The 56,387-nt window shown below is 62.4% G+C and carries 54 protein-coding genes and 1 pseudogene (1 of these 55 running past the window's edge); 24 read left to right on the forward strand and 31 right to left on the reverse strand.

Annotation, left to right across the window (positions count from 1 at the left end):
- Positions 1–53: 53 nt before the first annotated feature.
- The 13 genes and pseudogenes from ACGYK9_RS11580 to mutM form a co-directional block, all read right to left on the reverse strand.
- Complete coding sequence (locus tag ACGYK9_RS11580) at positions 54–257, reverse strand: hypothetical protein (protein ID WP_394415154.1); 204 nt, start codon at positions 255–257, stop codon at positions 54–56.
- Between the two features lie 45 nt (positions 258–302).
- Complete coding sequence (locus tag ACGYK9_RS11585) at positions 303–1,397, reverse strand: hypothetical protein (protein WP_394415151.1); 1,095 nt, start codon at positions 1,395–1,397, stop codon at positions 303–305.
- 619 nt (positions 1,398–2,016) lie between these two features.
- A complete protein-coding gene (locus ACGYK9_RS11590; protein ID WP_394415148.1) occupies positions 2,017–2,838 on the reverse strand; it encodes an IS3 family transposase in 822 nt (273 codons plus the stop codon).
- Complete coding sequence (locus ACGYK9_RS11595; protein WP_394415145.1) at positions 2,835–3,152, reverse strand: transposase; 318 nt, start codon at positions 3,150–3,152, stop codon at positions 2,835–2,837. The genes ACGYK9_RS11590 and ACGYK9_RS11595 overlap by 4 nt, the downstream gene beginning before the upstream one ends.
- 484 nt (positions 3,153–3,636) lie before the next feature.
- Positions 3,637–3,912 (reverse strand): annotated as a pseudogene (locus tag ACGYK9_RS11600) (transposase); the annotation flags it as partial.
- A gap of 314 nt (positions 3,913–4,226) precedes the next feature.
- A complete protein-coding gene (gene gyrB / locus ACGYK9_RS11605) occupies positions 4,227–6,641 on the reverse strand; it encodes a DNA topoisomerase (ATP-hydrolyzing) subunit B (RefSeq protein ID WP_394415142.1) in 2,415 nt (804 codons plus the stop codon).
- A 79-nt stretch (positions 6,642–6,720) separates the two neighbouring features.
- Positions 6,721–7,341: a LysE family translocator gene (locus tag ACGYK9_RS11610; protein ID WP_394415139.1), complete on the reverse strand. Its 621-nt coding sequence runs from the start codon at positions 7,339–7,341 to the stop codon at positions 6,721–6,723.
- Complete coding sequence (gene recF, locus ACGYK9_RS11615; protein WP_394415136.1) at positions 7,338–8,435, reverse strand: DNA replication/repair protein RecF; 1,098 nt, start codon at positions 8,433–8,435, stop codon at positions 7,338–7,340. Before recF ends, ACGYK9_RS11610 begins: the two co-directional genes overlap by 4 nt.
- 59 nt (positions 8,436–8,494) lie before the next feature.
- On the reverse strand, positions 8,495–9,613 hold the full coding sequence (gene dnaN, locus ACGYK9_RS11620) for a DNA polymerase III subunit beta (protein ID WP_394422529.1): 1,119 nt from the start codon (positions 9,611–9,613) through the stop codon (positions 8,495–8,497).
- A gap of 162 nt (positions 9,614–9,775) precedes the next feature.
- Positions 9,776–11,137 (reverse strand): chromosomal replication initiator protein DnaA, encoded by a 1,362-nt coding sequence (gene dnaA, locus ACGYK9_RS11625; protein WP_394414643.1) that lies wholly within the window; start codon positions 11,135–11,137, stop codon positions 9,776–9,778.
- Positions 11,138–11,658: 521 nt separating this feature from the next.
- The gene (rpsT, locus tag ACGYK9_RS11630) at positions 11,659–11,922 is read right to left on the reverse strand and encodes a 30S ribosomal protein S20 (protein ID WP_067261164.1); all 264 of its coding nucleotides are present in this window, start codon (positions 11,920–11,922) and stop codon (positions 11,659–11,661) included.
- 175 nt (positions 11,923–12,097) lie between these two features.
- Positions 12,098–12,874 (reverse strand): enoyl-CoA hydratase, encoded by a 777-nt coding sequence (locus ACGYK9_RS11635; protein WP_067261165.1) that lies wholly within the window; start codon positions 12,872–12,874, stop codon positions 12,098–12,100.
- Positions 12,875–12,938: 64 nt separating this feature from the next.
- Positions 12,939–13,790, reverse strand: a complete 852-nt coding sequence (gene mutM / locus ACGYK9_RS11640) for a bifunctional DNA-formamidopyrimidine glycosylase/DNA-(apurinic or apyrimidinic site) lyase (protein WP_394414646.1) — start codon at positions 13,788–13,790, stop codon at positions 12,939–12,941.
- A gap of 100 nt (positions 13,791–13,890) precedes the next feature.
- Between mutM and ubiE the strand changes: the two genes are divergently transcribed.
- A complete protein-coding gene (gene ubiE, locus ACGYK9_RS11645) occupies positions 13,891–14,643 on the forward strand; it encodes a bifunctional demethylmenaquinone methyltransferase/2-methoxy-6-polyprenyl-1,4-benzoquinol methylase UbiE (protein WP_067261168.1) in 753 nt (250 codons plus the stop codon).
- A complete protein-coding gene (ubiB, locus tag ACGYK9_RS11650) occupies positions 14,643–16,175 on the forward strand; it encodes a 2-polyprenylphenol 6-hydroxylase (RefSeq protein WP_394414649.1) in 1,533 nt (510 codons plus the stop codon). The genes ubiE and ubiB overlap by 1 nt, the downstream gene beginning before the upstream one ends.
- Positions 16,176–16,204: 29 nt before the next feature.
- Here ubiB and ACGYK9_RS11655 read toward each other — a convergent pair whose 3' ends face one another.
- Complete coding sequence (locus tag ACGYK9_RS11655; protein WP_394414652.1) at positions 16,205–17,386, reverse strand: acetyl-CoA C-acyltransferase family protein; 1,182 nt, start codon at positions 17,384–17,386, stop codon at positions 16,205–16,207.
- Positions 17,387–17,501: 115 nt separating this feature from the next.
- Here ACGYK9_RS11655 and ACGYK9_RS11660 point away from each other — a divergent pair, with 115 nt between their 5' ends.
- From ACGYK9_RS11660 to tdh, 3 genes are all read left to right on the forward strand, one after another.
- Entirely contained in the window at positions 17,502–18,068 is a 567-nt protein-coding gene (locus ACGYK9_RS11660) for a helix-turn-helix domain-containing protein (RefSeq protein ID WP_394414655.1), read from the forward strand.
- Positions 18,069–18,162: 94 nt separating this feature from the next.
- Complete coding sequence (locus ACGYK9_RS11665; RefSeq protein WP_394414658.1) at positions 18,163–19,347, forward strand: glycine C-acetyltransferase; 1,185 nt, start codon at positions 18,163–18,165, stop codon at positions 19,345–19,347.
- Entirely contained in the window at positions 19,347–20,387 is a 1,041-nt protein-coding gene (tdh, locus tag ACGYK9_RS11670) for an L-threonine 3-dehydrogenase (protein WP_394414661.1), read from the forward strand. Before ACGYK9_RS11665 ends, tdh begins: the two co-directional genes overlap by 1 nt.
- 5 nt (positions 20,388–20,392) lie before the next feature.
- Here the strand turns inward: tdh and ACGYK9_RS11675 are convergent, their stop codons facing one another.
- The 3 genes from ACGYK9_RS11675 to ACGYK9_RS11685 form a co-directional block, all read right to left on the reverse strand.
- Entirely contained in the window at positions 20,393–21,121 is a 729-nt protein-coding gene (locus tag ACGYK9_RS11675; protein ID WP_394414663.1) for a metallophosphoesterase family protein, read from the reverse strand.
- Positions 21,122–21,256: 135 nt separating this feature from the next.
- Positions 21,257–22,852: a phosphoglycerate dehydrogenase gene (serA, locus tag ACGYK9_RS11680; protein WP_394414667.1), complete on the reverse strand. Its 1,596-nt coding sequence runs from the start codon at positions 22,850–22,852 to the stop codon at positions 21,257–21,259.
- Positions 22,853–22,947: 95 nt separating this feature from the next.
- Positions 22,948–24,111 carry a phosphoserine transaminase gene (locus tag ACGYK9_RS11685; RefSeq protein WP_394414670.1) on the reverse strand — a complete coding sequence of 388 codons (1,164 nt, stop codon included), beginning with the start codon at positions 24,109–24,111 and terminating at the stop codon, positions 22,948–22,950.
- A gap of 154 nt (positions 24,112–24,265) precedes the next feature.
- On the opposite strand from ACGYK9_RS11685, the gene serB reads away from it, so the two are divergent.
- Entirely contained in the window at positions 24,266–25,141 is an 876-nt protein-coding gene (gene serB, locus ACGYK9_RS11690; protein ID WP_394414673.1) for a phosphoserine phosphatase SerB, read from the forward strand.
- A gap of 54 nt (positions 25,142–25,195) precedes the next feature.
- On the opposite strand, the gene ACGYK9_RS11695 is transcribed toward serB, so the two are convergent.
- Positions 25,196–26,176 carry an asparaginase gene (locus tag ACGYK9_RS11695; RefSeq protein WP_394414676.1) on the reverse strand — a complete coding sequence of 327 codons (981 nt, stop codon included), beginning with the start codon at positions 26,174–26,176 and terminating at the stop codon, positions 25,196–25,198.
- Positions 26,177–26,361: 185 nt separating this feature from the next.
- On the opposite strand from ACGYK9_RS11695, the gene ACGYK9_RS11700 reads away from it, so the two are divergent.
- Positions 26,362–26,886, forward strand: a complete 525-nt coding sequence (locus ACGYK9_RS11700) for an invasion associated locus B family protein (RefSeq protein WP_082851954.1) — start codon at positions 26,362–26,364, stop codon at positions 26,884–26,886.
- A 303-nt stretch (positions 26,887–27,189) separates the two neighbouring features.
- Here ACGYK9_RS11700 and ACGYK9_RS11705 read toward each other — a convergent pair whose 3' ends face one another.
- The 4 genes from ACGYK9_RS11705 to ectA are packed head-to-tail and all read right to left on the reverse strand — an operon-like array spanning position 27,190 to position 30,908.
- Positions 27,190–28,626, reverse strand: coding sequence for an aspartate kinase (locus ACGYK9_RS11705; RefSeq protein WP_394414680.1), 1,437 nt, complete (start codon positions 28,624–28,626; stop codon positions 27,190–27,192).
- 5 nt (positions 28,627–28,631) lie between these two features.
- Positions 28,632–29,024, reverse strand: a complete 393-nt coding sequence (locus ACGYK9_RS11710) for an ectoine synthase (RefSeq protein ID WP_394414684.1) — start codon at positions 29,022–29,024, stop codon at positions 28,632–28,634.
- Positions 29,025–29,029: 5 nt separating this feature from the next.
- Positions 29,030–30,322 carry a diaminobutyrate--2-oxoglutarate transaminase gene (gene ectB / locus ACGYK9_RS11715; protein ID WP_394414687.1) on the reverse strand — a complete coding sequence of 431 codons (1,293 nt, stop codon included), beginning with the start codon at positions 30,320–30,322 and terminating at the stop codon, positions 29,030–29,032.
- Positions 30,323–30,374: 52 nt separating this feature from the next.
- Positions 30,375–30,908 carry a diaminobutyrate acetyltransferase gene (gene ectA / locus ACGYK9_RS11720; RefSeq protein WP_394414690.1) on the reverse strand — a complete coding sequence of 178 codons (534 nt, stop codon included), beginning with the start codon at positions 30,906–30,908 and terminating at the stop codon, positions 30,375–30,377.
- A 234-nt stretch (positions 30,909–31,142) separates the two neighbouring features.
- On the opposite strand from ectA, the gene ACGYK9_RS11725 reads away from it, so the two are divergent.
- Both ACGYK9_RS11725 and rlmN read left to right on the forward strand, forming a co-directional pair.
- A complete protein-coding gene (locus ACGYK9_RS11725; RefSeq protein WP_271688566.1) occupies positions 31,143–31,643 on the forward strand; it encodes a MarR family winged helix-turn-helix transcriptional regulator in 501 nt (166 codons plus the stop codon).
- Between the two features lie 89 nt (positions 31,644–31,732).
- On the forward strand, positions 31,733–32,914 hold the full coding sequence (gene rlmN, locus ACGYK9_RS11730) for a 23S rRNA (adenine(2503)-C(2))-methyltransferase RlmN (RefSeq protein WP_067261578.1): 1,182 nt from the start codon (positions 31,733–31,735) through the stop codon (positions 32,912–32,914).
- On the opposite strand, the gene ACGYK9_RS11735 is transcribed toward rlmN, so the two are convergent.
- Positions 32,911–34,041 (reverse strand): NAD(P)/FAD-dependent oxidoreductase, encoded by a 1,131-nt coding sequence (locus tag ACGYK9_RS11735; RefSeq protein ID WP_394414693.1) that lies wholly within the window; start codon positions 34,039–34,041, stop codon positions 32,911–32,913. The genes rlmN and ACGYK9_RS11735 overlap by 4 nt on opposite strands.
- Before the next feature lie 235 nt (positions 34,042–34,276).
- On the opposite strand from ACGYK9_RS11735, the gene ACGYK9_RS11740 reads away from it, so the two are divergent.
- The 13 genes from ACGYK9_RS11740 (at position 34,277) to ACGYK9_RS11800 (ending at position 47,610) form a co-directional block, all read left to right on the forward strand.
- Entirely contained in the window at positions 34,277–35,764 is a 1,488-nt protein-coding gene (locus ACGYK9_RS11740) for an ABC transporter substrate-binding protein (protein ID WP_394414696.1), read from the forward strand.
- A gap of 51 nt (positions 35,765–35,815) precedes the next feature.
- A complete protein-coding gene (locus tag ACGYK9_RS11745; protein ID WP_394414699.1) occupies positions 35,816–36,760 on the forward strand; it encodes an ABC transporter permease in 945 nt (314 codons plus the stop codon).
- Positions 36,757–37,575: an ABC transporter permease gene (locus ACGYK9_RS11750; protein ID WP_394414702.1), complete on the forward strand. Its 819-nt coding sequence runs from the start codon at positions 36,757–36,759 to the stop codon at positions 37,573–37,575. Before ACGYK9_RS11745 ends, ACGYK9_RS11750 begins: the two co-directional genes overlap by 4 nt.
- Positions 37,572–38,546: an ABC transporter ATP-binding protein gene (locus ACGYK9_RS11755; protein WP_394414705.1), complete on the forward strand. Its 975-nt coding sequence runs from the start codon at positions 37,572–37,574 to the stop codon at positions 38,544–38,546. Before ACGYK9_RS11750 ends, ACGYK9_RS11755 begins: the two co-directional genes overlap by 4 nt.
- The gene (locus ACGYK9_RS11760) at positions 38,539–39,327 is read left to right on the forward strand and encodes an ATP-binding cassette domain-containing protein (protein WP_394414708.1); all 789 of its coding nucleotides are present in this window, start codon (positions 38,539–38,541) and stop codon (positions 39,325–39,327) included. Before ACGYK9_RS11755 ends, ACGYK9_RS11760 begins: the two co-directional genes overlap by 8 nt.
- A complete protein-coding gene (locus ACGYK9_RS11765) occupies positions 39,324–40,130 on the forward strand; it encodes a metallophosphoesterase family protein (protein WP_394414711.1) in 807 nt (268 codons plus the stop codon). Before ACGYK9_RS11760 ends, ACGYK9_RS11765 begins: the two co-directional genes overlap by 4 nt.
- Positions 40,131–40,331: 201 nt before the next feature.
- On the forward strand, positions 40,332–40,922 hold the full coding sequence (locus tag ACGYK9_RS11770; protein WP_394402040.1) for a helix-turn-helix domain-containing protein: 591 nt from the start codon (positions 40,332–40,334) through the stop codon (positions 40,920–40,922).
- Between the two features lie 64 nt (positions 40,923–40,986).
- Complete coding sequence (locus ACGYK9_RS11775) at positions 40,987–42,579, forward strand: ABC transporter substrate-binding protein (RefSeq protein ID WP_394414714.1); 1,593 nt, start codon at positions 40,987–40,989, stop codon at positions 42,577–42,579.
- A gap of 78 nt (positions 42,580–42,657) precedes the next feature.
- Positions 42,658–43,767: a M24 family metallopeptidase gene (locus ACGYK9_RS11780; protein ID WP_394414717.1), complete on the forward strand. Its 1,110-nt coding sequence runs from the start codon at positions 42,658–42,660 to the stop codon at positions 43,765–43,767.
- Complete coding sequence (locus ACGYK9_RS11785; protein WP_209216797.1) at positions 43,761–44,768, forward strand: ABC transporter permease subunit; 1,008 nt, start codon at positions 43,761–43,763, stop codon at positions 44,766–44,768. The genes ACGYK9_RS11780 and ACGYK9_RS11785 overlap by 7 nt, the downstream gene beginning before the upstream one ends.
- On the forward strand, positions 44,768–45,673 hold the full coding sequence (locus tag ACGYK9_RS11790) for an ABC transporter permease subunit (protein ID WP_394414720.1): 906 nt from the start codon (positions 44,768–44,770) through the stop codon (positions 45,671–45,673). Before ACGYK9_RS11785 ends, ACGYK9_RS11790 begins: the two co-directional genes overlap by 1 nt.
- Positions 45,674–45,676: 3 nt before the next feature.
- Positions 45,677–46,654 carry an ABC transporter ATP-binding protein gene (locus ACGYK9_RS11795; RefSeq protein ID WP_067262560.1) on the forward strand — a complete coding sequence of 326 codons (978 nt, stop codon included), beginning with the start codon at positions 45,677–45,679 and terminating at the stop codon, positions 46,652–46,654.
- Complete coding sequence (locus tag ACGYK9_RS11800; RefSeq protein ID WP_394414723.1) at positions 46,651–47,610, forward strand: ABC transporter ATP-binding protein; 960 nt, start codon at positions 46,651–46,653, stop codon at positions 47,608–47,610. Before ACGYK9_RS11795 ends, ACGYK9_RS11800 begins: the two co-directional genes overlap by 4 nt.
- 16 nt (positions 47,611–47,626) lie before the next feature.
- On the opposite strand, the gene doeB is transcribed toward ACGYK9_RS11800, so the two are convergent.
- From doeB to ACGYK9_RS11840, 8 genes are all read right to left on the reverse strand, one after another.
- A complete protein-coding gene (gene doeB / locus ACGYK9_RS11805; RefSeq protein ID WP_394401583.1) occupies positions 47,627–48,616 on the reverse strand; it encodes a N(2)-acetyl-L-2,4-diaminobutanoate deacetylase DoeB in 990 nt (329 codons plus the stop codon).
- Positions 48,613–49,794, reverse strand: coding sequence for an ectoine hydrolase DoeA (doeA, locus tag ACGYK9_RS11810; protein WP_394414726.1), 1,182 nt, complete (start codon positions 49,792–49,794; stop codon positions 48,613–48,615). The genes doeB and doeA overlap by 4 nt, the downstream gene beginning before the upstream one ends.
- A 60-nt stretch (positions 49,795–49,854) precedes the next feature.
- Entirely contained in the window at positions 49,855–50,646 is a 792-nt protein-coding gene (locus ACGYK9_RS11815; RefSeq protein WP_394414729.1) for an aspartate/glutamate racemase family protein, read from the reverse strand.
- Positions 50,647–50,663: 17 nt separating this feature from the next.
- Complete coding sequence (locus tag ACGYK9_RS11820) at positions 50,664–51,104, reverse strand: universal stress protein (protein ID WP_067262549.1); 441 nt, start codon at positions 51,102–51,104, stop codon at positions 50,664–50,666.
- A 12-nt stretch (positions 51,105–51,116) separates the two neighbouring features.
- Positions 51,117–52,403 (reverse strand): TRAP transporter large permease, encoded by a 1,287-nt coding sequence (locus ACGYK9_RS11825; protein ID WP_067262546.1) that lies wholly within the window; start codon positions 52,401–52,403, stop codon positions 51,117–51,119.
- 3 nt (positions 52,404–52,406) lie between these two features.
- On the reverse strand, positions 52,407–53,045 hold the full coding sequence (locus ACGYK9_RS11830; RefSeq protein WP_394414732.1) for a TRAP transporter small permease: 639 nt from the start codon (positions 53,043–53,045) through the stop codon (positions 52,407–52,409).
- Positions 53,046–53,118: 73 nt separating this feature from the next.
- Positions 53,119–54,129: a TRAP transporter substrate-binding protein DctP gene (gene dctP / locus ACGYK9_RS11835; RefSeq protein ID WP_394414735.1), complete on the reverse strand. Its 1,011-nt coding sequence runs from the start codon at positions 54,127–54,129 to the stop codon at positions 53,119–53,121.
- A 137-nt stretch (positions 54,130–54,266) separates the two neighbouring features.
- Entirely contained in the window at positions 54,267–55,643 is a 1,377-nt protein-coding gene (locus tag ACGYK9_RS11840; RefSeq protein ID WP_394417388.1) for a PLP-dependent aminotransferase family protein, read from the reverse strand.
- A 22-nt stretch (positions 55,644–55,665) separates the two neighbouring features.
- Here ACGYK9_RS11840 and ACGYK9_RS11845 point away from each other — a divergent pair, with 22 nt between their 5' ends.
- Together ACGYK9_RS11845 and ACGYK9_RS11850 are read left to right on the forward strand one after the other, a co-directional pair.
- Positions 55,666–56,199 (forward strand): Lrp/AsnC family transcriptional regulator, encoded by a 534-nt coding sequence (locus ACGYK9_RS11845; RefSeq protein WP_394410831.1) that lies wholly within the window; start codon positions 55,666–55,668, stop codon positions 56,197–56,199.
- A gap of 128 nt (positions 56,200–56,327) precedes the next feature.
- On the forward strand, positions 56,328–56,387 hold the 5' end (the start) of the coding sequence (locus ACGYK9_RS11850; protein WP_394410834.1) for an NAD-dependent succinate-semialdehyde dehydrogenase. 1,425 nt of this gene lie beyond the right edge of the window; the window shows 60 of its 1,485 coding nt (coding positions 1–60); the start codon lies at positions 56,328–56,330; the stop codon falls past the right edge of the window.

The raw sequence follows: 56,387 nt of genomic DNA on the forward strand, positions 1-56,387 counted from the left end.
CCGTCACGGAAGCTGTGGGATAAGTCTGTCCGGGGAAAGGGGAACCTCGGCGTTCAGCCGATTTGTGCAACAAAGCCCCTCTTGATAGCTAAGCGCGCCTTCTCCCTGAAAAATAGTATCGTGGCGCCTATTATAGTTACCATTGTGGCGAGATCGAATCCCAGGCCGACTTTCCCATCTATTTCGGGCAGCCGCCTCATTACTTCGGCGGCCCCTCCCTGAAAGAAATCCATAATCCCGTTTGCGATATTATCCATGAATGCCTACTATCTCCCAAAGGGTCCTAAATTCTTAGTCATGCTCTACCTCAACACCTTTCCGACCCTTAAATCTCTGTGATACAGTTCGAGCTCCTTGCGAGCCCCCTTTCCTGAATACTCTTTGAATTGAAGTACAACATTGAGGGCAAAGCTGGTGTCTCTCAGCATGTATTGGACCTCGGAGTTAATTTCCTCTAAACAATTTATGAATTGCATGTAAACGAGGAATGTCAGCGGCGTTGTTGACACTCCATGTGTTTGTATAACGCCTCCATTGATAAGGGCATTGTAGTAGAAGTTACCAAGGTCGTTCTTCAGGGTAATAGCGCTTTCGCTATCAAATACGTCATTTAGGAAATCATTTGCTCCCTTGGTATATGTCTCGACTAACTCCTCTTCTTTCCTGTCAGGGCGCAGTGATGCATTTAAAAGGGCGATCTGCTTGAATATGGATTCCCTTACGAAGTGAATATCAGATCCAAGTGTTTGACCACAAACTTTCTCTACTTCAATGATCACTTCTTCCCTTTCGGGCCGGGAAGCGCGCGCGGAAAACTCATCACATTTCTTTTCAAACTCAGTAATATCTTCGAAAAGACTTCGACCCCTCCGCAACCGGTTATTTAGTTCGTGCATTTTCAACGACGATCTCCAAAAATCGTCGGTGAAGGCGTCATTGCCAAGCGCGGCCATTACAGGCTTCAATGTGTAGCGCGTTCTCAGTGTAGTGGTAAGTATGTTATCGGCACCCTGAATGGCTTTATCTAGTTCGGCGAATATTTCTTTTTTTCGAAGGGGAGCGGTGCTATTGCCTTTCTGGGCGGTCCTGGCCGCCGATATGATTTTATCCATGTGCCTCATGTTTTCACGTGACTGGATGCGCGGAACCTCTTCCAAAAACGAGACCAGAATACCCGCTGCGGTTCTTGTCGCATCCCGACGGACTTTCAGTCGGTTCGTTGTAGAGGCTGATTTGGTTTGTTCGCGTAGGGCAACGCCGGCTGCGCCAATGATCGTTAGCATCGTGGCGATGTCGAAACCTAATTCTATCTTTTTGTCGAGCTGGGGCAGTAGGCTGAGGATGCCTAGAAAGCCTTGTGAAATTTCGCTCCAGATAAGACTTAGTTGGTGTATCATTTTTAATCCTCAGCTTTACCTGCGTCGAAGTGCTGAATATTTGGGAGTGTATGTGTATGCCGCTTGGCCCAGGGGCTCGGTGGTAGCCGCACTAGGAATCCTGAAAAGATGCGCGCCGACAGTACACTTCAGCGAAATGTTTGGAGTTCATACCTAGTAGGACTACCTCTAAGCTCGATCATTGTCTCTTTCTGAAGGGCTCTGATTTCGATAATATTAAGCGTGTCTATACGGATATTGACTCTCTCACTGCGTGTGGTCTAGCGCTGATTGCGCATCACGCCCTTAACGTAGCGTGAATGTAGTTTGAAACTCTTGCTGCTTCTGACTTGCCCCCCCCCCCCCCCCGCGACACCCCTCGAAGGTTTCCAAGTTGACTGCACCGTGGATATACACTCGGGAACGGCCTGCGATGCTTGTGACGACAGGATGTAAGCCTGCTTTCTCTCAACCGTATGCGGGCTCTATCCGATATTCAGTGTGAACGGCATCAGCAAAGTAGACGGCTTCATTCGCACCAAGCTCGGCCAGCGAGCTTTGGTAATTGGGAATGAAGCTGGCCTATTTTTCGGTGGACGCAGTCTTTGGGAGTGTATTGACCCAGCTGAATCTGCTCAGGTTAAGCCGCTAATCTAAATGCCTCGGCAGGCGTGCGCATGGCAAGCGCCTGATGAGGGCGGCGGCTATTGTAAAAGGCAATCCAGTCACCGATGACGCGCATCGCGTGTTGGAGGCTTTCGAAGCGGTGGCGATGTACGCACTGCTCCTTCAGCGTCCGGATGAAGCGCTCGACCATGCCGTTCTGCTGCGGGCAGTGCGGGGTGATGAACTCCTGCTTCAGCCCGTAGCTGCGGACTATGGCTGTGAAGTGATGGCTGGTGAAGACCAGGCCATTGTCCGACCTCAGCAGGAACTCGTCTTCGACACGACCCAGGGTGCCGAACCTCGCGATCAGGGCATGCTGAAGGGCGGCGCTGGCCGTTGTCGCCTTGCCCGATTTCGAAAGGTGCCAGCCCAACAGCTCGCGGGTGTGGCAGTCGATCACCAAGGCCAGTGAAGCCCAGCCGTCCTTGCCGGTCCAGATGCGGGCGAGATCGGTCGACCACCTCTCGTTCGGCGCAGCTGCGACAGAAGGAACAGACTGGATGCGAGGCCGCATGCCCACGGCGCGCTTGCGAACCTGCCAGCCCTTAATCTGGAAGATCCTCTGCACCGTGTTCTTGTTGAAGCCCAAGAGGCAGGCCACGGTCCGATAGCCGAAGGACGGCTCCTCCTCGATCATCTTCTTGATCGGTTCGGCGAAGCGGGGAGCGACCTTCGGCGCGGCTTTCACTGGCTTGTAGTAGACCGTGCGCCGGGAAATGCCGAGCCACGTGCAGAGCTTGGCAATCGACACAGCGACGCCTTCGGCCAAGAGGCCCTGCTGGACGCGACGGATCAATTCCCGTCCTGCGCATCCAGCAGGGCCTGAAGCTTTTTTCGGGCCCGCAGCTCCAGCATGGCCTCGCCATAGGCTTCCTGCAAATCCCGGAGCTGCTTCTCGTATTGCTCGCGAATGTCGAGCGGGTTGGCGCGCAGCGAATTCTCCATGCCGCGCTTCGCGTCCTCGACCCAACCCTCAATCTCGGAAGGCGTCAGGTCAAAGGACCGGCTCGCCTCCGAAACACTCGTCTTGCCCTGAATGATCTCGATCACAAGCGCTGTCTTACGCTTCGCCGTCCACCGTCTAATGCTGTCGTCCATTGTCATACTCATTGCTACGTTCTCCCTTGTAGCATGAGCAGGTTTTCACTGGCACGATACAGGAGGGCCTTAGGCGTTCGATACTCGAACCCCAAGCGCGCCAGAGAGTGTCATCACCTTCTCAGCAGCAGGAACTGGCTTATCTATCGCTAACAAACATCAATGCGGAATCGAAGCATCTCCGGCTTCCCACAGCATAGTTACGTTTGGGCAGAAGCAGAATCTTCGGCTAGTTACCTTCGTTACGATGAACCGGAAGAGCGGTCAGAGACGCTTTGTTCCGTAAATAATTGGGTTCTTTTTAGAATTGAGCCTCTGGTGTAGATCTTCCGCAAATTTTCGTGCGCTGAAATTACTGCAGAAGTGAACTGAGAGATTTTTGTCGAAGATTGATCTTAGATCCGCCATGTTCCCTGAAATTTCGTGGCAATCGGCCAGAAGAGACTTTGTTCGAACTTCATCCAAGGCGGATCTCAACTTCTAGCGTTTTGCGCTACAGTTGGCGCTCAAGCTCCCGGACGCGGGCTTCCATCTCTCGGACAGCCTTATTGCTGGTCACGCTGTCATCCCCTGTCACGGCGACACTCCCTCCCTCTAGCATCAATCTACGCCAACGATACAACAGATTGGGCGCCACGCCATTGCGACGAGCAACGGCGGAAACGCTATCCCCGTCATAGAGGGTCTCTTCAACGATCCGCAGCTTTTCCGCTGCAGACCAACGTCGACGACGGCCGCCATCGGTGATGATTTCTATCTCAGATATAAGCACGTGCTTTAGGCTATCCTTAAGCCTCCTTGGTCAGCCCAAGGTGTCCGGTCGAAATGGGGCCAGTTCACGTTCGGCCAAGTCGCAGCGAATGACGGCTCTCCGCCCTTGGGGTACAGTAGGTTGCATCGTGGCCTGAATTTTTGCGCTCTTAGAGCCCGAAAACCACTTATAGCTTAAAGCAGCAGCCCAAAGAGCAATTGTTGCTGCACCCTTTTCGTTGCAGGCCACAAGCAAACCTAAGGTCGTGCAAATTTATGCGCTATTTGTGCAAAACTATGGGAAGCATGCAGGATTACACGCATCCCTACAACCGCTCAGAAATCCAAATTCTCCACGCTCAGCGCGTTCTGCTGGATGAACTCGCGGCGCGGCTCGACCACGTCGCCCATCAGCTTGGTGAAGAGATCGTCGGCCTCCGCCATATCCTCCACGCGGACCTGCAGCAGCGTGCGCGCGTCGGGGTCGAGAGTGGTTTCCCACAGCTGATCGGGGTTCATCTCGCCCAGACCTTTGTAGCGTTGCAGCGACAGGCCTTTCTCGCCCTCGGCAAGGATCGCGTTGAGCAGGTCCATGGGGCCATAGATCATCTGGCTGCGGTCCTTGCGGATCAGCTTGGCGGGTTGGTCGTAGACCTCCTGCAGGTGCTGGGTGAAGCTGCCGGATTTCTTCGCCTCGCCCGAGCGCAGCATGCGGCCGTCGAGGGTGCGCACCTCTTCCACGCCGCGCAGGATGCGGGCGAGGCGGATGCCGTGGTCTTGGGTGATCCGGCCCTGCCAGCCGCGCTCATATTCCAACGCGATCAGGTTCAAACGGTCGGCGACCTTGTCGGCCACGCCCTGCAGGTCGCTGTCCACCGCGCCCTCGACAAAGGCACCGGCGATGGCGGCCTGTTCGAGGATGTGGCGCGGGTAATGGGTGGGGAAGGCCTCCAGCACGCGGCGCAATTGGCGGGCCATGTCGACCACGCGGGTGAGGTCCTGACCGGTGATCTCTTCGCCATTGCCCTGACGCAGCATGGCGCCGTCAACGCCCTGTTGGATCAGGTATTCCTCCATCGCGGCCTCGTCCTTGAGGTAGACCTCGGATTTGCCGCGCGACACTTTGTAAAGCGGCGGCTGCGCGATGTAGAGATGGCCGTTCTCGATAAGCTCGGGCATCTGCCGGTAGAAGAAGGTCAGCAGGAGCGTGCGGATATGCGCGCCGTCGACGTCGGCGTCGGTCATGATGACGATCTTGTGGTAGCGCAGCTTGTCGATGTTGAACTCGTCGCGCCCGATCCCGGTGCCGAGCGCCATCACGAGGTTGCCGATCTCTTGGCTGCCCAGCATCCGGTCGAAACGCGCGCGTTCGACGTTAAGGATCTTACCCTTCAGCGGCAGGATCGCTTGGGTCTGACGGTCGCGGCCGGTCTGGGCGGAGCCGCCGGCGCTGTCCCCCTCGACGAGGAAGACTTCGGTCTTGGACGGGTCTTTCTCCGAGCAATCCTTGAGCTTGCCGGCGAGGAAATTTACATCCATCGCCGATTTGCGGCGGGTCAATTCGCGCGCCTTGCGCGCGGCTTCGCGGGCCTGTGCGGCCTCGACGATCTTGCCGACGATCTGCTTGGCCTCGTTGGGGTTCTCCTCGAACCACTCGGCCAGCTTCTCGTTCATCAGCCCTTCGACAGCGGGGCGCACCTCAGAGGAGACCAGCTTGTCCTTGGTCTGGGAGGAGAACTTCGGGTCCGGCACCTTGACCGAAAGCACGCAGGTCAGACCCTCACGCGCGTCGTCGCCAGTGAAGTTGATCTTTTCTTTCTTGGCGATGCCGCTGGTCTGGGCATAGGCGTTGATGGTGCGCGTCAGCGCGCCGCGGAACCCCGCCATATGGGTGCCGCCGTCGCGCTGCGGGATGTTGTTGGTGAAGGGCAGCACGTTCTCGTGATAGCTGTCGTTCCACCACATGGCGACCTCGATGCCGATGTCGTCCCGCTCCCCGGTGATGAAGATCGGCTCGTCCATGACCGCATGCTTGTGCCGGTCGAGGTATTTGACGAATTCCTTCACGCCGCCTTCGTAGTAAAGCTCGGTTTGCAGCGGCTCGACGGGGCGTTCGTCCTTCAGGATGATGCGCACGCCGGAGTTCAGGAAGGCCAGTTCGCGCAGGCGCTTTTCCAGCGTCTCAAAGCTGTAGTCGATGTTCGAGAATGTCTCGGTCGAGGCCATGAAGCGCACTTCGGTGCCGGTGCGGTCGGTCTCGCCCACGACTTCGAGATGCTTGGTGGTGAAGCCGCCTTCGAAGCGCGCGACATGTTCCTTGCCCTCGCGCCAGATGCGCAGTTCCAGCCAGTCCGACAGCGCGTTCACGACCGAGACGCCGACCCCGTGCAGACCGCCCGAGACCTTGTAGGAGTTGCTGTCGAATTTACCGCCCGCGTGCAGCTGGGTCATGATGACCTCGGCCGCCGAGACGCCCTCTTCCTCGTGGATACCCACCGGAATGCCGCGGCCGTTGTCGCTGACCGATACGCTGGAATCCGCGTGGATCGTGACCGTCACCGCGTCGGCGTGACCGGCCAGCGCCTCGTCAATCCCGTTGTCCACGACCTCATAGACCATGTGGTGCAGGCCCGAGCCATCATCGGTGTCCCCGATATACATGCCGGGGCGTTTGCGAACGGCCTCCAACCCTTTGAGAACCTTGATGGAATCGGCACCGTATTCCTGTGGTGTCTGCGCGGTATCGGACATGCGGAAAAAACCCTTATCGTTTGCCCGATTTATAGTGTTTTCACCGGGGATTGTCACGCGAATGACACAAGATTTTGTGTCAGGCGAAGGGGATGATCAGGCCCACGAAAACCAGCATGGCGCCGGAGATTAGATTGATCCGTCGCAGGGTGCGTGGGGCGGTCAGAAAGCCGCGCAGATGGCCCACCAGCAGCGCGATCACGAGGTTGCCGACAAGCGGCACGATGACCGAGGCGGCGAGGATCAGCCCGATGTCGGGGGCGGTGACCGCGCGCAGGTCGAAGAAGCCGGGCAGCACGCCCATGTAGAAGAGCACCGCTTTGGGATTGCCGAGGATCGCCACCAGTCCCGCGATGAACCCGGGCCACATGCCGGGGCGGGTGAGGCGGCTGTCGGTGTCGATCTTCGCACCCGCCTGCCGGATCAGGCCCAGCCCCATGGCGATGAACACCAGTGCAGCGGTCCAGCGCAGCACCTCCATAAGCGTGTCGAAGGCCGAGACGATCCAAGTGATCCCCAAGATCGCCACCAACGGCCAGAGCATGTCGCCGATCGCGACGCCAAGCGCCAGCGGCCACGCCGCCTGAAAACCGCCCGAAAGCGCTCGGGCCATCATCGCCAACCAGACCGGGCCGGGGGTGAGAAACAGGATCAGCAGCGCGCCGCAGTAAAGAAGCAGGTCGGTGGGCGAGAGCGTCATGGCTGACGCACCACTTGCGACAGGCCCTCATCCTCGGTCACTTCCACATATTGCGCGCGGTCCCCGAGGCTGTCGAACAGCTCCGACCCCGTGCCCGTCATCCAGGCCTGCGCGCCGAGCGCCGTGATCTCGTCGTAAAGCGCCGCTCGGCGGCCCGCGTCGAGATGCGCGGCCACCTCGTCCAGTAGCAGGATCGGCGGCGCGCCGAAATCGGCGGCGATGGCGCGGGCATTGGCGAGGATGAGCGAGACCAGCAGCGCCTTCTGCTCCCCGGTGGAGCAATCCCGCGCGGCGATGCCCTTGGCGGCATAGGTGCCTTCCAGATCGGCGCGGTGGGGGCCGATGAGGGTGCGCCCGGCGGCGACGTCGCGCATCCGGTTGTCCGACAGCGCCCGGCGCAGCCCCTCGGCACTGTCGGGCATGTCGTTTTGCAGCATCAGCGTGGCGATGGGGAAGGCGGTCTGCGCCTCCTCCTGCGCGCTCGCGAGGGCCGTGAGGGCCTGTTGCCGATTGGCGTGAATCTGCGCCCCGGTCTCGGCCATGCGGTCTTCGAGGGCGGCGTACCACGCGGGCTCGCGCACCATGTCCTTTAGCAGGCGGTTGCGCTCGCGCATGGCCTTTTCATAGCTCAGCGACAGTTCGGCGTGATCGGGCAGCATCGAAAGCGTCACCCGGTCAAGAAAGCGCCGCCGCCCCTCGGCGCCTTCGATCCAAAGCCGGTCCATGGCGGGGATCAGCCAGAGCACGCGGGCAATGCGACCAAGCGCCGTTTGTGCGGACGCCTTGCCGTCGATCTTGGTCTGCCGTGCAGCGCCCGCTTCGGACCAGATGTCGACCTCATGCAGCACCGTGGGGCCGTGCAGCAGCCCGGTCACCTTCCAGCCCAAAGCCTCGGGCCGCCGTGCCATGTCTTGCGCGCTGGTGCGGCGCAGCCCGCGGCCCGGCGACAGCAGCGAAATCGCTTCAATGATATTGGTCTTGCCCGCGCCATTGGGGCCATAGAGCGCGACGGGGCGCGCATCCACGTCGATCACCGCCCGGCGGTGCGAGCGGAAATGCGAGAGGCCGAGGTTGGAAAGATACAGTTGCGCCATTCAGACCCCGTTTTCTTTGAAAGAAAACGGCGCGGGAATTTCAAAAATTCCCGCCCAACTCACACGCGCATCGGCATGACGACGTAAACCGCCGAAGTGTCATTGCCTTCGCGCATCAGGGTCGGGTCGCCGGAAGAGTTGAACAGGAAGACGGCGTTCTCGCGGTCCACTTGGCTTGCGATCTCAAGCAGGTATTTGGCGTTGAAACCAATCTCCAGCCGCTCGTCGGCATAGGCCACGGCCAGCTCTTCTTCGGCGGCGCCGCTGTCAGGCGCGTTGACGGACAGCACCAGACGGTCTTCGTCCAGTTGCAGTTTTACGGCGCGCGAACGCTCGGAACTCACGGTCGCCACACGGTCCACCGCGCGGGCAAAATCAGCGGCGTCGACTTCCATCTTGCGGGTGTTCCCTTGCGGAATCACGCGGGTGTAGTCGGGGAAGGTGCCGTCGATGACCTTCGAGGTCAGCGTGATGGCGGGGGTCGCGAAACGGATCTTGGTCTCGGACACGGACACCGCGATTTCCATCTCGTCATCGTCGAGCAGTTTGCGCAGCTCGCCCACGGTCTTGCGCGGGACGATCACGCCGGGCATCTCAGACGCACCCTCGGGCATCTCGGCGTCGATCCGGGCCAGGCGGTGGCCGTCGGTGGCCACGCAGCGCAGTGCCTTGCCGCCCTCGGCGTCCGCCACGTGCAGATAGACCCCGTTGAGGTAATAGCGCGTCTCCTCGGTGGAGATGGCGAATTTCGACTTGTCGAACAGGCGGCGCAGCACCGGGGCCGGGGCCGAGAAGTTCGAGGCATACTCGGAAGACGCCATGACCGGGAAATCCTCGCGCGGCAGGGTGGCCAGCGAGAAATTGGAGCGGCCCGCTTCGACCGTCAGGCGGCCAGCGGCGGTGTCGGCGGTGAGGCTGATCAGCGCGCCGTCGGGCAGCTTGCGCACGATTTCATGCAGCAGCGTGGCCGAAACGGTGGTGGCACCTGCGCGCTCCACTTGGGCGGCGACCTTGTCGACCACCTCGATATCCAGATCGGTGGCGCGGAAGGAGACATCGCTGCCCTCGGCCTCGATCAGCACGTTGGCGAGGATCGGAATGGTATTGCGGCGCTCGACCACGGATTGGGCTTGCGAAACGGCTTTGAGCAGTGCCGCGCGTTCGATGCTGAATTTCATATGCCTTCTCCCATACCGACTGCCGGGAGAGGCAAACTACCCGGTTCCCACGCTTACACAAGAACTTTTGTGGATTTGTTGAAGTGAATGCAAGAGGGGCGCAAGCTGCGCCCCCGATCGCTGTTTGACCGTGTCCTGAGGACAACCCTCAGGCCGCTATGATTAGGATTCGAGCGCCCGGCGCAGCAGTTCCAGATCCTCGGCGATCTGCCCGTCCGAGACCTTGAGTTCTTCGATCCGGCGCACCCCGTGCATGACGGTGGTGTGGTCGCGCCCGCCAAAGCGGCGGCCGATCTCGGGCAGAGAACGGCTGGTCATCTGTTTGCACAGATACATCGCCACCTGCCGCGGGCGGGCATAGCTGCGCAGGCGCTTGGGGCCGATCATGTCGCTGAGGCGGATGTTGTAATGGTCGGAAACCTTGCGCTGAATTTCCTCGACCGAGATCTTGCGCTCCGAGGCGCGCAGCACGTCGGCCAGACAATCCTGCGTCAGCCCCATGTCGATCTCGCGGCCCACCAGCGAGGCGAAGGCGAAGAGGCGCGTCAGCGCACCTTCGAGCACACGGACGTTCGAGGTGATGCGATGCGCGAGGAATTCCAGCACGCCGTCGGCGACTTCGAGGTCGGGGTAGGTCTTGCGCTGCACGTCGACCTTGCTTTGCAAAATGCCGAGGCGCAACTCGTAGTCCGTGGGGTGCAGATCGACGATCAGGCCGCACTGCAGGCGCGATTTCACGCGGTCTTCGAGGTCCTTGATCTCGCCCGGGGCGCGGTCGGCGGAGATGATGATTTGCTTGTGCTGATCCACGAGCGCGTTGAACGTGTGAAAGAACTCTTCCTGCGTGGAATCCTTGCCCGCGATGAACTGCACGTCGTCGACCATCAGCACATCGACGGAGCGGAAGATTTCCTTGAAATCCATCATCTTGCGGTCGCGCAGGGCCTGCACGAAACGGTACATGAATTGCTCAGCCGAGAGGTAGAGCACATTCATCTCAGGCTTGCGCTCATGCAATTCGCGGGCGATCGCGTGCATCAGGTGGGTCTTACCAAGGCCGACGCCCCCATAAAGGAACAGCGGGTTGAAGGTGACGGGGCCGCCTTCGGCGACACGGCGGGCGGCGGCATGGGCCAGTTCGTTGGGCTTGCCGACGACGAAATTGTCAAAGCTGAAGCGCGGGTCGAGCGGGGCGGTGCTGAGCTGCGAATTGGCGGCAGGTTTCGCGGCAGCCGAAGTCTGACGAGCAGCCGGGGCGAGCTTTTCGGCGGCAGGGGTAGGCTGCTGATTCAGAGCAAAGTTCAGACGCGTGGCATCGGTGCCCGTCGCGTTGATCTCATGCAGAATCAGGTCCGAGAAGTTCTGGCTGACGTAGTTGCCGAAGAAATTCGTCGGCACCTTGAGTGTCACGATTCCGTCTTCGACGGCGCCGGGCACAAGCGGTTCAATCCAGGTGGTGTAGTTGTTCTGCCCCACGGTCTTTAGAAGCCGCTCTTTGATCTCGCCCCAGTGATCTAATGTCATCGTGCCTTACGTCCCGCTTTGCTCTTCGCACAGAGGCCGAGTGGATCCCGGCCCTTAATATTGTTTCACCCGGCAACAGGTCATCCACCCGGTCCCACGCGGATGACCGACCTGTGTCCTTCGGACTTTTAAAGAATGGCCTGCCCATGAGCCTTCTGTGCCGTAAACCGGCGCAAGAGGCGCTGAACGAACCGTTCGTGTTCTCATCGACAGGGTAAACGTGCTGGCAGCAGCATTCACGATGGTGCGCGGAACCGTCTGTGAACGGTCACTTGCACCCCCCTGAATTTGGCATTCTGCCAGTTGGCTGACGCCGTGTTCAGGGCCTGTCCCCCCAAGCGAAATGAATCGCTGGACCTTTGGTAGCAAGTGTTTCCGGTTCGCTTCAACATATCTTCCATCTTGACTCAGAGATTGCCGGAAAAGAATCTCTGGCGTGTTTTTTTCGCTGCACCCGCACGAAAAAAGGCGCCGCAATGCGGCGCCTCTTGTGTTTCTAAGGGCTTGGCTATGAAGCCAAATTAGCCCAGTGCTTTGACCCGTGCGGACAGGCGCGACATTTTGCGCGACGCGGTATTCTTGTGGAAAACGCCTTTGGTGACGCCGCGCATCAGCTCGGGCTGGGCGGCTTTCAGAGCGGCGGTTGCGGCTTCTTTATCACCGGAGGTGATCGCCTCTTCGACCTTGCGCAGGTAGGTGCGGATGCGCGAACGGCGTGCTTTGTTGATCGCAAAACGCTTTTCGTTTTGACGGGCACGTTTTGCGGATTGACGGGTGTTTGCCATGAGTATCAGCCTTCGGGTTCATATGTTGCGTAGCAATGCGTGACGCCAACCCGACCGGAAATCCGGATCCCCCTTTGGGGTAGGTGATTCTAGCCAGAGCGGGCTGCACGCGCATGTATTGGTGCCGCCTATAAGGCAGCTGGCGCGGCAATGCAAGCCGCGCCGGGGGCGACGCTTATTTGTCGCGGAATTGCGCTTCGCGCTTTTCGAGGAAGGCGGACATGCCTTCTTTCTGGTCTTCGGTGTTGAACAGCGAATGGAACATGCGGCGTTCGAACAGCAAGCCCTCGCTCAGCGGCACCTCATAGGCGCGGTTCACGCATTCCTTGACCACGGTGGCCGAGATCATGGATTTCTCGGCGATCTTGGCTGCGGCGCCCATCGCCTCTTCCATCAGCTTTTTCACCGGCACCACGCGCGACACGAGGCCCGAGCGTTCGGCTTCTTCGGCATCCATGAAACGGCCCGTGAGGTTCATGTCCATCGCTTTGGACTTGCCTACCAGACGGGTCAGACGCTGGGTGCCGCCGATGCCGGCCACGACGCCGAGGTTGATCTCGGGCTGGCCGAACTTGGCGCTTTCCGAGCAGATGATGAAGTCGCACATCATCGCCAACTCGCAGCCCCCGCCGAGGGCATAGCCCGACACGGCCGCGATAATCGGCTTGCGCACCCGCAGGATCTGATCGGTTTCGGGCGTGAAAAGATCCCCCATGAAGACGTCGACAAAGCTTTTCTCGCGCATCATCGCGATATCGGCCCCGGCGGCGAATGCCTTTTCCGAGCCGGTGATGACGATGCAGCGGACCTTGTCGTTTTCCTGCGCGCTTTTCAGCGCCTTGGCGAGTTCACCCAGCAGCGCCTCGTTGAGCGCGTTCAGCGCATCCGGGCGGTTCAGGGTGATCAGGGCCACATGGTTGTCCACGTCCACGGTGATCGTTTCGTAAGCCATCAAGAATGCTCTTTGTTGTTGCGCTCAGGGGAATGTGCATACCACGGCACCCCCATGTTTCAAGTTATCTTTGGCAACGCGGACAATAGAAGGAAGACCGCCCGCTTTGCACGATGCGCGCGATGGTGCCATCGCAACCCGGTCTGCGGCAGGCTTGGCCCTCGCGGCCATAGACGTCGAAACTGTGCTGGAAATAGCCCAATTCGCCATCCGCCTGCCGAAAATCCTTGAGCGACGATCCCCCCGCCGTGATCGCATCGGCCAGCACTTGGCGGATGATCGGCACCAGCCCGGCGACCCGCGTGGCCGAGATGCGCCCGGCCTTGCGGGCCGGGTGAATCCCCGCGCGGTAAAGCGCTTCGCAGACATAGATATTGCCCAAGCCCGCCACGATCCGCTGATCCAGCAGCGCCGATTTGATCGGCGTGTTGCGGCCTTTTAGCGCGGCGACCAGATGCGCTTCGTGAAAGTCGTTGCCCAAGGGTTCCGGCCCGAGCGAGGCCAGCAGCTTGTGCGTCCCGGCCCCGGCGGTGGGCATCAAATCCATCGCGCCGAAACGGCGCGGGTCGTTAAAGGTGATCCGCGCACCGTTACCCATATGCAACACGACGTGGTCATGTTTTTCGGGCGCGGGGTGGTTGTGCTGAAACTGCCCCAGAGGGTCTCCCGAAACCAGCATCCGCCCGGACATGCCCAAATGCACCAAGAGCGATTCCCCGCTCGCCAGATCGGCGAGGATGTATTTCGACCGCCGCCGCAGCAGGCCGACGCGCTGTCCGGTCAGCCGCTCCGCCATCCGCTCCGGAAAGGGCCAGCGCAGGTCGGGGCGGTTCACCTCGGCGCGGGCGATCACTTGGCCCTCCATCGCGGGGGCCAGCCCCCGGCGGACGGTTTCGACCTCTGGCAGTTCCGGCATCTCGGTTTCCCCTCTGGCTTGCCTGTGACAAAAGGCACGCATTGTCCCTGCCCCCCGGCACCCTATAACAAGGGACAGAACCAGAGGATCGCAAGAGCAGATGACCCAGGACGCTGACAAAACAACCCATTTCGGTTTCGAGACCGTGCCCGAACATGAAAAGGCCGGGCGCGTGCAGGGTGTGTTCAACTCCGTCGCCAGCAAATACGACATCATGAACGATGTGATGAGCATGGGGATCCACCGCGTCTGGAAAGAAGCGATGATGGACTGGCTCGCCCCGCGCCCCGGTCAGAAACTGCTCGATGTGGCGGGGGGCACCGGCGATGTGTCTTTCAAATTCCTCAAACGTGCCGGACACGGCCATGCCACGGTGCTCGACCTGACCGAGCCGATGCTGGTCGAAGGCCGCCAGCGGGCCGAGGCGGACAGGCTGACCGGCAGCCTTGATTGGGTCGTGGGCGACGCGATGGCGCTGCCGTTCCCCGACAACACCTTTGATGTCTACACAATCAGCTTCGGCATCCGAAACGTGACCCGCCCGCAAGAGGCGCTGAACGAGGCCTACCGCGTGCTCCGCCCCGGTGGCCGTCTGATGGTGTTGGAGTTCAGCCAGCTTCCCAACCCGGCGATGCAAAAAGCCTATGACCTCTACAGTTTCAACGTGATCCCGCGCATGGGCCAAGCCATCGCGGGCGACCGCGACAGCTATCAATACCTTGTCGAATCGATCCGCAATTTCCCCGATCAAGAGACCTTCCTGTCGATGGTCCGCGCGGCGGGCTTTGGGCAGGCCAAATATCGCAACCTGTCGATGGGGATCGCGGCGCTGCATTCGGGTTGGAAGCTCTGATGCGCGGTCCGCACAACATCTGGCGGTTGATCCGCACGGGCGCGACCTTGGAACGCGCCGGGGCGATGAATGTGGTGCTGGATGCTTTCGATGCCTCCCCGCCGCTGCGTTTCGTGGCCCGCGCGCTTGGCCTTCCGTTCAAATGGCTGGGCTACAAGGGCGACCCGACGATGCCGCCCGCCACCCGCGCGCTCACGGCGCTTGGCCCGGCCTACATCAAATTCGGTCAGGTGCTGTCGACCCGCCCCGATGTGGTGGGCGACGATCTGGCGGTGCAATTGCGCGTGCTGCAAGACAAGTTGCCCCCCTTTGACATGGCGCTGGCCCGCAGCGCGGTCGAGCAGGAGTTGGGCGAGCCGGTCAGCGCGATCTTTTCCGAGTTCAGCGAACCCGTCGCCGCGGCCTCCATCGCGCAGGTGCATCACGCGCGGCTGGCCGAGAGCGGCGAAGAGGTCGCCGTCAAAGTCCTGCGCCCCGGCATCGAAAAAGCCTTCCGCAAGGACATTGACGCCTTCTACCTCGCCGCCCGCATGGCCGAGATTTTCTCGCCCGGGTCGCGCCGCCTGCGCCCGATGGAGGTGATCGAGCATTTCGACGGCGTCGTGCGGGGGGAGTTGGACCTGCGGCTCGAAAGTTCCGCCGCGTCGGAGTTCGCGGCCAACACCAAAGACGACGCCGGGTTTCAACTGCCCGAGATCAAATGGAATTATTCGGGCCGCCGCGTGATGACGCTAGGCTGGGCCGATGGGCTGCCGCTGGGCGACAATGCCGCGCTGGATGCGGCGGGGCACGACCGGGTGGCGCTGTCGGAGCGGGTGTTGCAACTCTTTCTTCAGCACGCTCTGCGCGACGGTTATTTCCACGCCGACATGCACCAGGGTAACCTCAAGGTCGCGGCCAACGGCGATATCATCGCCTATGACTTCGGCATCATGGGCCATATCGACAGCTACACCCGCCGGGTCTACGCCGAGATTCTCTATGGCTTCATTCGCCGCGATTACCAGCGCGTCGCCAAGGTGCATTTCGAGGCGGGATATGTCCCCGCCGATAAGGACGTCGATGAATTCGCCCGCGCCCTGCGTGCGGTGGGCGAGCCGATTTTCGGCATGGACGCCACCCGCATCTCCATGGCGCGGCTGCTGACCTATCTGTTCGAGGTGACCGAGCGTTTCGGCATGGAAACCCGGACTGAGTTGATCTTGCTGCAACGCACCATGGTCGTGGTCGAGGGCGTGGCCCGCTCGCTCAACCCGCATATCAATATTTGGGAAGTCGCCAGCCCCATCGTGACCGACTATATCACCAAGTCGCTCGGTCCCCGGGCCATCGTCTCTGATCTGCGCGACACGGCGATGGTCATGGCCCGTTTCGGCCCGCGTCTGCCCGGGCTGGTCGAACAGGCGCTGAACCGTCAGACCGAAGAGCAGCCAGAGCGCCGCCCGCGTTTCTGGCGCTATATCGCGGCGACTGCGGTGATGTCCGGTGTTGCCGGTGCCACCACAATCGCCCTGATTGACGCACTGCTTTAGGGCAGGGGGGCCGCGCGGCCCCCCGGCCTTCAGGCGATACGTTCGATGGCCATGGCGATGCCTTGTCCGCCGCCGATGCACATGGTGATCAACGCGCGTTTGCCGCCAATCCGCTCCAATTCATACAGCGCCTTCACGGTGATGATCGCGCCCGTCGCGCCGACCGGGTGGCCAAGAGCAATCGCCCCGCCGTTGGGGTTCACCTTTGCCGGGTCAAAGCCCAGTACCTTGCTCACAGCCAGCGCTTGGCTCGCGAAAGCCTCGTTGCTTTCGATCACGTCGAAATCATCGGCCTTCAGGCCCGTCCGCTCCAGCAAACGGCGCACGGCAGGGACCGGGCCGATGCCCATGACCTCGGGGCGCACGCCGGCGTGGGCGTAGCCGAGGATGCGGGCGCGGGGCGTCAGCCCGGCAGATTTCGCGGCCTCCGCGCGGGCCAGCACCAGCGCCGCGGCCCCGTCGTTGATGCCGCTGGCGTTGCCCGCCGTAACGCGGCCGTCTTTCTGGAAGACGGGGCGCAGCCCGGCCAGCGCCTCTGCCGTGGTCGCCTTGGGGTGTTCGTCGGTGTCGAAGGGCACCATGTCGCGCTTTACCTTCACATCGACCGGCACGATCTGGTCTTTGAAATGCCCTTCCGCGATGGCCGCCGCTGCGCGTTCTTGGCTTTGCAGGGCGAAGGCGTCCATCTCTTCGCGGGTGATCGTGTGTTCATCCGCCACGTTCTCTGCCGTCACGCCCATATGCCCGGTGCCGAAGGGGCAGTTCAGCGTGCCCAGCAGCATATCGAGGCTGCGTGCATCGCCCATCTTCTGGCCCCAGCGGGCGTCGGGCAGCACATAGGGCGCGCGCGACATGCTTTCGGCACCCCCGGCCAGCGCGAAGTCTGCATCGCCCAGCATCAGGCTCTGAGTGGCCGAGACCAGCGCCTGCACGCCCGAGCCGCAGAGCCGGTTCACGTTCATCGCTGGCACCTCGTCGGGCACGCCCGCGTCGCGCGCGGCGACGCGGCTGAGGTACATGTCGCGCGGCTCAGTGTTGATGACGGTGCCGAAGACGACATGGCCGATCTGCGCCGGATCGACGCCCGCGCGCGCCATCGCCGCCGCCGCGACGGTGCTGCCCAGCTTGGTGGGCGGTGTGGCGGCAAGGCTGCCGCCGAAAGTGCCGATGGCGGTGCGTGCGCCGCTCAGGATGACGATATCGTCTGACATGAAACTCTCCTCTAATCGTTGGCGGCACTATGGGGGGCGGGCGCGGCAAAGTCAGGAGAAACGTCCCGTCATGCGACAGCTTGACAGGGAGGGGGCGCCGCGCGACATATCCGCCATGACGGACAACACCGACAAGATCCTGACACAGCTGCCCGCCCGCCTGAAAGAGGCGCGGCAGGGGCAGGGGTTATCGCTCGACGCCGTGGCGAAGCTCTCGGGCGTGTCGCGCTCCATGGTCAGCCAGATCGAGCGCGGCGAATCGAGCCCCACCATCGCGACGCTGTGGAATCTCACCCGCGCGCTTCAGGTGGATTTTGCCGGTCTTCTCGATGCCGCCCCCGGCGAGCCGCAGATCGAGGTGCTGCGGAGTGCCGCCGTGCCGACGATCAGCAATCTGGGCGACGGTTGCCGCATTCGCATCCTGTCCCCGCCTGAGGAAGCCGGGCATCACGAGGTCTATGAATTGCTCATCGCCGAGGGCGGCGTGCTCGACAGTGCGCCCCACACCCGCGGCGCGCGCGAGCACCTTAGCGTCTTCGAGGGCGCGGTGGAGGTCACCAGCGGCAGCGGGACCGAGCGGCTGCAGGCCGGCGACACCGCGCGCTATGCCGCCGACGTGCCCCATGCGATCCGCGCGACAGAGGGGCCGGTGCGCGCCTTTCTGGTGGTTCATGACGCGTAGTTTCCGGGATATCGGAAAAAATCCGCCATTCCGGAAATCCTCTATTCCGGAATATCCTCCGCTATGGTAGAAGTCTCCTGAAAAGGAGAGCCTCATGACCCAAGCATTTCTGTCCCATGTCACCGACACCCTGGCCGAGATCGACGCCGAGGGCATGATGAAGCGCGAGCGGCTCATCACCACCCCGCAGGGCGGCGAAATAGCGGTGGGCGACCGCGAAGTCATCAACCTTTGCGCCAACAACTACCTCGGCCTCGCCGATCACCCCGAGCTTATTGCCGCCGCCAAGGAAGCGATGGACGAGAAGGGCTTTGGCATGGCCTCGGTCCGTTTCATCTGCGGCACGCAGGACATTCACCGCGAGTTGGAGCAGAAGCTGGCCAGCTTTCTTGGCCACGACGATTCGATCCTCCTCGCCGCCTGTTTCGACGCCAACGGCGGGCTGTTCGAGCCGCTTCTGGGACCGGAGGACGCGGTCATCTCGGACGCGCTGAACCATGCGTCGATCATCGACGGGATCCGGCTCTGCAAGGCCAAGCGCTACCGCTATGCCAACAGCGATATGGAAGATCTCGAGGCCAAGCTGAAACAGGCCCGCGCGGACGGCGCGCGCTTCATTATGATCGCCACCGACGGGGTTTTCTCGATGGACGGCTATCTGGCGAAACTGCCCGAGATCGTGGCGCTGGCCGTGAAATACGAGGCGCTGGTAATGGTCGACGACTGCCATTCCACCGGCTTCATGGGGCCAAAGGGCGCGGGCACCCCGGCGCATCACGGGGTCAAGGTGGACATCGTGACCGGCACGCTGGGCAAGGCGCTCGGCGGGGCCATCGGCGGCTATATCGCGGGGCCGCAGCCGGTGATCGACCTGCTGCGCCAGCGCGCGCGGCCCTATCTGTTCTCAAACTCGCTGCCATCCTCCATCGTGCGCGCCGGTATCCGGGCGCTGGAATTGGTGGAAGAGGGCGACGACCTGCGCGCGCGTCTTTTCGAGAATACCGAATACTGGCGCGCGGGGCTGGAGAAGCTGGGCTTCGATCTGCTGCCCGGCGAGCATCCCATCGTGCCGGTCATGCTGGGCGAGGCGCAGCTGGCGCAGGACATGGCGGCGAAGCTTTTCGAGGAAGGCGTCTATGTTTCCGGCTTCTTCTTCCCGGTGGTGCCGCGCGGTCAGGCGCGCATCCGCACCCAGATGAACGCGGCGCTGACGCGCGAGCAGCTTGACCGCGCGCTGAAAGCTTTCGAGATGGCCGGCAAGGCCTGCGGGGTGATCTGATGGCGACGAACGAGATGAAGGCGCTGGCCAAGCTGCACCCCCGCGAGGGGTTGTGGATGACCCATGCCCCGGTGCCCGAGATCGGCCCCGAGGACGTGCTGATCAAGATCAACAAGACCGGCATCTGCGGCACCGATATCCATATCTGGAACTGGGACGATTGGGCCGCCGGGACCGTGCCGGTGGGGCTGATCACCGGCCATGAATTCGCAGGCGAGATTGTTGAGCTTGGCCGCAATGTCGAGGGGCTGGAGGTCGGCCAGCGCTGCTCGGGCGAGGGACATCTGATCGGCAAGCAGTCGCGGCAAAGCCGGGCGGGCAAGTTCCACCTAGACCCGGCGACGCGGGGCATCGGAGTGAACGAGCAGGGGGCCTTTGCGCAATACCTCAAGCTGCCCGCCTTCAACGTGGTGCCGCTGCCAGACGAGATTTCCGACGACATCGGCGCGATTCTCGATCCTCTGGGCAACGCGGTGCATACCGCGCTCAGCTTCGATCTGGTGGGCGAGGATGTGTTGATCACCGGCGCGGGGCCGATCGGCATCATGGCCGCCGCGGTGGCGCGGCACGTCGGCGCGCGGCATGTGGTGATCACGGATGTGAACCCCGACCGTCTGGCGCTGGCGGAAAAGGTCGCCGACGTGGTGCCGGTGAACGTGGCCAAGGAGGAGTTGGCCGATGTGATCCCGCGGCTGAAGATGAAACAGGGTTTTGACGTCGGGCTTGAGATGTCGGGCAACCAGCAGGCGCTGGATCAGATGGTCGAGGCGATGACCATGGGCGGGCGCATCGCCATGCTGGGCATTCCGCCGGGCAAGTCGCCGGTGGACTGGAGCCGCATCGTCTTTAAGGCGATCACCATCAAAGGCGTCTATGGCCGCGAGATTTTCGAGACGTGGTACAAGATGATCGCCATGCTGGAAAACGGGCTGGATGTCTCCGCCATCATCACCCACCGCTTTGGGGTCGATGATTTCGAACAGGGCTTCGCCGCGATGAAATCGGGGCGGTCGGGCAAGGTGGTGCTGGACTGGACCTGAACCGCTCAGGGGCGCAGGCGATTGCGCCCCTGTTGCGTGAGGACCCAAACGTCCTCCCCTTCGAACACCGCTGCGCAGAGCGGTTTGCCATAGCCCGCCCCGGTGTCGAGGTTCACCCGGTTGCCATAGTGCATGGCGCTGTCGACCGGCGTGTGGCCGTGCACGACCAGCTTGGGATGCGGCGCGGTGTACTGGTGAAACTCCTTGCGGATCCACAGCAGATCATTCTCGCGCTGATCATCCAGCGGCACCTCGGGGCGGATGCCCGCATGAGCAAAGAAGAGGTCGGGCGTTTGATGTGACAGGGCGAAGGTCTTGAGGAAATCCACATGGCTCTGCGGCACCGCTGCGCGGGCTTTCTCATGCACCTCTGACATCCGGTCGCGCCCGCTGACCGACACGCCGTAGGAGTTCAGCGTCGTGTCGCCGCCCAAACGCGGGTTCAGCCAGTTAAGCTCAACCAGCAGCAGCGGATCGTGGCGGGGGAAATCCTCCATGAACCAGCTGAACATGCGGTCGTGATTGCCCATCAGAAAGGTCCAATTGCGGCCCTCGGCTTTCCCTTCGGCCAGCCGTTCGATCACCGCTTTGCTGTCGGGGCCGCGGTCGGTGTAATCGCCCAGAAAGACGATCTGCGCCTCCGGCCCGCCGTCTTCTTCGATCAAAGTCAGGACGCGCTCAAGCTCGGCGGCATAACCGTGGATGTCTCCGATGGCATAGATGGGGCTGGGCATGATCGTTCCTGTCCTTCTGCACCCCCTCGTGATGCCGCAAAGCGGCGGGGAAGGGAAGGCTTAGGCCCGACAATGCCCCAAAAGCAAAAGCGCCCCACGAGGAGGCGCTTCCAGATTGTGCAGGTCGTGCGGGCCTTAGGCCACGTCGAATTGCAGCGGCTTGATCTGCCGGAACATGCCGGTGTCGCGCAGCTTGCCGATCACTGTCTCGGGCACTTGATCATCGACATAGAGCAGGGCAATCGCCTCGCCCTTGGCGGTGTGGCGGCCAAGGGTGAAGTTGGCAATGTTCACGCCGTTCTCGCCCATGGTCTGGCCCAGCGTGCCGATGATGCCCGGCACGTCTTCGTTGGTGGTGTAGAGCATGTGCTCCCCGATCTCGGCGTCGATGGTGATGCCCTTGATCTGGATGAAGCGCGGCTTGCCGTCCGAGAAGACGGTGCCCGCGATGGAGCGCTCGCGCTTCTCGGTCACCACGGTCACCTTGACGTAGCCGTCGAAAACGCCGGATTTGTCCTGGTTGGTGGTGGAGATCTGGATGCCTTTCTCACGCGCGACCACGGGGGCCGAGACCATGTTCACGTCCGGGTTGGCGCGCTTCATGATGCCCGCCACGACGCCGCAGTTCAGCGCCTTGAGGTTCATTTTCGCGACCGAGCCGTCGTAGAGGATGTTGATCGCCTTGATCGGCTCATCCGTCATCTGGCCGATGAAGGCACCCAAGTGACCGGCCAGCTTGACCCACGGCCCCATGACCTTGGCCTCCTCGGCGGTGACCGAGGGCATGTTGAGCGCATTGGTCACGGCGCCGGTCAGCAGGTAGTCGGACATCTGCTCGGCCACCTGCAGGGCGACGTTCTCCTGTGCTTCGGTGGTCGCGGCGCCGAGGTGCGGGGTGCAGACCACGTTGGGCAGGTTGAAGAGCGGGTTCTCCTTGGCCGGTTCCTCGGCGAAGACGTCGAAGCCAGCGCCGGCGACATGGCCGGACTTCAGCAGATCGGCCAGCGCTTCCTCGTCGACCAGACCGCCGCGGGCGCAGTTGATGATGCGCACGCCTTTCTTGGTCTTCTCAAGGTTCTCACGGCTCAGGATATTTGCCGTCTGCTCGGTATAGGGCACGTGTAGGGTGATGAAATCGGCGCGCGCCAGCAGATCGTCGAGCTCGACCTTCTCGACACCCATCTTCTCGGCCTTCTCCTCGCCCAAGAAGGGGTCATAAGCCACGACTTTCATCTTTAGCCCGCGCGCGCGGTCGCAGACGATGCCGCCGATGTTGCCCGCGCCGATCACGCCGAGGGTCTTGCCGGTCAGCTCTACACCCATGAACTTGGACTTTTCCCACTTGCCAGCGTGGGTGGAGGCCGAAGCTTCGGGGATCTGGCGTGCCACGGCGAACATCATCGCGATGGCATGTTCGGCGGTGGTGATCATGTTGCCGAAGGGCGTGTTCATCACGATCACACCCTGTTTCGAGGCGGCGTCCTTGTCGATGTTGTCGGTCCCGATGCCCGCGCGGCCGATCACCTTAAGGTTCGGCGCGTTGGCGAGGATCTTTTCCGTCACCTTGGTGGCCGAGCGGATGGCGAGGCCGTCATAGTTGCCGATGATCTCGGCCAGTTTGTCTTTGTCCTTGCCCAGATCGGGCTGAAAATCCACGTCGATGCCGCGGTCGCGGAAGATCTGAACGGCAGCTTCGGAGAGTTTGTCGGAAATGAGTACTTTGGGGGCCATTTGTCTGGTCCTTCATAAACGGGGTCAGCGGTGCGCAGAGACGCGCAGCCGACGAGAGGGGGGAGTAGGGTGCGCGATCCTCGCGCACCATCGCATCACGCGTTGATTTCGGCTTCAAAAGCCCATTCGAGCCAAGGCAGCATCGCTTCGATGTCCGCCGTCTCGACCGTGCCGCCGCACCAGATGCGCAGGCCCGGAGGGGCATCGCGGTAAGCGCCAATGTCGAGCGCTGCGCCCTCATCCGCCAACCGCTTGGCCACGGCTTTGGCAAAGGAAGCGCCGTCCTCGATCCGGTCATCGGTGAACTTGAGGCAGACCGACGTGTTGGAGCGTGTCGCGGGATCGGTGGCGAGGAAGTCGATCCAGTCATGGGCTTCGACGAAATCGGCCACGGCCTTGGTGTTGGCGTCGGCGCGGGCGATCAGGCCCTGCAGCCCGCCCACGGATTTGGCCCAGTCCAGCGCCAGCAGGTAATCCTCGACACAGAGCATCGACGGCGTGTTGATCGTCTCGCCGCGGAAGATGCCCTCGTTCAGCTTACCGCCCTTGGTCAGGCGGAAGATCTTGGGCAGCGGCCACGCGGGGGTGTAATTCTCCAGCCGCTCGACAGCACGCGGGCTGAGGATCAGCATGCCATGCGCCGCTTCGCCGCCCAGCACCTTCTGCCAAGAGAAGGTTGTCACATCGAGCTTGTCCCACGGCAGGTCCTGCGCGAAGGCGGCGGAGGTCGCATCGCAGAGCGTCAGGCCGGCGCGGTCCGCCGGGATCACGTCGCCCGTGGGTACGCGCACGCCAGAGGTCGTGCCGTTCCAAGTAAAGCAGACGTCGTTGTCATAGTTCAGCGCGGCCATGTCGACGATCTCGCCATACTCGGCGGTGTGGACCTGCGCCTCGATCTTCAGCTGCTTGACCACGTCGGTGACCCAGCCCGCGCCGAAGCTTTCCCAAGCGACCATCTCGGCGGGCCGTTCGCCCAGGAGCGACCACATGGCCATCTCGAAGGCGCCGGTGTCGGAGGCAGGCACGATGCCGATGCGGTAGTCGGCGGGCACGCCGAGCACTTCGCGGGTGGTCTCGATCGCCTCTGCGAGCTTGGCCTTGCCGGGCGCGGCACGGTGGCTGCGGCCCAGCGGTGCATCCGCGAGCTTGGTCAAATCGAATGTGGGGATTTTGGCGCAGGGGCCGGAGGAGAAACGCGGGTTTGCCGGTACGGCAACAGGTTTCGCTTCCGGGCGCAATGCCGGTTGGTTCATAGCCATTGATGCTACCCTCTCAGATATTCGCCCTTCGTTGGGGAAGGGTGTCCCACTTGCCGGGATACGCGGGGAGGCCGGGCTGGCGCAAGTCGCAAAATGACGCTAGGACGCCGGTCATGTCGCTTTGCGCGGCGCGAATGATGCGGATCGGAAACTTATGTTCACGGCAATCTTGTTGACCTCCCCCACCAACCCCAGCCTCGACCCCGCGCTGGTGGAAAGCCTGCGCAATGCTTGGGGCGGGGGTGACGCGCTTTGGCTGGCCCCGGATGAGGCGGCGGAGTTCTCGCTGGCGCAGATGCCGGAAAACCGTTGGGATGTCTGGGAAAGCTGCCAGTCCATGGGGGTCGATCTGGTGATCGTGCCGACAGAGGGCCGCCGCAAGAAGATGCTGCTGGCCGATATGGACAGCACGATGATCCAGCAAGAATGTATCGACGAATTGGCCGATGAAGCAGGCGTCGGGGAGCGCGTGAAAGAGATCACCGCCCGCGCCATGAACGGTGAGTTGGATTTCGACGGCGCCCTGCGCGAACGGGTCGGCCTGCTGAAAGGGTTGGAAGCCAGCGTGATCGACAAGGTCTTGGCTGAGCGGATCACCCTGATGCCCGGCGGCGGGGCGCTGGTGGGCACAATGAAGGCCAACGGCGGCTATGCCGCTCTGGTCTCGGGCGGGTTCACCGCCTTCACAGCCAAAGTGGCCGAGATGCTGGGCTTTGATGAGAATCGCGCCAATACGCTGCTGGTTGAACAGGCCGCGCTGACGGGCGATGTGGGGCTTCCGATCCTCGGGCGTGAGGCCAAGGTCACCGCGCTGGAAGAGATCACGGCAAAGCTGGGCATCACCGAAGATCAGGTCATCGCCGTGGGTGACGGGGCCAATGATCTGGGCATGTTGGGGCGCGCGGGCATGGGCGTGGCGCTACATGCAAAGCCTTCTGTCGCGGCGGAATGTGACATCCGCATCAACTTTGGCGATCTGACCGCGCTGCTGTTCGTGCAGGGCTATGCGCGTAGCGAATTTGCAGGCTGAGCCTGCCCGCGGAGCGCTGCCGCTTCCTTAGAGCAAGGCGGCAGCGCGAGTGGCTTAAAGCAGCCCCGCCGCTGGTTTCAGCATCCCGGTTTCAAGCCCGCGCCAGTTCTTGATCGGCGCGTTCATCCGCTTGAGCGCGGCGGGGTGGTTGGCGTCCAGCGCCCCCAGTTTGACCATCAACGCGGTGATCGCGCATTCGGCGGCGCGGGTGGTGCCGCAGGCGGCTTTCAATGCGATGCCCAGTTTGCGCTCGGGCCAGATGGCGATGAAGAAGCCTTCGGCCCCGGTTTTCAAGGCGACTTTGCCATCCATCGCCCGCATCAGTTCCGTGCAGGCGCGACCTTCGCCCGCGACGAGTTCGGGGTGCAGGCGCATGGCCTCGTGCAGCCGCGCTTCGGCAGAGCCTTCGGGGGCGGCGGCGAAATGCGCCATGGCGCGGGCCATGCCATGCAGGGTGCAAGCGTAGTTCGGGGCCGAGCAGCCGTCGATCCCATAGCCGGGGGAGGTTTCTTGCGTGACCGTCTCGAAAGCCTCAAGGCAGGCTTTTTGCACCGCGTGCTCCGGCTTTTCGTAATTCGCCCCGCCGCCCAGATGTTGGTTCAGCGTCAGGAAGCCTGCGTGTTTGCCCGAGCAGTTGTTGTGGATCTGGCAGGGTTTCTCATGGGCGCGGATCAGCCCCTCCATGGCGTCGCGGTCGGCGGGCTCCTGCGGGCCGCAGCGAAAGGCGTCGTCGTCCAGACCCAGCGTGTTGAGCCAGACGCCCACCCGGTCGGTGTGGATGGCGGCCCCTTGGTGCGAGGCGCAGGCCAGCGCCAGTTGCTCGGTGCTCAGCCCCGCCTTGTCGGCCGCGCCGGAATTGATCAGCGGCAGCGCTTGGATCATCTTGGAAGAAGAGCGCGGCAGAATGACCTTTTCCGGGTCGCCCCAAGCCTCGACGATCTGGCCGCTGGCGTCGCAGATCACGGCGTGACCGGAATGCACGCTTTCCAGAAAGGATCCGCGCCAGATTTCCGCAAATGGGGCTGCTTTGGTCATGAGGTTCATCCTGTTTCTGGGCGAAAACCTGCCAATCAGGGTTTCGTCGGTCGCGCGTTTGCCGTTATTGTGGTTGGTGTCGAACAGATAACAGACACCCGCAAGAGAGCAACCCGCTGAGGTTGCCCGGTTGGGGTCTGTGGACGTGTTGAGGTCAAGGACGGCTGGAGGCTGGACAGATGGGAATGATGAAGACATGTGGTCTTGCACTTGGGGCGCTCGCCCTTGTGGCGAGCGGCGCAGTGGCGCAGGAGCAGAGCACCAACCGGGTGGCTGCCAAGACCGACTGGAGCGTCTTTGTAGAAGATAACCCGACGGAATGCTGGGGCGTCTCGACGCCGAAGGAAGTGGTCAACACGCGCGATGGGCGTGTGGTGGCGGTGAACCGGGGCCAGACATTGCTGATGGTATTCTATCGTCCTTCGGCAGAGGCCAAGGGTCAGGTTGCTTTCACCGGCGGCTATCCTTTCGCCTCGGGCTCGACCGTGACGATGAGCATTTCGGGCAATACCTATGAGCTGTTCACCGAAGGCGAATGGGCATGGCCCGCGACAACGGCGGATGACGCCAAGATCATCGCCGCGATGAAGCGCGGTGCGGATGCGACGCTGGTCGGCAAGTCTTCGCGCGGGACGCAGACCAAGGACACATTCTCGCTTCTGGGCTTCACCGCTGCGGTGGAAGATGCGGAGAAGCGCTGCGGGGGGTGAGCCTCTGCGATTTGAGAGTTTGGGACGGCCTCGCGATTGCGGGGCCGTTTTTGTTTGGGGCGAACGTGCCACCCGGGCCCGGGACAAGCCGCAGGCGCCGGGCCATCGCCTGCCCGCCCCCCCCGGGTCGGCGATTTGGTGAGGCTGTGTGTGACTTCGCAGGGCTTACACCATGGTTGAGGCATAAAGTGGTATCGAAGATATGTTGGTTCGCCGACACGCGGGCAGCCGATGGCCCTTGCACGAAAAAGCCGCGGCCTCCTTTCGAGAGCCGCGGCTAAGAATACGTCGTATATTCCGGCGTCAGGCCGCGCGCGACAATGGCGCCGCCACCTCTTCCTCGATAAACGCACCATGCAGCGCCTTGATCACCGGTTGCAGGCTCTCCCGCTCGACGATGAACTGCACATCCACATTGCGCGGCCCTTGGCTCGCGCCGATGGCCGTCTCGCCAGCCTCTGCGATGGCCACGAGGCCCCGTTGCAACACCGACAAGCCGTTCAGATCGCGCCCGATGACCGAGGCCATGGACAGCGTGCGGGTGGTGATCTCGGCGGTGGGGTAAATCTCGGCCAGATCCTTCTCCACCCGGCGCATCGTCTTCAGCGAAGCGTCCAGATAATGGGTGATCGTATTGGCGTTCGAGACCTTCGAGACGATCCGCACGTTGTGCCGCGTCAGCACGTCGAGGATCGCGGTGTCATAGCCTTTGACGCCGACCATGTCCTGCTCGAACAGTTCAAGCGTAACGATGTCCAGACCGGTCACGATCTCCACCGCGGGCGCTTCGGCCTGACGGTCGTCGATCAGCGTGCCGGGGTCTTCGGGCTCGAAGGCGTTGGTCACGCGCAGCGGCACGTCGGCCTGACGCAGGGTCTTGGCCGCCTTGGGGTGGATCGCCTCCATCCCCATGTTCGAGAGTTGGTCCGCCACGTCGTAGTTCGTGCGGCCAATTTTCTTGACGGCATGCTCGCCCACCAGTTTCGGGTCACAGGACGACAGGTGGAACTCCTTGTGAATGATCGCCTCGCGCGAGCCGGTGAGGGCGGCAAGCTTGGAGAAGGTCACCTCGGAATAGCCGCGGTCGAACTCGCGCATCAGACCTTCGGCGCATTGCGCATAGCCTGTGACGATGGGCATTTCCGTATGAGGGTCGATGCCCTCCATCGCCTGCGCGATGCGCTCATCGAGGGTCACGTTGCCCTCGTCACGCCACCCCGAGAGGTCGACGAAACGGGCGTTCACGCCAGCGCGTTGCAGCAGGATCGTGGTGACGAAGGCGGAATGCGCCTCGCCCAGACCGGACAGCAACTCGCGAATTTGCAGCATGTGCTCCGACAGGCGGAAGTGGCCATAGGCGCAAAGGCGTTGCAGGTCGATCAGGCAGTTGCGGGCACCATGGGTGCGCTCGGACACAAAGGCGTCGGCCTGTTCGATGTCGCCGGGATGCTCCAGCACCTCGCGGTGCACGCGCTGCATCTCGGCCGAGACGCGGGTCAGCGCCTCGTGCCAGCCGTGATCGTTGCTGGCATTGGCCAAATGGGCGTAAACGCCCGGCTCGCCCGATTTCTTATGCTCCAGCAACAGGTTCGTGATCCCGCCAAAGGCGGAGACCACGAAGACGCGCCCATAGATGTCCGCGCCCTTACGGTCACCGACAAAGAGCGTATCTTTGAGTTGGTTTACGCGGGACATGGACGTCCCGCCGATTTTTTCGACAGTGTGGGACGGTTGAGTCATAAAACTTAAGCGACCTCCTCGGCAGGCGCATAGGAACCATCTTCGCGGTGCACTTCGTTGCCGGTGACCGGCGGGTTGAAGCAGCACGCCATGTGCAGTTCTTCCTCTGCGCGCAGGATGTGTTTGTCGTGCAGGTTCAGGGCGTACATCACGCCGGGGGTGATCTCATGCGTCTCGCCGGTGGCGAGATCGGTGATCGAGCCTTTGCCCTTCATGCAATAGACGCTCTCGAAGTGATGCTTGTAGTGGAACGTGTGTTCCGACCCGGCCTCAAGCACGGTGATATGGAAGGAAAACCCCATCCCGTCATCGGCCAGAAGCATCCGTGTGGAGGTCCATTTCGCATCCGCCACGTGACGGTCTGTGCCCTGAAGTTTGTTAAAATCGCGTACAATCATCGGTATTACTCCGCTGCCAGTTTCATGTTGCCCGTCACATCGCGGGTCGCTTGAAGAAGGATATCAAAGCCTTCGCGCATAACCTTCTCCGGCGTGGTGAGCGGGGCAAGATATTTTACGATCTCGTCGTTCGCGCCCGATGTTTCGATCACGAGGCCCAATTCATAGGCACGCGCGCAGATCGCACCGGCCAGCTCGCCCGAGCCAACATCGACGCCCTGCATCAGGCCGCGGCCTTTCAGCGTGGCACCGTCGACCAGATCGGCCACATCCTTAAGCGCGGTGGTCAGCAGCACGGCTTTCTCGGCCAGCGCCTTTTCGAAGGTGTCATCGGTCCAGAACTTCTCAATCGCGACGCGGGCGGTGACGAAGGCATGGGTGTTGCCGCGGAAGGTGCCGTTGTGCTCGGCGGGCTTCCAGATGTCATGCTCCGGCGCGATCAGCAGGGCCGCGAAGGGCAAGCCAAAGCCGGAAAGCGATTTCGCTTGGGTGATCATGTCAGGCTTGATACCGGATGCCTCAAAGGAGAAGAAGCTCCCCGAACGGCCACAGCCCGCCTGAATGTCGTCAACGATCAGCAGCGCACCATGTTTGCGGGCGATCTTCTCGATGCCTTGCATCCATGCGTCGGAGGCCGCGTTCAACCCGCCTTCGCCTTGGATCGGCTCAAAGATGAAGGCCGCGGGCGCGTCGATGCCCGACGACGGGTTCGATAGCATCGCGTCGATCATCTCAAGCGTGTCCACGTTCTCGCCCAATGCGCCTTCGAAGGGCATGTGGGTGACATCGGCCAGCGAGCCGCCGCCCGCGCCGCCGCGCTTGCCTTTGTTGCCAGTCAGCGCCAGCGCGCCCATGGTCATGCCGTGAAAACCGTTGGTGAAGGAGATCACGTTGGTGCGGCCTGTTACCTTGCGCGCCAGCTTGATCGCGGCTTCGACGGCATTGGTGCCGGTCGGGCCGGTCATCATGACCTTATAGTCCATGCCGCGCGGCCTGAGGATTTTCTCCTCATAGGCTTCGAGGAAGGCCGCCTTAGTCTCGCTATGAAAGTCGAGGCCGTGGGCGATGCCATCAGCGGTGATATGCTCCACCAGCGCCTGCTTCATGTCCGGGTCATTGTGCCCGTAGTTCAGCGAGGAGCAGCCGGCGAGAAAGTCGATGTAGCGGTTGCCCTCGCCATCGAACATTTCCGAGCCGCTGGCGCGGGTGAAAACGGCGTTCATACCGCGGCAGTAGGAGCGGGCTTCGCTCTCGCGGCGGGTAAAGATGGTCGTGTTCTGTGCCATGTCCTTAGGCATAGGAATTCCTTTCTCTTCTAGAGAGTCTATCGTGTGAATTGTCAGCTGCGGTTTACGCGGCGCGTCTCAGCGCGGCGGCCTCGGGCAGCGTGATCGTCACCATATGTTCGGTGTCATGCGCGCCCTCGAAGTGGGCGTCTTTGGTAAAGTGGGGCGCATCGGAAAGATCGCCGCCGATGTGGTTCGCAAAGCTGCGGAACAGCCCCCAAGAGGCGTCGTTGTCGCGGGTGATCGTGGTTTTGAGGGTCTTGGCGTCCTCGGTCTCATCCCGGTTCACCAGTTCCATCAGCATGGTTTTCCCCAGACCAAGGCCGCGGGCCTTGGGGCTGACGGCGACCTGCCAGACAAAGAAAGCATCTTGGGCAGGGATCATATGGCCGGAGATCCAGCCCACGATATCACCGTCCAACTCGGCCACCACGCAGGTGTCGCGGAAGTGGTCGGCCTGGATCAGGTTCGCATAGAGCGAATTTTCGTCGAGCGGCTTACAGTCGCGAATCAACCGCCAGATGGCGGCTCCGTCCTCGGCATTGGGCTTGCGCAGCTTGGGTGTGCGGGCTTTTTTCATGTCGAGTTTATTCTGCATCCGTTCGTGGCTCCCTGATTGTTTCGATAGGCTAAATAAGTCATGCGCGGAAATACTTCAACAATCAAAGCGAATTACTTCAAAATGCGCTTATAGCGTGCTTTAAGCGCCATAGAGCTGTGCATATTTGTTTCGTTCTCCGAACGAAATTAGGCGGCTTCGCTTAGCTATACTAAGCGATCAGGCGGGTTTTGAGCGATTGCTGAGAATGCCGCCAATGTGCAATGATGCACCATGACGCAGAAACATCCCGACCGGGTCGACGAAAGTCTGATCGCCTTGCGCCGCATTTTGCGGGCCACCGAACTCTATGCCCGCGATCTGGCGCAGGCCGCGGGGGTGACTCCTGCGCAACTGCGCGTCTTGCAGATCGTGGGAGAGAAGAAAGACCCGACCGCCAAGACCCTCGCCAATCAGATGGGGGTGAGCCAAGCCACCGTGACCGCCTTGGTCGACAAGCTGGTGGCGCGCAGCTTGGTCTCGCGCCAGCCCTCAGCGCAGGACCGTCGTCAGACCAACATCACCTTGACCACCCAAGGCGAGGATGTGTTGGAAGAAGCCCCCGATGCGCTGCAACAGCGCTACGTCCGCGCCTTTGCGGATCTGGCCGATTGGGAGCAGGCGCAGCTGGTGTCGTCGTTGGAGCGTGTTGCGGCGATGCTGAACGTGGACAGTCTGGATGCCGCGCCGGTTCTCGCGACCGGGGAATTGCGCACAAGCAAGAAGACCTATTGAGCGCGGTCCCAGACCTCGGCGGCCAAACCCTTTTGCAAATCGCGCCTTTTCTTATATAGAGACCCATCCCTAGCCAGTGAGTCTTTGAAATGTCCGCTTCCGCGCCCATCACCCAAGACGTGATGACCCTTCCCCGTAAGCTGCCCGACGGGCCGATCAACCTTGTCGGCCTGACCCGCGACGCCATGCGCGACGCGCTGATCGCCCATGGCACGCCCGAGAAACAAGCGAAGATGCGTGTGGGGCAGATTTGGCAATGGATCTACCAGTGGGGCGTGCGGGATTTCGACGCGATGACTAACCTCGCCAAGGGCTACCGCGCTCAATTGGCTGAGAAATTCGTGATCGAAGTGCCTGAGGTGGTGACCCGTGCGGTCAGCGAGGATGGCACCCGCAAATACCTCGTCCGGATCGCGGGCGGTCATGAGGTCGAGGTGGTTTATATCCCCGAAGAGGGGCGCGGCACGCTTTGTGTCTCCAGCCAAGTGGGCTGCACGCTGACCTGTTCCTTCTGCCACACCGGCACGCAGAAGCTGGTCCGCAACCTCACAGCGGGGGAGATCATCGGTCAGGTTATGGTGGCGCGTGACGATCTGGGCGAATGGCCTGAAATCGGCGCGCCGAAGGATGAAACCCGGCTCTTGAGCAATATCGTGCTTATGGGCATGGGCGAGCCGCTGTATAATTTCGAGAACGTGCGTGACGCGATGAAGATCGCGATGGACCCTGAGGGCATCCAGCTCTCGCGCCGCCGCATCACGCTGTCGACTTCCGGCGTCGTCCCCGAGATTCACCGCACCGCCGCTGAGATCGGCTGCCAGTTGGCCGTGTCCTTCCACGCCACCACCGACGAGGTGCGCAACAAGCTGGTGCCGATCAACAAGCGTTGGAACATCGAGGCGCTGCTGGAGGCGCTCAAAGCCTACCCCAAGGTCAGCAATTCCGAGCGGATCACTTTTGAATACGTGATGCTGAAGGACGTGAACGACAGCGACGAAGACGCGCATCGTCTGGTCAAGCTGATCGAGGGCATCCCGGCCAAGATCAACCTGATCCCCTTCAACGAATGGCCCGGCTCGCCCTATGAGCGGTCGTCGAACAACCGCATCCGGGCTTTTGCCAATATCATCTATCAGGCCGGCTATGCCTCGCCGATCCGCACCCCGCGGGGCGAAGACATCATGGCGGCCTGCGGTCAGCTCAAGTCGGCGACCGAACGCGCCCGCAAGTCGCGCAAGCAGATCGAGGCGGACGCGGGTCTGGGCGGTTAAGCCAGCCCCGCGCGGTCCCGCGAAAGCGCTTCTTCAGTAACACCCTCGGCGGCGATGTCGCCGGGGGTTTCCGCGCCCCGCACCAATGCCGCCGCCGCGCGCGCTAGCGCCGGGGCGGTCTGGATGCCATAGCCACCCTGACCGGCGAGCCAGAAGAACCCTTCACCTTCAGGATCATAGCCCGCCACCGGATCGCCATCGGGCAAAAAGCTGCGCAGCCCGGCCCAGCGGCTTTCGATGCGCGGGCGCTCGAGGTCGAAGGCGGTTTCGATCCGGTCGATGCAGATCGCGATATCCAGTTCTTCGGGTTGGGCGTCGCAGGGGGGCGAGGGCGTGGCATCGGCGGGCGAAATCAGCAGCTTGCCCGCATCGGCCTTGAGGTAGAACTGCTCGTCAATATCCACCACCATCGGCCAACGGTCCGGCACCATCCCCTCGGGCGAGGCCACGGTGAGCGCCGTTCGGCGTTTCGGGGTGAGGCCCGCAGGCTTTAACCCGGCCAGCGTGGCGATCTCATCCGCCCAAGCCCCGGCGGCATTGACGACGACCGGCGCGTGGAAGGTGCCTTGGCTCGTGTCGACCTGCCAGTCACCCTCTTTGCGAAGCGCCTGCACCTCGGCCTTGGTGTGCAAAACGCCGCCCCCGGCGCGGAAGGTCTTGAGGTAATGTTGATGCAGCCCGTTCACGTCGATATCCGCCGCCGAAGTGTCCTGCAGCCCGCCGGTGGCATAGCCTTTGCGCAGCAGCGGCACGCGCGTCTCGACCTCGGCCCCGCTCAGCGGGGTGACATGGGGGCCCAACTCCTCGGCAGTGCGGGCAAGCGATGCTTGCTGGTCCTGCCGCGCGACGAAGACCGCGCCGCGGGGTTCCAGCAGCGGATGCGCCAAATGCGGGCTGGCAGGGTCGTGAAAGAAAGCGGCAGAGGCACGGGAGAGGGCGCGGATCACCTCAGGCCCATAGGTCACCGTAAACAGCGCGGCAGAGCGGCCCGTGGTGTGATAGCCCGGCTGGCTTTCGCGCTCCAGCAGCAGCACCCGGCGGTCGCTGGACAGTTCAGCGGCGACAGAAGCGCCCGCTATGCCCGCACCGATCACGATGCAATCGAAACCTGTCGTTGAATTGTTCATACTCTGCCCTCTCTGCGCGGAGGCTAGCACCGCCCGCGGCGGGGCAAAAGGGCCGAAGCGCGGTCCGCCTCTGCCCCTGCGGGCAATCGTATAAATCCGCCATATTGTTGCAATTGCATGAAATTTTCGCCCGGCGCGGCAAAGCCGTTGACCGAACGCCCCGCCCGGCGCAGTCTGTCGCAAAGGGCGCATGCGGTGATGCCGAACGCGCCCCGACCCACAGGAGTGCTGCCCCATGTCCGAACTGACCCTTTCCAGAACCCTTCCCGCGCTGACGCTGGCCTTTGGCCTGATGGCCTCGGCCTCCGCCGCTGCCGAGCTTGTCATCGGCATGCAGCAGGAGCCCACGTCGCTTGATCCCACGGCGGATGCCACCGCCTCCATCGACAGCATGATGACTCAGAACGTCTTCGAATCGCTGACCACCGTGGCCGAGAATGGCGAAGTACAGCCGAACCTTGCCACCTCTTGGGAGGTGTCCGACGACGGGCTGACCTATACGTTCAAACTGGCCGAAGGTGTGACCTTCCACGACGGCAGCACGTTGGATGCCGAGGATGTCGTCTATTCCTTTAACCGCGCCATGGGCGAAGACAGCGTGAACCCCTCCAAGGACATTTTCGAGCCAATCGAAAGTGTCACGGCGGTCGATCCCCAGACGGTCGAGATCACGCTTTCGGGCAAGGATGCCTTTTTCCTCTTCAACATGGGGCAGGGCGACAGCGCGATTGTCGCCGCCGAGACGGCGGATACGAACAACGCCAACCCGGTGGGCTCCGGTCCCTTCAAGTTCGACAGTTGGACAAGGGGCGACCGCCTGACGTTGGTCAAGAACCCCGATCACCGCGATGCGGCCGAGGTGGCGCTCGACAAGGTGGTGTTCCGCTTCATCTCCGACCCCGCAGCCGCCACCGCGGCGATGATGGCCGAAGAGCTCGACGCTTTCCCCGGCTTCCCCGCGCCGGAACTGCTGCCGCAGTTCGAGGCCGACCCGCGTTTCCGCGTCAATGTCGGCTCGACCGAGGGCGAGGTGATCCTTGCCATGAACAACGCCAAGCCGCCTTTCGACAATGTCGAGGTGCGCCGCGCCGTGGCCACCGCCATCGACCGTGACGAGATCATCGAGGGCGCGATGTACGGCCAGGCCGTGCCGATCGGCAGCTTCTATCCGCCGCATGGCACCGCCTATGTCGACCTGACGGACGCCTATCCGCATGACAGCGCCAAGGCCGAGGAGATGTTCGAGGCGGCGGGGGTTGCGGGGGCCACCATGACCCTGCGCGTGCCGCCGTTCCCTTACGCCACTCGCTCGGCCGAAATCATCCAGAACCAGCTGTCGGAGGCCGGGATCGACGCCGAGGTCGAGAATGTCGAATGGGGCTTCTGGATCGATGAGGTCTACAAGAAGAAGAACTACGACATGACCATCATCGCCCACACCAGCCCCAACGACATGGGCAATTTCGCCCGCGGCTCGGACTACTTCTACGGCTACGACAATGCCGAGATGACCGCCCTGTGGGAGAAGATCCAAACTGAGGTCGACCCCGAGGCCCGCAACGAACTGCTCAAGCAGGGCCAGCAGATGCTGTCCGACCAGTCGGTGCATGGCTTCCTGTTCCAGCTGCCTCTCTTGGGCGTCTTCCGCCAAGAGGTCGAAGGCTACTGGTCCTCCTCGCCCGTGCTCTACATGCCGCTGAAGAACGTGCGCATCGCCGACTGACCTGAAACGGCCGTGGTGCCCCCGGGCGCCGCGGCTCTTGGACCTGACTTCGTGGCCTATTTCCTCTTCCGCCGCACGCTCGGTTTCGTGCTGACCCTGCTCGCCGTCTCGCTCGTCGTCTTTGCCGTGATGAACGTGCTGCCGGGCGATCCGGCGCTGACCATTCTTGGCATGGACGCCAGCGAGGATGCCATCGCGGCGCTGCGCGAACAGCTGGGGCTGAACGAGCCGCTGATGACCCGCTATATTTCGTGGGTCTGGAACGCGGTGCAGGGGGACTTTGGCCTTAGCCATTCCTTCCGCGTGCCGGTCTCGGAACTCATCGCCGAACGCCTGCCGATGACGATCTCTCTCGCGGTGGCGGGGATGCTGGTGACGCTGGTGCTGGCGCTGGGCCTTGGCATCACGGCGGCGGCGCAGCATGGGCGCGCGGGCGACTGGGGGGTGATGTTCCTCAGCCAACTCGGCATTGCCGTGCCGGCCTTCTGGCTGTCGATCCTGCTCGTGATGCTTTTTGCCGTGAAGCTGCGCTGGTTGCCGCCGGGGGGCTTTGCCGGGTGGGACGATCCGGGCGCGGCGCTGCGCTCGCTCATCCTGCCCACGGTGGCGCTGGCGCTGGTGCAATCGGCGGTGCTGGCGCGGGTCACGCGGTCCTCGGCGCTGGAGGTCATGCGGCAGGACTTCGTGCGCACCGCCCGCGCCAGCGGCCTCTCGCGGCGACGGGTGCTTTGGGCCCATGTGCTGCCCAATGCGCTGGTGCCGATCGTGACCATCGTCGGCATGCAGTTCGCCGCATTGGTGACCGGGACCATCGTGATCGAGAATGTCTTTTACCTGCCGGGGCTCGGGCGGCTGATCTTCCAGTCCATCGCCAACCGCGATCTGCCCACGGTGCAGGCTCTGGTGATGCTTTTCGCCGCCATCGTGGTGACGGCGAATTTCGTGGTCGATCTGCTCTACGTCGTCATCGACCCCCGGCTGAAGGCGCGGGCATGAAGCGGCTTCCGGCGAATTTCCTGCTGGGGGCGGTACTGGTCAGCCTCGTGGTCGGGATGGCGGCGCTGTCGCTCGTCTGGACCCCGCATGACCCGCAGGCGATGTCGATCTCCACCAAGTTCGCGCCTCCCTCTACGGAGCATTGGCTGGGCACCGATCAATTGGGCCGCGACGTGGTGGCGCAATTGATGGCGGCGGCGCGCAACTCGATGGCCGTGGCGCTGGTGGCGGTGCTCTTGGGTGGCAGCATCGGGGTGGGGCTGGGGCTGCTGGCCTCGGCGCTCGGTGGCTGGGTCGAGGATGCGGTGATGCGGTTGGCCGATTTGGGCTTTGCCTTTCCCGCGCTGTTGTTCGCGATCATGCTGGCGGCGGTCTTCGGGCCGTCGCTGACCAACGCGGTGCTGGCGATCTCCTTTATCAACATCCCCATCTTCGCCCGCGTCACCCGCGCCTCGGCGAAACAGATCTGGACGCGCGACTATGTCGCCGCCGCGCGGGCCGCCGGGCGCGGGCGCTTCGCGATCAGCCGCGATCATATCCTGCCCAACATCGCCGCGGCGGTGATCGTGCAGGCGACCATAGAATTCGCGGTGGCGATCCTCGCCGAAGCAGCGCTGAGCTATCTCGGCCTCGGCGCGCAGCCGCCCGCCTCGAGCTGGGGGCGGATGCTGTCGGAGGCGCAGACGCTGATGTATCTCGCCCCGCAACTTGCGATCTATCCGGGTCTGTGCATCGTGGTGGCCGTGCTGGGCTTCGGCCTTCTGGGCGACGGGCTGCGCGACATCACAGATCCCCGACTGGTGCGCGCGCGATGATTGAGCTTAGCAATCTTTCGATTCATTTCGGCACTGCCGCCGCCCTGCGCGACGCCAATCTGGTGATCGAGCGCGGCGACCGTTTGGGGGTCGTGGGCGAAAGCGGTTCGGGCAAGACGCTACTGGCGCTCTGTCTGATGGGCATGGCCCCCGAAAGCGCGCGGTTGACCGGACAGCTACGCATCGACGGGCAGGACATGGCCACCGCGTCTGAGCGCGATTGGCAGAGGCTGCGCAGCCGCCGCGTGGCGATGGTGTTTCAGGAACCGATGGCGGCGCTCAATCCGCTGCGTCGGGTGGGCGACACGGTGATGGAGCCGATGTTGCTGCATGACGGGCTGACACGCAGCGCCGCCCGTGCCCGCGCCCTGAGCCTGTTCGAAGAGGTGGGCATTCCCGATCCCGACCGTCGTCTGCGGCAGTTCCCGCATGAGATGTCGGGCGGCCAACGCCAGCGGGTGCTGATCGCGCTGGCGCTGGCCTGCAACCCGATGCTGCTGATCGCGGATGAGCCGACAACCGCGCTCGACGCCAATGTGGCGCTGCGGATCACCGACCTGCTGCAACGGCTCGCGCGGGAGCGGCAGATGGCGCTGGTTTTCATCAGCCATGACCTCGCCGCTGTGGCGCGGGCGACCGAGGACATCGTGGTGATGTATGCGGGCGATATGGTCGAGCAGGGCCGCACGGCAGAGGTGCTGGGGAGGCCTGCGCATCCCTATACCAAGGGGCTCTTGGGCGCGCGGCCCGATCCGGGCGTGGCGGGGCGGGATGCCCAAGGAAAACGGCGCAGGCTGCCGACTATTCCGGGCGCGGTCCCGCCGCTGCATGGGCTGCCGCAGGGCTGCCGCTTTGCGGGGCGCTGCCCGGTGGAACTGCCTCACTGCGCCGCGCAGCGCCCAGACTTTGTGCAGACCGACGCGGGCCGTGCCGCCACCTGTCACCTGCTGACGGAGGGGCGCCATGACTGACGCGCCGCTTTTAGAGGTCCGCAACCTGACCCGCCGCTACAAACTGCCGCGCCAAAGTCTGCTGCGTGCCCCGCCGGTGCTGACGGCTTTGGAAAACGCCTCCTTCTCGTTGCACGCAAGCGAGACCTTGGGCGTGGTCGGGGAAAGCGGTTCGGGCAAATCGACATTGGCGCGGCTGATCATGGCGTTTGAGCGTCCGGACGCGGGCGCGGTGCTGTTTCGGGGGCGCGATCTGCATGGGCTCGGGGGGCAAGAATTGCGCAGCCTGCGGCGCGATTTTCAGATGGTGTTCCAAGACCCTTTCGGCTCGCTCAACCCGCGCCGCCGTATCGGCTGGTCCATCGCCGAGCCGTTGCGCGCCAATGGTGAGACCGAGGATATCCCCCATCGCATCGCCGAAGCCTTGGAGCAGGTCGGGCTGCATGCCGCGGACGCGGGCAAATATCCGCATGAGTTCTCGGGCGGGCAGCGCCAGCGCATCGCCATCGCGCGGGCCATCGTCACCCGCCCCGCGCTTCTGGTCGCGGATGAGGCGGTCTCGGCCCTCGATGTCTCGGTACAGGCGCAAATTCTCAACCTTCTGATGGACCTGCAGGATGATCTGGGCCTCGGCATGGTCTTTATCAGCCATGACCTTGCGGTGGTCGGATCGATCTGCGACCGGGTGCTGGTGCTGCAGCATGGCAAGACCTTGGAAAGCGGTGCGGCGGCAGATGTGTTGCGCAGCCCCGAGCACCCTTATACGAAAACCCTGCTGACAGCCGCAGGAGTACGCCCATGACCCGTTTCGTCCACCTGACCGACCTGCATATCTCGCATCCCGATCTGAACGACCCGCATCTGCACAGCGACACGCCCGCCACCCTGCGCCGCGTGGTGGAGGTGATCAACGCGATGGAGCCCCAGCCCGATTTCGTGGTGGCCAGTGGCGATCTGACCAACCATGGCGACCAGCAAAGCTATGCCCTTGTGCGCGAGATCATGGAGCCGCTGAAAGCGCCGCTGGTCATGGCCCTCGGCAACCATGACAAACGCGATGGGTTCAACGCGGTCTTTGCGCCGGGGCTGGCCGATGCGCCCTATTTCCATGACGCGCTGCAGGGCGATCTACATGTCATCACGTTGGACAGCAGCGTGCCGGGCAAGGTGGCCGGGGCGCTGGACGACGCGCAGTTCGAGTTTCTGGACGCCGCGCTTGAGCGTCATGGCGATCTGGCGAAACTCTTGGTGATCCACCACCCGCCGCGCATTGATCCCGCGGCCCTCGCATGGGGCAGTCTGGACGCAGCGAGCAGTGCGCGTTTGGCCGAGATGTTGAAAGGGCAGCGCGTGGCGGGCATCCTCTCGGGCCATGTGCATGTGAACCGGGTGAGCCATTGGCACGGCATTCCGGTGGTGATCTCCAACGGGCTGCATTCCACCATCGACCTGACCGAAACCCGCGATCTGCGTATCGTGGAGGGCACTGGATTCGGGCTTTGCGAATGGCATCCCAGCGGGCTGAGCGTTTCCTTTGCCCCGCTTGACCCGACGGCGTCTGAACTGGCGCGGATCGACCGCGCGCAGCTAAAATCCTTTGAGTAGAATGACATCCACCCTCGCTGGCCGTAGCCGCTACGCCTGCGCCGCGGTGCAGTAAAAAAATTATTGTTGACCCTCAACCTTTTTAATTTCACACAGCGAGACATGAAAAGGCTATACCCGGCATGAGATCGGGCCGCTGTTCACGGGAGGGTGAATTTGCTGACTGCCAATGGCGACAGTGTATCGACGCTTGGCGCGCGCATGCGCAAGCAGCGTCATCGTTTGTCCCTGACTCTACAGCAGTTGGGCGAAGCCTCCGGCGTGTCCGTGGGCTATCTCAGCCAAGTCGAACGGGGCCGGGCCACGCCGTCGCTGGGCACCCTGTCGCAGATCGCCGTGGCGCTTCAGGTCGATGTCAGTTTTTTCATCCATACGCCTAAGACCCAAGACAGCCTGACCCGTGCGGCTGAGCGTCCGCGCTTTGCCGTTTCGGGCTCATCCATCGAATATGAAAAGATCGGCGCGGATTTCCCGGGCCATGAGCTGTCCTCCTACATCATGAACGTGCCGCCGGGCTATGCCTCGGAAGAGGTCGTCCATGAGGGCGAAGAGGTGATCTATATCCTTGAGGGAGAGATCGCGCAGGTCGTCGATGGGGGGGAGCATATCATGCGGCCCGGCGACAGCCTGCATTACCTCGGCAGCAGCCCGCATTCGTGGTCCAACAAGACCGACAAACCCGCCCGCGTGCTTTGGGTGGGGCGGATGCAATATGAACAGGCCGCTGGCGCCAATAGAATACGTCCGAATGAAGGGGCAGTCGCCACCGCATTCGCGTCGTCTCGCCCGTAAGGGCGTATCACCTGCGGCGGATACCCCGCTGCCAAGAAACAAACCAACCAGGAGAGAGAATATTATGTCTTTTACAACGAAATTGGCCACCGGTGCCATGCTGGCGGCCCTTGGGGCCTCGGCGGTATCGGCCCAATCGCTGGTCTATTGCTCCGAAGGCTCGCCCGAGGGTTTTGACCCTGCGCTGTACACAGCCGGCACCACATTCGACGCCTCCAGCCACCCGATCTACAACCGTCTGGCCGAGTTCAAAGTCGGCACGACCGAAGTCGTGCCTGCGCTGGCCGAAAGCTGGGAAGTCAGCGAAGACGGCATGACCGTGACATTCAAGCTGCGTCAGGGTGTGAAGTTCCACTCCAACGACCAGTTCACGCCGACACGCGACTTTAACGCCGACGACGTGATCTTCAGCTTTGACCGTCAGGGCAACGAAGAAAACCCCTATCACACCGTCTCGGGCGGCACATGGGAATACTACGGCGGCATGTCCATGCCCGATCTGATCGAGAGCATCGAGAAGGTCGACGACTACACCGTGGCCTTCAACCTGACCCGTCCCGAAGCGCCCTTCATCGCGAATATGGCGATGGACTTTGCTTCGATCGTGTCCAAGGAGTATGCCGACGCGATGATGGAAGCGGGCACGCCGGAAATGGTGAACCAAGCGCCCATCGGCACTGGCCCGTTCAAGTTCCAAGCCTACCAGAAAGACGCGGTCATCCGTTACCTGCGTAACGACGACTACTGGGGCGATGCGGCCAAGGTTGAAAGCCTGATCTTCGCGATCACGCCCGACGCCTCCGTGCGCTACCAGAAGGTGCAGGCGGGTGAGTGCCACGTGATGGCATATCCGAACCCGGCTGATGTTCAGGCGATGAAAGACGCCGAAGACATCGTCGTGATGGAACAGGAAGGTCTGAACGTCGGCTATCTGGCCTATAACACGCAGGTCGCACCCTTCGACAACGCCAAGGTCCGCAAGGCGCTGAACATGGCGATCGACAAGCAGGCGATCATCGACGTGGTGTTCCAAGGCTCTGGCGAAATCGCCAAGAACCCGCTGCCGCCGACCATGTGGTCCTACAACGACGCCATCGAAGACGACAACTATGACCCCGAGGCCGCCAAGGCAATGCTTGAGGAAGAGGGCGTCAGCGATCTGTCGATGAAGATCTGGGCGATGCCGGTTCAGCGTCCCTACAACCCCAACGCCCGCCGCATGGCCGAGCTGATGCAGGAAGACTTCTCCAAGGTTGGCGTCGATGTCGAAATCGTCTCCTACGAATGGGGTGAGTATCTGGAGCGCTCCAAGTCCAAGGACCGTGACGGTGCCGTGCTGCTGGGTTGGACCGGCGACAACGGTGACCCAGACAACTTCCTCGCGGTTCTGCTGGGCTGTGACGGTGTCGAAAAATCCAACCGCGCCCAGTGGTGCAACGAGGAATTCGACGCGCTGATCCAGAAAGCCAAGGTTCTGCCGACCCAAGAAGAGCGTGCGCCGCTTTACGAAGAAGCGCAGGAAATCTTCAAGGACCAAGCGCCTTGGGCCACCATCGCGCATTCGGTCGTCTACATGACCATGCGCCCTGAGGTTGAGAACTATGTCGTGCACCCGCTGGGTGGCCACATCTTCAACCAAGTTGGCCTGAAGCAGTAACCCTGCCGCTTTGACCAAAGGGGGCGGCATCCTGTGCCGTCCCCATTTTATTAACCTCGCCAGCTCGAAAGCCAGCCCATGTCCCCTTCGCTGAATGATCGCCTGTCGGCCTATGCCGATATCGCCGCTGACCTATCGGTCGATGCCGTGGCGCTGGTGCCCGGCCCGAATTTCACCCGCGCCGTCGACCATGCCTTCATGAGCCACGAACGCCCCTTCGTTCTGGTGATCCCCGCCCGCGGCCCCGCCGCCGCCTTGGTGCCGAACCTTGAGTTGGGCAGTTGGGAGTTGGTCGGTTTCGACGGGGCCGTTTTCGATTGGCGCGACCAGACAGGCTATGACGATGCCTTCGCCGCGCTGACGCAGCATCTGAACATTACCTCGTTGGCCGTTGAGGGCCAAGTGATGCGCGTCTTCGTGCATCACGCGCTGAAGAAAGCGCAGCCCGACTTGCGGATCATCGACGCAGAGCGCGAAATTTCCGCCCCGCGCATGATCAAGACCGAGGCCGAGGTCGCCGCCCTTCAAGAGGCCATCGACATTTCCGAACGCGCCCTTCGCGCGACGCTCGACTTTGTGAAGCTCGGCCAGACCGAGAAAGAGATCGAACAGAAACTGGTTCAGATGGTTTTTGCCGAAGGGGCCGATGATCTGTCCTTCGCCCCCATCGTCGCCGCCGGTGACGGCTCGGCCCGCCCGCATGCCAAAGCGCGTGAGGATTACCACGTCAAAGCAGGCGATGCGCTGCTGATCGACTTCGGCGCGCGGAAGGACGGCTTTGCCGCCGACATCACCCGCACCGTTTTCCTTGCCCATGTCAGCGACGAAGGGCGCGCGGTGTACGATACTGTGCTGCGCGCCAACCTTGCCGGGCTGGAGGCCACCCGCGCAGGCGTCACCGCGCATGAGATCGACGATGTGGTGACCGGCGTGCTCGAAGCCTCTCCTTTTGCCGACCGCATCCGCACCAAGACCGGCCACGGTCTGGGCCGCGATGTGCATGAAGCGCCCTATATCATGCGCGGCAACCACATGACTTTACCCGCCGGAACGGTGTACACCAACGAACCCGGTCTCTATGAGATCGGCAACTTTGGGGTGCGCATCGAAGATGACGTGCTGATCACCGAAGATGGCTACAAATCCCTGACCAACTTTCCGAAGGAACTGATGGTGCTCCCGTGCTGAAATATGTCTTGTCGCGCCTTGCGACCTTCATCCCCACCTTTATCGGCGTCACGCTGATATCATTCGCCTTCATCCGCTTGCTGCCCGGCGACCCGATCGTCGTCATGGCCGGTGAGCGTGGCATTTCCGAAGAACGCTACCTCGAACTGCAACAGCAGTTTGGCTTTGACCGGCCGATCTATGTGCAGTTCTGGGATTACTTCACCGGCGTGATACAGGGGGATTTGGGCACGTCCTTCGTGACCAAACGCCCGGTCTGGGATGAGTTCTTCTCGCTTTTCCCCGCCACGCTGGAGCTGTCGCTCTGCGCGATGATCTTCGCCGTGGCCTTGGGCCTGCCCGCAGGGGTGATCGCGGCGGTGAACCGGGGCAAGTTCTTTGACCGGGCGCTGATGTCGACCGCGCTGGTGGGCTATTCGATGCCGATTTTCTGGTGGGCGCTGCTGCTGATCATCGTCTTTTCCGGTAACTTGGGTTGGACGCCAGTCTCGGGCCGGATCGACCTACTTTATTACTTCCCCAACGCCACCGGCTTCATGCTGATCGACAGCATTGCCTCCGGGCAGGACGGGGCGTTCCTCTCGGCGCTGCGGCACCTTCTGCTGCCGACCATAGTACTGGGGACGATCCCGCTGGCGGTGATCGCGCGGCAGACCCGTTCGGCGATGCTTGAGGTTTTGGGCGAGGATTATATCCGCACCGCCCGCGCCAAGGGCATGTCGACGGGCCGGATCAACGGCATCCACGCCCTGCGCAACGCGCTTATCCCCGTCATCACCGTGATCGGCCTGTCGGTCGGCACGCTGCTGGCGGGCGCCATTCTGACCGAGACGATCTTTAGCTGGCCGGGCATCGGCAAGTGGATGGTCGACAGTATCTTCCGCCGTGACTACCCGGTGGTTCAGGGTGGCCTTCTGCTCATCGCCGTCATGGTCATGGTCGTGAACCTCACCGTCGACATGCTCTACGGCATCATCAACCCGAAAATCAGGAAACGCTAATGGACGACGCACTCTCTGCCGAAGCCGAAATGGTGCACGACCGCCCCGGCCGCTTGCGCGAATTCTGGTTCTATTTCCGTGAAAACCGCGGGGCCGTGATCGGCCTGTGGATCTTTGCCATCTTCGCCGTGCTGGCGCTGTTCGGCCCATGGATCGCCCCGCATGACGCAACTCAACAGTTCCGCGCAGCCACGCTACAGCCGCCCGTCTGGCAGGACGGTGGCACTTGGAGCCACATCCTCGGCACCGACCCGCTGGGTCGTGACATGCTCTCGCGGCTGATCGTTGGCGCGCGCTACTCCTTCTTCGTGGGCATCGTGGTGGTGACCATCGCCGCCTCGGGCGGGATCATCATCGGCCTCATTTCGGGCTTTGCGCCCAAGTGGGTCGACACGATCATCATGCGGATCATGGACATCATCTTGGCCTTCCCGTCGCTCTTGCTGGCTTTGGTGCTGGTGGCAATCCTCGGGCCGAGCCTCACCAACGCGATGATCGCCATCGCCATCGTGCTACAGCCGCATTACGTGCGCCTGACCCGCGCCAGCGTGATCTCCGAGCGGCAGAAGGACTATGTCACCTCGGCCCGCGTCGTCGGCGCCAGCACGCTGCGGCTGATGGTCGTGACCGTGCTGCCGAACTGCCTTGCGCCGATCATCGTGCAGGCCGCGCTGTCGTTTTCGACCGCGATCCTCGATGCGGCGGCCTTGGGTTTCCTCGGCATGGGCGCACAGCCGCCGACCCCTGAATGGGGCACCATGCTGGCCGAAGCGCGCGAGTTCATCCTGCGCGCATGGTGGGTCGTTACCTTCCCCGGTCTTGCGATCCTCGTCACCGTGCTCGCGATCAACCTCATGGGCGACGGTCTGCGCGACGCCCTCGATCCGAAACTGAAGCGGAGCTGATTGATGTCTCTATTGCGTATCCGCAACCTCTCGGTCGATTTTGCCACTGCCTCGGGCAAGTTCCGCGCGGTCGACAGTGTCGATCAGGATGTCGACACCGGTGAAATTCTTGCCATCGTCGGCGAAAGCGGCTCGGGCAAATCGGTCTCGATGCTGGCGCTGATGGGGCTGCTGCCCTGGACCGCCACCGTCACCGCCGATGAGCTGACCTTTGACGGCCACGACCTGCTGACCATGGACAAACGCGCCCGGCGTAAGATCGTCGGCAACGATCTGGCGATGATCTTTCAAGAGCCGATGTCCTCGCTCAACCCCTGTTTCCCGGTGGGCTGGCAGATCAAAGAGTCGCTCCGCGTGCACCTCGGCCTGAACCGTGCCGAACGGCACAAGCGGGCGATTGAACTCTTCGAGCAGGTCGGCATCCCGGACCCGGAAAAGCGCCTGTCAGTCTTCCCGCACCAGATGTCGGGCGGGATGAACCAGCGGGTGATGATCGCCATGGCGATTGCCTGCAAGCCGAAGCTGCTGATCGCGGATGAGCCGACCACGGCGCTCGACGTGACCATTCAGGCGCAGATCCTCGACCTGCTGACCTCGCTGCGCGACGAGACCGGCATGGGGCTGGTGCTGATCACCCATGACATGGGTGTGGTGGCCGAAACCGCCGAGCGCGTGAGCGTGCAATACGCGGGCCAGAAGATCGAGGAGCAGCAGGTGCTGCCGCTCTTCCGCGAACCGCACCATCCCTATACGGCAGCGCTGCTAGACGCGCTGCCCGAGCGCGCGACCGAAAAGCGCCTGCCGACGATCCCCGGCGTGGTGCCCGGCCAGTTCGACCGGCCCGCGGGGTGCCTCTTCTCTCCGCGCTGCAAATTCGCCAACGACAAATGTCGCGCCGAGAACCCGCCGCCCTTGGGCGAGGATCTGGGTAAGGCGCGTTGCTTCTATCCGCTCAACACCAATGAAAGGGCCGCGTCATGACCGCCCCCGTAATGACCGCCGACGCGCTGCAGCGTCACTATCAGGTTGGTGGCGGCTTCCTGCGCAAGACCCAGACGCTCAAGGCCGTCGCGGGTCTCGATTTCGAACTGCACCCCGGCAAGACGCTGGCCGTGGTGGGCGAGAGCGGCTGCGGCAAGTCCACGCTGGCGCGCATGGTCACGATGATCGAAGAGCCGACCGCAGGCTCGCTCACGCTCGACGGCAAACCGGTGCGACCCGAGGATTGGGCCGACCTGCGCCAGCATGTGCAGATCGTCTTTCAGGACCCCTATGGCTCGCTCAACCCACGCCAGCAGATCGGCACGATCCTGCAGGAGCCCTTGGTCATCAACCGCAAGGACATGTCCAAGAAAGAGCGCGAGGAGAAGGCACGCGAAATGCTGCGCCTCGTCGGTCTGCGGCCTGAGCATTACGACCGCTACCCGCATATGTTCTCGGGCGGGCAGCGCCAGCGAATCGCGGTGGCCCGGGCGCTGATGCTCGACCCCAAGGTGCTGGTGCTGGACGAGCCGGTCTCGGCTTTGGACCTGTCGATCCAGTCGGCGATCCTGAACCTCTTGGTCGATCTGCAGGAGAAGATGGATCTGGCTTATCTCTTCATCAGCCATGACCTGTCGGTCGTGCGTCACGTCGCCGATGACGTGATCGTCATGTATCTCGGCCGCGCGGTGGAGAAGGGGCCGAAGGACGAGGTTTTCGACAACCCTCGCCACCCTTATACGGCGGCCCTTCTGTCGGCCACGCCGCGCGCCGACCCCGAGGGCGGTAAGGAGCGGATCAAGTTGCAGGGCGAGCTGCCCTCGCCGCTCGCGATCCCCGAGGGCTGCCCCTTCGCGCCGCGCTGTTGGAAAGTGCAGGATGTTTGCCGCAAGGAGCGCCCCCCGTTGGAGGGCGCACCGCATCCGGCGGCTTGCTACTTCCCCGTCGACAAATGAGGCGGGCGCGGGTGGCTCAGACCACCTGCGCCACCACGCCGATGCAATCGCCCATCTTGACCAGCCCCGGCACATGCCGGGCGGTCAGGATGCCGCTAAGCTGCGCGTGGGCGAGGATCGCTGGCTGACCGCTGCGGTCGCTGGGCCAGAGCCGGGCGATGGGCTGGCCCTCGGTCACCGCGTCACCCAGATCGACCAGCGGCTCCAACAGGGCCGTGGTCTCGCTAAAGGTGAAACAGCGCCCGTCGGGCATGTCGAGCATCACGCTTTCGGCCACCTCCGGCTCCCCTTGCAGAATGCCCGCGTGGATCAACAGGTTGCGCGCGCCTTTGCGCGCCACGGCGATGCTCTTGGCTGTCGATGTGCCCGCGCCCCCCAACTCGGTGGTGACAAAGACCTTGCCCTGCTCCTCGACCTCGGTGTCGAACATGCCGCGGTTGTCGATCTCTAGCATTTTCATGGAGTAGGGCGCGTTGAACGCCTCCATCGCGGCCATGCAAGCGGCCTCCTGCCGCTTGTCGGGCAGGATATGCGCAGCGGCGAAGGGCAGGAAATCCAGCGTGCGCCCGCCGGAGTGGTAATCCAGCACAATATCGGCCAGCGGCACTAGTTCGGTGGCGATGTAATGCGCGATCTTCTGGGTCACCGTGCCGCCCGGGTTGCCCGGAAAGCTGCGGTTCATATTGCCCCCGTCGATGGGCGAGCAGCGGCGGCCTGCGGCAAAGGCGGGTTGGTTCATCATCGGCAGTATGATGACGCGACCGGTGACCTGCGCCGGATCCAGTGTGGCGGCCAGTTCCTGCAAGGCAATCGGGCCTTCGTATTCATCGCCGTGGTTGCCGCCGGTCAGCAGCGCCGTGGGGCCGTCGCCGCCATTGATGACGGTGATGGGGATCATCACGGACCCCCATGCGCTGTCATCGCGGCTGTAGGGCAGGCGCAGGAAACCGTGATGCGCGCCGGGTTGGTCGAGCGGGATGGTCGGGGTGATGGGATTGCTGGTCATGCGGAAACAAACAACTTTCGCGGTGTGGTGCAGAAACATTCATGGCCGGTCTCGGTGATGCGGATCGGCTCGGTGATCTCAAGCCCGCCATCGTCGAGCCAAAGCGCGGGCATGAAATGGAAGGTCATGCCAGGCTCTAGGATCGTCTTGTCGCCACGGCGGAAAGAGATGGTGCGCTCTCCCCAGTCCGGCGGGTAGCTGATGCCGATGGCATAGCCGCAGCGGCTGTCCTTTTCGAATCCCGCCTTGTTCAGCGTGGCGTTAAAGGCATTGGCGATATCCTCGGCCCGGTTGCCGGGTTTGGCCTGTTCGAGACCCGCGTCAATCGCATCCAGCACGGCGCTTTCCGCGTCGCGGTATTTCTGCGGCACATCGCCAAAGAACAGCGTGCGCGACTGGGGGCATTGGTAGCGCCGGTGCGCGCCTGCGATCTCAAAGAACGTCGCCTCATTGGGCTGCATGGGCCGGTCGTCCCATGTCAGATGCGGGGCGGTGGCGTCCATGCCCGAAGGGGCCATGGGCACGATGGCCGGGTAATCGCCCCAGAACCCCTGTGCGCCGCGGATGCCGGTGGCATAGATCTCGGCCACCAGATCATTCTTGCGCATGCCGGGCACGGCGACTTCGAGAATGCGGACGTGCATCTCCTCGACGATGCGGGCGGCGCGTTCCATATATTCGATCTCGCGCTCGGATTTCACCGCGCGTTCCCAGTTCACCAGCGCCGTCGCATCCATGAAGGTCGCCTTGGGCAGTTTGGTCTTGAGCGTGTCATGTGCGCGGGCGGAGTAATAGTAGTTGTCCATCTCGACGCCGATGCGCGCCTGCTCCAACCCCATCTCGCTCAGCAGGGCCGAGAGGTCTTCCATCGGGTGTTTTTCGGGGTTCTGGACGTAGCTGTCGTCATAGCCGCGAATGCAGTCGTCCTCCATGAAGACCGTTCGCCGGGCGCCAAGCGCATCCATGCCGCGGCCCCACCAGACCGGCTCCCCCTCATGGGTCAGGATCACCGCTTGGTAAACATAGAACGACCACCCGTCATAGCCCGAGAGCCAAGACATGTTCGACGGATCGCTGACGACAATGGCATCGAGATTGCGCGCAGCCATGGTCTTGCGCGTTCGGTCGACCCGGCGCTGGTACTCGCTGTTTGTAAAATTCGCCTCATAAGTGGTCATAGGCCAGCCCCTTTCATGTCTGGTTACCCGAATAATGCGATCCGGCCAGAGGGGCCGGGATCACGGAATGATGCCTTGCGCATGGGCGCTTGGCATGTCGCAGTCGAACAGACGGCCATAGCCATCGGGGCGGCCCGAAAGCCCGCCCATCCGTTGCAACGCCCAGCACAGCGCTTGGTTGGAGGTCACGACCGGTTTGCCCAAGGCGGTTTCGATCCGGTCGATTACGTCGACACCACGCAGGGACGTGCAGGAGAGGAAAAATGCCTCTACTTCTGGTCCGTCCAATGCTTTGGCGCCGTTGATGATGCTCTCGCCGTCGATCCGCGCCATGTCGCGGTCGTCTTCCAGCGCGAAGGCGCCGTTGCGCATGACCTCAAGCCCTTGATCGTTGAAATAGGCGGCGAGGGGGGCGGCGGTGTCGGGCAGATAGGGGGTCAGCATCGCCACCCGCGTCACGCCAAGCGCGGCAAAGCCTGCGATGGCGGCAGAGGCGGGGGTGATGACGGGCACGCCGGGCAGCCCCTCGCCAATCGCGGCGCGCACTGCCGGGTTGCCGATGGCGACCGAGGCCGAGGTGCAGCAAAAAGCGATGGCCGAAAGCTGGATACCCGGCACCAGCAGTGCCGCCGTGCGGGCCATATCGGGGGTCATGGCGCGCAGCCGGTCGGGTGTGGTGGGGTTCTCAAAGGCGATCCGCGCCACATGCAGCGCCGCCTGCGCCGGGTCGATCAGCCGCGCGGCGTCGCGTTCAAAGGTCATGTCGGTCGACAGCAGCATTGCCCCCAGCCGCACGGGGTCATCTTCACGCAAACGGCAATCAAGCGTCTCGCTTTGCACAGGGGGTGTCACCTGAATATTCCTTTGACCTAGACGACAAGCACGGGGCATTTCGCGAGCCCCGTAACCTTGTGAGAGACCGACCCCAAGAGATAGCTGTCACCCGTGGCCCCAAGGCCGCGCGAGCCGATGACGATCAGGTCAACCTCATGTTTCTTGGCAAATTCCGTTACCGCCCGCGCGGGGCGGCCAGAGCGGACGAAGGCGCGGACATTCTCGACGCCCGCGTCTTTCATCAGTTGCTTGCCGTGGGTGATAATCTCGGTCGCATGGGCCTGCATGGCGTCGTCGATATTGCCCGGATCGTTCACCCGCACCATGGACAGCGACGCCTCCAGCATCGAATGATGCCGGTAGATCGTCAAAAGCGTCACTTTCGCCCCGGTCAGCTTGGCCATCTCTGCCGCCTTCATCAGTGCGCGGTCGGCATTCACCGAGCCGTCATAGGGGGCGAGGATATGGGTGAACATGACGCTCTCCTCTTATTTCGCAAAGGCCAGATCGCGCAGGAAGAGGGCGATCTGCGGGAAAAAGATCAGGGCAACCGAAACGCTCAGCAGCATGATGATGAAGGGCGGGGTGCCGCGGATGACCTCCATATAGGGCCGTTTGAAGACCGCGATAGCGGTGAAGATGTCACAGCCGAAGGGCGGCGTGGCCGAGCCGATGGCGACTTGCAACGTGATGACGGTGCCGACCAGCACCGGGTCGAGGCCGACCGAGTCCACGACCGGTGCGAAGATCGGCACGAAGACGAGGATCACGACGATGGGGTCCACGAACATACAGCCGATGAAGAAGGCCGCCGAGATCACGAAGAGCACGCCAATCGGCCCCATGCTGTCGATCCCGATGCCGGTCAGCACCGCTTGGGGAATCTGCGCGAAGGAGATCACCCAAGAGAATGCCGCACCCGCCGCGACGAGGATGAAGACCACGGCGGTAATCAGCCCGGTCGATTTCGCGGTCTCATAGATGCCGGCAAAGTCGATTTCCCGAAAGACGATCATCTCAAGGAAAATGGCATAGAGCACGCAGGCCGCTGCCGCTTCGGTTGGGGAGAAGACACCGCCGTAGATGCCGCCGATGATGATCGCCGGGAAGCCCAGGGGCCAGAGCGCTTGACGCACCGCGCGGAAACGCTCGCCCCATGTCGCTTTCTCTTCGGTGGGGACGTTGTGGCGGTAGGCGTAGATCACGGAATAGACCGAGAAGAGCGCGAGGATCAGCAGCCCCGGCCCGATGCCCGCGATGAAGAGTTCGGCAATCGACGTGTTGGAGACGACGCCGTAGATGATCATCCCGATGGAGGGTGGGATCAGGAAGGCGATGTCGGAGGAGTTCACGATCAGCGCCAGCACGAAACTGTCTTTGTAGCCCGCCTTGAGCATCCGGGGCCGCAGCGGGGAGCCAACGGCGACGACCGTCGCCTGTGTGGAGCCCGAGACCGCGCCGAACATGGTGCAAGCCGCAGCGGTGGCGACCGCGAGACCGCCCTTCATATGGCCGACGAAAGACATCACCATATCGATCAGCCGCCCGGCGGATTGGCCGCGCGTCATGATGTCGGCGGCAAAGATAAACATCGGCACGGCAATCAGTGAGGCGGGTCTGACCCCTGCCATCATCTGCTGCACCATCGTCTCAAGCTGGCCGAAACCGCCGAAGAGCGAATAGAAACCGACGAAAGCCCCCACGATCAGCGGGATCATCATGGGAAAGCCGAGCAGCAGCAGAACGACCATGACAGAGAAAATGGTGACGGCCATGGCTCAGACCTCCCGCTCGTTGTCGTCGTAGCCTTCGAGAACGCTGGTCGACAGGTAAATATCTGGTTCAATGATGTTTTTGATCGCGGTCAGCAGGTATTGCAGCCCGGTCATGAAAAAGCCGAAAGGCACCCAGACCAGCGTCCACCAGACCGGCACTTGCAGCGCGGGCAGCAGGCGGCCGCGTCCGGCTTGGGTCATGATGTATTGCAGGGCGTACCAGGCAAGGCCGAACATGAAGACGGCGGTGACGAAGGCGATGAAGATCATCAGCATTTTGCGCGGGCGCGGGGGGAGGGCGTCGAAAATCGCCGACATGCGGATATGCCGCCCATGCCGCGCGGCATAGGAGATGCCCGCAAAGGTGATGAGAATGATCAGGATGCTGTTCAGCTCTTCGGAAAAGAAGATCGAGCTTTGAAAGACGAAACGGCCCACCACGTTGGCAATCGTATTGGCGGCCATCAGCAACACCCCAGCGGCGAGCATTACGGACTCAAGCCAGCTGATTGCGTTGTCGATCGTGCCCAGAGGGCCGGGGAGGGTGGATTTATAGGTGCCCACAGGGGCGTCATCGGTGCCGGTGGTATCTGTCTGAGATTGCAGTTGCGAACTGTGGTTGTCTTCCGTCACCGGCGTCATCCCGTAGATGGTTCAAATGGATCGCGTCAAAATAAGGTCACCCCCCGGCGATGCCGGAGGGTGAGAAAGTCGTTTACTTGACGGCTTCAAGGTCTGCCTTGAATTGGTCAAGGATTTCCTTGCCGCTGTCGCCTGTCATTTCGATGAAGGCTTCTTCGACCGATGCGGCCTTGTCTTTGAAGGGCTGACGCTCTTCTTCGGACAGGATGTTGATCTGCATGTCGGGCTTCGCCTTGGCGATGTTATCCAGCGACTTTTCCTGCAGGCCGGACTGGTATTCGAGGATGTATTCGAATGCCGCGTCAGAGGCGTTCTGAACCACCTCTTTGTCCTCATCGGACAGGCCGTCATAGAAATCCTTGTTGGCCATCACAGCGGTGGTGAAGTTGTTGTGGCCGATGCAGGTGATGACCTCGGTCACCTCATACATCTTGGTGGATTCCAGATAGAAGCCGGGGTTTTCCTGACCCTGAATGATGCCGGTTTGCATCGCGCCATAGACTTCGCCCCATGGCAGCGGTGTTGGCGTGGCACCAAAGGCTTTGTAGCTTTCCACCAAGAGCGGGTTGGTCATGACGCGGAACTTGACCTCGTTGAGGTCTTCGGGCGTTTTGACCGGCTCTTGTGTGGTCATGCAAACGTCACCCTCGGGGAACATCTTGAGCAGTTCCAGACCCTGTTCTGCATAAAGCTCGGGGAACATTTCGTTGATGGCCTTGGAGGTGCGGAAGAACTCGAACAGTTCCTCGTCGTCCTGCGGCAGCAGGTAGGGCACGAAGAAGACCTGCGCCTCGGGGATCAGCGCGCCGGTGAAGCCGGGGGATTGGTCAACGAACTGAAGAATGCCGGCCTGCGCTTGTTCCATCGTGTCAACGGATTCACCCAATGTGCCATAGGGGAAAAGCTGCACTTCGTGGTCGGAGTTCGCTTCGACCTCTTCCTTGAATTTCTGGGCGTATTTGCCCTGCACCTCGTCCAGTGCCTCTTCGAATGCATAGCGCCATGTGTCGGCGGAGGCCGCGCCTGCGACGCTTGTCACGGCTGCGAGGATACCCCCGGTGATAACGGTCTTGAAATTAGCCATCTGTCTCCCTTTCATTTATTGCCCGCGCAGCACAAAGGCCGCAGCGAAACTAATGTCCTGACTGCTAGATCATTTAAACCGATCCCAATCATGTCAATGTGAATATTGATCCATGACAATTTGAGACGCTCTCACAGTCATTCCGCCCTACCCCTGTTGCGTAATCTTGCATCGATCATGCGAATCCCCCGGGCGAATTCGGGAAAGGATTGCCCCCCGATCGAGACGCGAAGCCCCGGGTGGCGGTCGGGCGGGCCGATGGCGAAACTGGCCCCATTGGCCACGGCGACCCCGCTTTCGCGGATGGATTTGACCAGTTCGGCCTCTTCGTAAATGTCGTGACAGGGCAGCCAGAGGTGCAGCCCGTTCGAACTGGTCCGCATGTCGAGGCCGCGAAACACATTGGCGGCGAAATCGGCACGGTCGCGCAGGGCCAATTGCTGACGGTTGAGCAGGGTTTCGGCGGTGCCTTCTTCGATCCAGCGCCCGGCGATCTCGGTCATCATATTGGTGGCCATCCAACTGGTCACCATATGCCGGTTGGCCGCCGAGGCCCCAAGGTGATCCGGCACCACCAGATAGCCGACCCGCAGCCCCGGCAGCAGGCATTTCGTGAGGCTGGTGAAATAGAGCACCCTTTCCGGGGCCATGGCCGCCATCGGTGGCGGCGGCGCGTCTTGCAGCGGCCCCCATGACTGGTTTTCGATGATCAGCAGGTCATGGCGTCTTGCCACCTCGATCACCGCGGCGCGGCGGCTTTCGGTCATGGTAAAGGCCAGCGGGTTGGCCCCGTTGGGGATCAGGTAGACGGCTTTGACAGGCTCTTTCGCGCAGATCCGCTCCAGCGCTTCGGGGCAGATGCCGCCCGCGTCGACGGTCACCCCTTGCAGGCGGATGCCCAAAAAGCGGGCGAGGGGGCGCAGGGTGTGATGGCCGATGTCTTCGCTGACGATCAGATCGCCCGGTTGGGCCGCCGTCATCATCGCCACAGTCATGGCGCTGGTGCTGCCGTTGGTGGGGATTACCGCCATCCCCTCCAGGTCCAGCCCGCAGAGCGAGAGCCAGCGCCGCACTGCGCTGCTGCTGTCCCCGGCGCGGAGGTCTTGGCGAAACCCGCCCATCATCGCGCGGGGCAGGGAGCGGGCCATGGCGCGGAGCGTCTTTTGCATCGCCTCTTCATGGGCGTGATCCAGCACAGGTTTCAGGATCGACATATCCAGCAACCGCCCGGCGGCCTTGCGGCTGACGAAGGGCATGGAGATCTCATCGCTCGCCGCGCGCACAAAAGTGCCGCGACCCACCTCACCGACGATCTTGCCCGCCTCGACCAGCTTGTCATAGGCGCGGCTGACGGTCTGCACGCTCAGCGACAGGTCAAAGGCCATCTGGCGCTGCGTCGGCAGGCGGTCTCCGGGTTTGAGCACGCCGTTCTGTATCGCCGTTTCAATCGCCTGAACGAGTGAACGATAGGCAGGGCGGGTCAGGGATCCGGGGTCTGGGCGCCATTTTGTCATGATCTGGATGATCACCACAATCATGACAATTGACAAGTCCGGCATGCGCTCGCATGAAGCGGATATGAGCTTTGTCAAACTCGATAAGCGCGATATCGCGGTGCTGTCGATCCTCTCTCGCGAGGGGCGCATCGCCAAATCCGCGCTTGCCGACAAGGTCAACCTGAGCGCCACCGCCTGCGGCGAACGGCTGTCGCGGCTGGAGGCTGCGGGCATCATCACCGGCTATCAGGCCCATGTCGCCCTGCGCCGCATCGCCCCGCATGTCACCGTCTTTGTGCAGGCCGAATTGGGCAACCACCGGGCCGCGGCGTTTCAGCGATTCGAGGCCGTGATCGCGCAGCATGATGAGATCGTGCAGTGCTGGGCCTTGGGCGGCGGCTTTGACTATCTGCTACAGGTCGTCACCCGCGACATCGACAGCTACCAGCGTCTGATGGATGCGCTGTTGGACCAGCAGGCCGGGCTGAGCCGCTACTTTACCTATGTCGTCACCAAATCGGTTAAATCGGCACCGCTGCCGCTGTCGCTCCTGCTGCCCGAGGGCGAAAGCTGAGCCGCCGTAGTTTTTCCGGCGGGCCGGGGGGCGCGCCGCAAAACCTCCTGCCGATCGGCTGATATTCGGTCAAACCCGCGCCGCATCCTGTATTACCTTCGGGGCAATTCATCCCAAGGAGGTGCCCGATGACCAAGATGATCCCAACCCCCGCCGATGGTCTGCCCGCGCTGACGCGGGGCGCACTG

The sequence above is a fragment of the Sulfitobacter sp. 1A15258 genome (genome assembly GCF_043557045.1).
Lineage (GTDB): Bacteria > Pseudomonadota > Alphaproteobacteria > Rhodobacterales > Rhodobacteraceae > Sulfitobacter > Sulfitobacter faviae.

Bases quoted from the DNA above. Each gene is read 5' to 3' on its own strand.
- ubiB (WP_394414649.1), top strand. From the start codon at position 14,643: ATGCGCGGTCCGCACAACATCTGGCGGTTGATCCGCACGGGCGCGACC.
- doeA (WP_394414726.1), bottom strand. From the start codon at position 49,794: ATGACCACTTATGAGGCGAATTTTACAAACAGCGAGTACCAGCGCCGG.
- ACGYK9_RS11660 (WP_394414655.1), top strand. From the start codon at position 17,502: ATGACGGACAACACCGACAAGATCCTGACACAGCTGCCCGCCCGCCTG.
- ACGYK9_RS11775 (WP_394414714.1), top strand. From the start codon at position 40,987: ATGTCTTTTACAACGAAATTGGCCACCGGTGCCATGCTGGCGGCCCTT.
- rlmN (WP_067261578.1), top strand. From the start codon at position 31,733: ATGTCCGCTTCCGCGCCCATCACCCAAGACGTGATGACCCTTCCCCGT.
- ACGYK9_RS11780 (WP_394414717.1), top strand. From the start codon at position 42,658: ATGTCCCCTTCGCTGAATGATCGCCTGTCGGCCTATGCCGATATCGCC.
- ACGYK9_RS11760 (WP_394414708.1), top strand. From the start codon at position 38,539: ATGACTGACGCGCCGCTTTTAGAGGTCCGCAACCTGACCCGCCGCTAC.
- mutM (WP_394414646.1), bottom strand. From the start codon at position 13,790: ATGCCGGAACTGCCAGAGGTCGAAACCGTCCGCCGGGGGCTGGCCCCC.
- ACGYK9_RS11655 (WP_394414652.1), bottom strand. From the start codon at position 17,386: ATGTCAGACGATATCGTCATCCTGAGCGGCGCACGCACCGCCATCGGC.
- ACGYK9_RS11735 (WP_394414693.1), bottom strand. From the start codon at position 34,041: ATGAACAATTCAACGACAGGTTTCGATTGCATCGTGATCGGTGCGGGC.
- ACGYK9_RS11830 (WP_394414732.1), bottom strand. From the start codon at position 53,045: ATGACGCCGGTGACGGAAGACAACCACAGTTCGCAACTGCAATCTCAG.
- ACGYK9_RS11840 (WP_394417388.1), bottom strand. From the start codon at position 55,643: ATGACAAAATGGCGCCCAGACCCCGGATCCCTGACCCGCCCTGCCTAT.
- ACGYK9_RS11580 (WP_394415154.1), bottom strand. From the start codon at position 257: ATGGATAATATCGCAAACGGGATTATGGATTTCTTTCAGGGAGGGGCC.
- dnaA (WP_394414643.1), bottom strand. From the start codon at position 11,137: ATGACATTAGATCACTGGGGCGAGATCAAAGAGCGGCTTCTAAAGACC.
- ACGYK9_RS11820 (WP_067262549.1), bottom strand. From the start codon at position 51,104: ATGTTCACCCATATCCTCGCCCCCTATGACGGCTCGGTGAATGCCGAC.
- ACGYK9_RS11685 (WP_394414670.1), bottom strand. From the start codon at position 24,111: ATGGCTATGAACCAACCGGCATTGCGCCCGGAAGCGAAACCTGTTGCC.
- ACGYK9_RS11675 (WP_394414663.1), bottom strand. From the start codon at position 21,121: ATGCCCAGCCCCATCTATGCCATCGGAGACATCCACGGTTATGCCGCC.
- tdh (WP_394414661.1), top strand. From the start codon at position 19,347: ATGGCGACGAACGAGATGAAGGCGCTGGCCAAGCTGCACCCCCGCGAG.
- rpsT (WP_067261164.1), bottom strand. From the start codon at position 11,922: ATGGCAAACACCCGTCAATCCGCAAAACGTGCCCGTCAAAACGAAAAG.
- ectA (WP_394414690.1), bottom strand. From the start codon at position 30,908: ATGCAGAATAAACTCGACATGAAAAAAGCCCGCACACCCAAGCTGCGC.
- ACGYK9_RS11705 (WP_394414680.1), bottom strand. From the start codon at position 28,626: ATGACTCAACCGTCCCACACTGTCGAAAAAATCGGCGGGACGTCCATG.
- ACGYK9_RS11595 (WP_394415145.1), bottom strand. From the start codon at position 3,152: ATGAGTATGACAATGGACGACAGCATTAGACGGTGGACGGCGAAGCGT.
- ACGYK9_RS11795 (WP_067262560.1), top strand. From the start codon at position 45,677: ATGTCTCTATTGCGTATCCGCAACCTCTCGGTCGATTTTGCCACTGCC.
- ACGYK9_RS11700 (WP_082851954.1), top strand. From the start codon at position 26,362: ATGATGAAGACATGTGGTCTTGCACTTGGGGCGCTCGCCCTTGTGGCG.
- serA (WP_394414667.1), bottom strand. From the start codon at position 22,852: ATGGCCCCCAAAGTACTCATTTCCGACAAACTCTCCGAAGCTGCCGTT.
- ACGYK9_RS11695 (WP_394414676.1), bottom strand. From the start codon at position 26,176: ATGACCAAAGCAGCCCCATTTGCGGAAATCTGGCGCGGATCCTTTCTG.
- ACGYK9_RS11770 (WP_394402040.1), top strand. From the start codon at position 40,332: ATGCGCAAGCAGCGTCATCGTTTGTCCCTGACTCTACAGCAGTTGGGC.
- ubiE (WP_067261168.1), top strand. From the start codon at position 13,891: ATGACCCAGGACGCTGACAAAACAACCCATTTCGGTTTCGAGACCGTG.
- dctP (WP_394414735.1), bottom strand. From the start codon at position 54,129: ATGGCTAATTTCAAGACCGTTATCACCGGGGGTATCCTCGCAGCCGTG.
- ACGYK9_RS11825 (WP_067262546.1), bottom strand. From the start codon at position 52,403: ATGGCCGTCACCATTTTCTCTGTCATGGTCGTTCTGCTGCTGCTCGGC.
- ACGYK9_RS11585 (WP_394415151.1), bottom strand. From the start codon at position 1,397: ATGATACACCAACTAAGTCTTATCTGGAGCGAAATTTCACAAGGCTTT.
- ACGYK9_RS11665 (WP_394414658.1), top strand. From the start codon at position 18,163: ATGACCCAAGCATTTCTGTCCCATGTCACCGACACCCTGGCCGAGATC.
- doeB (WP_394401583.1), bottom strand. From the start codon at position 48,616: ATGACCAGCAATCCCATCACCCCGACCATCCCGCTCGACCAACCCGGC.
- gyrB (WP_394415142.1), bottom strand. From the start codon at position 6,641: ATGTCCGATACCGCGCAGACACCACAGGAATACGGTGCCGATTCCATC.
- ACGYK9_RS11710 (WP_394414684.1), bottom strand. From the start codon at position 29,024: ATGATTGTACGCGATTTTAACAAACTTCAGGGCACAGACCGTCACGTG.
- ACGYK9_RS11635 (WP_067261165.1), bottom strand. From the start codon at position 12,874: ATGGCTTACGAAACGATCACCGTGGACGTGGACAACCATGTGGCCCTG.
- ACGYK9_RS11790 (WP_394414720.1), top strand. From the start codon at position 44,768: ATGGACGACGCACTCTCTGCCGAAGCCGAAATGGTGCACGACCGCCCC.
- serB (WP_394414673.1), top strand. From the start codon at position 24,266: ATGTTCACGGCAATCTTGTTGACCTCCCCCACCAACCCCAGCCTCGAC.
- ACGYK9_RS11800 (WP_394414723.1), top strand. From the start codon at position 46,651: ATGACCGCCCCCGTAATGACCGCCGACGCGCTGCAGCGTCACTATCAG.
- ACGYK9_RS11725 (WP_271688566.1), top strand. From the start codon at position 31,143: ATGACGCAGAAACATCCCGACCGGGTCGACGAAAGTCTGATCGCCTTG.
- ACGYK9_RS11765 (WP_394414711.1), top strand. From the start codon at position 39,324: ATGACCCGTTTCGTCCACCTGACCGACCTGCATATCTCGCATCCCGAT.
- ACGYK9_RS11755 (WP_394414705.1), top strand. From the start codon at position 37,572: ATGATTGAGCTTAGCAATCTTTCGATTCATTTCGGCACTGCCGCCGCC.
- recF (WP_394415136.1), bottom strand. From the start codon at position 8,435: ATGGCGCAACTGTATCTTTCCAACCTCGGCCTCTCGCATTTCCGCTCG.
- ectB (WP_394414687.1), bottom strand. From the start codon at position 30,322: ATGCCTAAGGACATGGCACAGAACACGACCATCTTTACCCGCCGCGAG.
- ACGYK9_RS11845 (WP_394410831.1), top strand. From the start codon at position 55,666: ATGACAATTGACAAGTCCGGCATGCGCTCGCATGAAGCGGATATGAGC.
- ACGYK9_RS11610 (WP_394415139.1), bottom strand. From the start codon at position 7,341: ATGACGCTCTCGCCCACCGACCTGCTTCTTTACTGCGGCGCGCTGCTG.
- dnaN (WP_394422529.1), bottom strand. From the start codon at position 9,613: ATGAAATTCAGCATCGAACGCGCGGCACTGCTCAAAGCCGTTTCGCAA.
- ACGYK9_RS11750 (WP_394414702.1), top strand. From the start codon at position 36,757: ATGAAGCGGCTTCCGGCGAATTTCCTGCTGGGGGCGGTACTGGTCAGC.
- ACGYK9_RS11740 (WP_394414696.1), top strand. From the start codon at position 34,277: ATGTCCGAACTGACCCTTTCCAGAACCCTTCCCGCGCTGACGCTGGCC.